The organism is Halobacterium noricense (assembly GCF_021233435.1).
GTDB lineage: Archaea > Halobacteriota > Halobacteria > Halobacteriales > Halobacteriaceae > Halobacterium > Halobacterium noricense.
Window position 1 is genome coordinate 2,049,676 of the sequence record NZ_CP089468.1, and the last position, 54,175, is coordinate 2,103,850.

Here is a 54,175-nt window from a genome sequence, read left to right on the forward strand (position 1 = left end):
GGGGTCAGACGAGGTCGTGAACCGGTCGCGGAAGGGCCGGCTGCGCATCCACGTGGAAGTCGGCATCGACTACACCGCGGACGTCGACGAGGCGATGGACCTCGCGAAGGAGGCGATGAACGACGTCGACGACATCCTCACGGTGCCGCGGCCACAGGTCGTGTTGAAGGAGTTCGGGGATTCGGCAGTCGTCCTCGACCTCCGATTTTGGATAGACAAGCCGAGCGCGCGGCGGATGTGGCGCGCGCAGACCGCGGTCATCTCCGCGGTGAAGTCGGCGTTCGACGAGGCGGGCGTGAAGATTCCGTTCCCGCAGCGGGAGGTCTCCGGGCGCGCCGAGACCGGCGGGTTCCGGGTGCGCGAGCAGCCGACCGTGGAGACGACCGAGCCCGAGGAAGCCGACCAGCACGGGTCGGCAGTTCGGAAGGACACCGCGGACGGCGACGCCGAAGACGCAGATAAAGATGCCGACGACGCGGACGACGCCGAGGAGGGTGACGAGACGGATGAGTGACGACCTCGCTAGCCGTCGCGGCACGGAGACGACAGTCTACCAGCCCGCGGAGGACTCGCTGCTGCTCGCGGAGGCCGCGGTGGCGGAGGTCGACTCGCGGGCGCGCGTTCTCGAAGTCGGTACTGGGTCTGGGTACGTGGCAGCAACGGTCGCCGACGAGGTCGGCGCGAGCGTGGTCGGATCGGACCTGAACCCGTACGCGTGCGCGCAGGCCCACGACCGCGGCGTGCCGGTGGTTCGAGCGGACCTCGTCTCGCCGTTCCGCGACGACGTCTTCGACGTGGTGTTGTTCAACCCGCCGTACCTGCCGCGGGACGAGGACGCCGCGCGAGACGACTGGATGGAGGTCGCGCTCTCGGGTGGAGAGACGGGCCGCGAGGTCGTGGAGCCGTTCCTCGACGACGTGGGCCGCGTGCTCGCTCCGGACGGCTTCGTTCTGTTGCTCGTGAGCACGCTGACGGGCGTCGAGGAAGTCGTGGAGTACGCCGGCGACCGCGGGTTCTCGGCGGCGGCGGTCCGCGAGGAGTCGCACTCCTTCGAGACGCTGACCGTCCTCAAGCTCTGGAATAACTGAAGGGCATATCTCTCGACAGCAAATATTAAACAGGGGCATTCCGTAGCGTCGGGCATGAATCGAATCGCGACGACACCCGGCCTGTTTCCCCTCCCCGACGACGCCAAAGAGACGTTGTCGGACCTGAAGGGGCACCAGAAGCACGACCTCGTCAGTGGCGACGAGGGCCCCGAAATCGAAGCCGCCTACGACGAGGTCCGCGAGGAACTCGTCGACCTCCAGCGCGACGCCGGCCTCGACCGCGTGGTCGAAGGCCAGGCCCGTTGGGACGACATGTTGGCCCACCCCTTGACTGTCCACGAGAACGTCGAGACGGGCGGCATCGTCCGCTACTACGACAACAACAACTTCTACCGCGACCCCATCGTGGCGGGCGAACTCACGTTCTCCGGCGACCTCGCCGCAGACCTCGAAACCGCGAGTGAACTCACCGACGACCTGCAGGCCGTCGTCCCCGGCCCGTACTCGCTGTCGGAGCTCGCGACCGACGAGTACTACGGCGACGACGAGCAGTTCCTCGCTGCCGTCGCGGACTTCCTCGCGGGCGAAGTCGAAGCGTTCCCGGAGGTCGAGACCGTCTTCGTCCTCGAACCGTCGCTGGTGACGAACCCGCCCGAGGAGGGCGAGGACGAGCGCGCCAGCGAGGCCATCGACACCGTCGCCGACGCCGCGGACGCCGACGTCGTCGCACACACCTACTGGGGAGCCCTCGAAGAGAAAGTCCACGCCCACCTCCTCGACGCCGGCGTCGACGCCATCGGCTACGACTTCGTCACGAACCACGAGGACAACCTCTACAACGTCACCGAGTACGGCACCAAGGACTCGGTCGCGCTAGGTGTCGTCGACGGCCAGAACACGCTGGTGGAGTCCCCGGAGACGATTCGGGACCGTGTGGACTGGTTCCGCGACTCCGTGCCGGACGCCATCGAGTTCGACGACGCGTACGTCACCGCGAACACGGGGCTGTTCTACCTGCCCGTGAACCGCTTCGAGCAGAAACTGCAGGCGCTCGCCGACGCCACCCGCGAGGTGACAGCATGAGCTCGAACCGCGAGCAGTTCCGCCCCGACGGTCACGACAACGACCACTTCCTGCTGACGACCGTCGTCGGCTCGTACCCGAAGCCGAAGTGGCTCGACCGTGCGAACGACCTCTACGAGGAAAGCGTTGCGACGGAGTCGCAACGAGACGAAGGCGGTGAAACCGCCGGAGTAGCCGACTTCGGCGACGAGGAACTCGCCGAAGCCGAGGACGACGCCGCCCGGCTCATCACCGAAGAACACGAGCGCGCCGGCCTCGACGTGGTCGTGGACGGCGAGATGCGGCGCAACGAGATGGTGGAGTTCTTCGCCGACCGCATCGAGGGCTACGAGTTCAACGGCCCGGTCAAAGTCTGGGGGCACAACTACTTCGACAAGCCCAGCGTCGTCAGCGACGTCGCCTACGACGAGACGTGGCTCGTCGACGAGTACGAGTTCACCGCCAGCGTCGCCGACAGCCCGGTGAAGGTTCCGATTACGGGGCCGTACACGCTCGCGTCCTGGAGCTTCAACGAGGCCTACGACGGCGACGACGAACTCGCCTACGACCTCGCGGACCTCGTCAACGAGGAAATCGAGAAGCTCGTCGACGCCGGCGCGCGCTACATCCAAATCGACGAGCCCGCGCTCGCGACGACCCCGGACGACCACGCCATCGTCGACGAGTGCCTCGAACGCATCGCCGCCGGCATCCCCGACGACGTCCGCATCGGGCTGCACGTCTGCTACGGCGACTACTCGCGCATCTACCCCGAGATTCTGGAGTTCCCCGTCGACGAGTTCGACCTCGAACTCGCGAACGGCGACTACGAGCAACTGGACGTGTTCATGGACCCTGACTTCTCGAAAGACCTCGCGCTCGGCGTCATCGACGCCCACGTCGCCGAGGTCGAGTCCGTCGAAGAAATCGAGGCGAACATCCGGAAGGGCCTGGAGGTCGTCCCGCCGGAGCGGCTCACTGTCAGCCCCGACTGCGGTGTGAAACTGCTCCCCCGAGAGGTCGCCTACGGGAAGATGGCGAACCTCGTGGAAGCCGCGCGCAACGTCGAAGCCGACCTCGACGACGGTAGCATCGACGTCCCGGCCGCGCCCGCCGACGACTGAGCGCTCCCACCTGTTTCTCTCCGCGTTCGGCGACAACTTTGATGGCCGCTTGCGCCGAACCCGCGAGTGAATGTCGAGTAGTCCCCGAGTTGTCGTCGCCGGTGGCGGTCGCGTCGGCGTGCAGACGGCTGCGAGCCTCCGCGAACGCGGTCATACGGTCATCCTCGTCGAAGGGGACGAAGCCCGCGCCGCAGCGGTCACCGACGAGAACGTCGCGACCGTCGTCAACGGCGACGCGACGCAGCCGTCGGTGCTCGAACAGGCTGACCTCGACGAGGCGCACGCGGTCGCCGCGGTGACCGGCGACCCCGGGACGAACCTCGCAGTCTGTCTGGTCGCCCAGCGCCTCGCCACGGACGTCTTCACCCTCGCACGCATCGACGACGAGACCCAGACGGAGTACACGGAGTACGTCGACGCCGCGGTGCTCCCCCAGCAGCCGACCGCGAACCGGGTCGTCGACCTGCTCGTCGGCGGCGGCGTGCGGACGTTCTCGGGGGCCGACGGCGGCTTCGCCCTCCTCGAACTCGGCGTCGCCGAGGACGCCACCGTCGCTGGCCACACGCTCGACGAGGTCGGGCTCCCGGAGGGCTGTCAGGTGGTCGGCTCCTCCACCCACGGCCAGCTCGCCGAGCCCGCCCTCGAATTCCAGCCCGGGGACCGCTACCTCGTCGCCGCCGACACCGGCACCGTCGACGAACTGCGCGCGCTCTTCCGGGAGTGATTCGATGACGGACGCGCTGCCCGCGTCGCCGCGTCGACCGCCACTCGTCTCGCAGAGCATCGAATGAGCGCGGACCACGCCGACCAGACCGGCGAACTCGGACTGCTCGCCGCGACCGCCATCGGCGCCGGCACGATGATCGCCGCCGGCGTGTTCGTGCTCTCCGGGCTGGCCGTCGCGAACGTCGGCGCGGTCGCGGTCGTCGCGTTCGTGCTCGCGGCGCTGGTCGGCTCCGTCACCGCGCTGGCGTACGCCGAGTTCGCCACCGTCTACCCCGAGAACGGCGGCGCGTACACGTACGTCTCCCACGCCCTCGAAGGCGAGTGGCCGTACCTCGTCGGCTGGGCGATGAGTCTCGGCTACCCCGCCAGCGCGGCGTTCTACATGGTGAGCTTCTCCCGGTGGACCGAGCGATTCCTCTACGGCATCTTCGGCGTCCCCGCGTGGCTGCCCGGCTGGACGCTCGGGCTCGCGGTGTTCGTCGGCATCGTCGCGCTGAACGTCCTCGGCACGAAGGAGACCGGCGTCTTCCAAATCGCCGTCACGGTTCTCAAGGTCGCGCTCATCGTGGTGTTCCTCTACGGCGGCCTGCGAGCGTGGCAGACCGACGTGGTCGTCGCCTCGTTCGCCGACCACGCCACCGCGTTCGGGGAGACGCTGTCGACGGCCGCGCTCGTGTTCATCACGTTCTTCGGGTTCGAGGCAATCGCCACCAACGCCGGCGAAATCCGGGACCCCGAGCGGACCGTCCCGCGCGCCATCTTCCTCAGCATCGGCATCGTCGTCACGCTGTACGTGCTCGTCGTGCTGTCGGTCGTGCTCGCCGTCAACGACGCCGCGTTCGTGGAGTTCCTCGTCGCGAACACGGACCTGGCGGCCGCCGCAAACGTGCGCGCGTTCCTCGCCGCCAACGGCGACCTCGTGATGGGACAGGCCGCGTGGTACTTCCTCGGCCGCATCGGGTTCTACGTCGTCGTCGCGGGCGCGCTGTTCTCGATGGTCTCCGCGACGAACGCCACCGTCATGGCGGGCTCGCGCGTCGAGCAAGCGATGGCGCGCCGCGACCAACTCCCCGGCGGGCTCGCAGACCGTCACCACCGCTTCGGCACGCCGTACCGCGCGGTCCTGCTCACGGGCGCGTTCGGTGCCGTGTTCTTCCTCGCGTTCGGCGTCCTGTTCGCCCAGTCGTCGCCGCTGCCCGCCGGCGCACCGCTGGTCGGTGCGCTCGGCGTCGAGGCGCTCGCGCACTTCGCGGACTTCATGCTGCTCGCCGGGCTGGTCGGTGTCAACGTCGCCCTCGTCTACTCGCGGCGCAAACGGCCGGACGTCGAGCGGCGCTTCCGCGTGCCGCTGGTGCCGTGGCTCCCGGCGATCGGCGCACTCAGTACGCTCGTGCTCCTCGTGAACGTCCGCGTCGAGAGCCTCGTGCTCGGCGTGCTCGCGGTCGCCGTCGGCGTCGTACTCCAGCAACTCGGCGTGACGAAGGGGAAACAGCGTAGCGAGCACCGCGGCTACGAGTGAGGCGTCGCGGAAAAGACGGCAGTAGAGACGGCCGGAGTTAGTGGTCGCCGGCGTCTTCGTAGACCCACGTCGCCGCGTCGAGTTCGTAGTCGACGAGTTCGTCCTCGTCGAAGAACAGCGCGATTTCGCGCTCGTTCGCGCCGGGGTCTTCGTGGTCGCTGCCGTGGATGATGTTCTGCCCGAGGTCGTTACCGTAGTCACCGCGGATGGTGCCCGGGGCCGCTTCCTGCGGGTCCGTGGCACCCATCATGCGACGGACCTGGCGGGTGGCGTCCGCGCCCTCCCAGACCATCGCGAACACGGGGCCCGAGGTGATGAACTCCACGAGACCCTCGAAGAACGGCTTCCCTTCGTGTTCGCCGTAGTGCTCGTGGGCGAGCTCCTCGCTAATCTGCATGAATTTCCCGCCAACCATCTTCAGGCCCTTGGCTTCGAGCCGCGAGACGACGTCGCCGATGAGGCTGCGCTGGACGCCGTCGGGCTTGACCATCACGAAGGTTCGCTCGTCGTGGTGGCTCATCTATTCTTCGACCTCTGCCTCTTCCTCGGTCCACTCGACGTCGCGCGGTTCGCGACCGAGGTCCGCGTTCTTCTCGCACTTCGCGGAGCAGAAGTGAGTTGTGCTGCCGTCGTTGTGGACGAACATCGTCCCCGTACCGGGTTCGATGTCGTCGCCACAGTAGTCACAGGTGCGTGTCTGGACCATTACCGACCACCGATGGAGTCCGCCTCGCGGGCCGTCTCCTTGAGCTGGAGGACGTCGCCCACGCGGACGGGACCGAGGACGTTTCGCGTGATGATGCGTCCCTGGTTGGAGCCCTCTTGAATGCGGCACTTCACCTGCATCGCCTCGCCGTGCATCCCGGTCTTCCCGACGACCTCGATGACTTCGGCGGGCGTGGAGCCCTCTTCTTCAGTTTCCTCTGCACTCATGGGTGGTTACTGGAGGTCCTCGACTTTCGTCGCGATGTCCTCGACGTCGTCTTCGGCGTCGCCGGCGTCCACGACGGCCGCGGCGGCGCTTCCGACTTCGAGCCCGGCTGCGTTGCCGAGTTCGTCCTGCGTCTCGACGAACACGACCTGAATGCCCTTCTCTTCGGCGAGCTCGGGGAGGTGCATGACGATTTCTTCGGGGGAGACGTCCTCGGCGACGAACACGAGGTCCGCGTTGCCGCGTTCGACGGCTTTGGTCGTCTCGTTGGTACCCTTCTTGACTGTACCCGTGTCACGAGCCACTTCGAGCGCTTCGAGGGCTCGTTCCTGGAGGTCTGCTGGAACGTCGTAGTCTACGTACACTGGCATGTATTGTTCACCTAGTTCCACGGACGGGCTTGCGCTCCCCTGCCGGTGCGGAATCCCTGACGGCTAGGAGCATCATCGACCCCCGTGGACTGTATCCTACATCTGGGGGCCCCTCAGTTAAAAGCGCTTTCAAAGTGTATCGCCGTGCGAAGCCGGCGCAGGGCCGTCGCCGGGTCCCGCAGGACGAAACGCCCTTCCCGCGGCTCGCCGAAACACGACCGATGGTCGTCGAGGCCGCGCGGACGCTGTACGACGAGGCCCAGTCCGTGAACGAGCGCCGCGTACTCGTCCTCACGGGCGACCGCGAGGCGTGCCTGTCGGCAGCCGACCGCGTCCTCGACGCACTCCCGATTCCGCTGACGGGGACGACGCTCGTCTCCACGCGCGACGCGCTCGCCTGCGAGCAGGTCGGCCCGCGGAACGCCGACGAACTCCTCGGCACGACCCGGGACGCCGTCGTCTTCGGCGCACACGGGGAGTGCCGGCCGAACGCGCTCGGGCGCGTCGTCGGCGCCGTCGACGGCGGCGGCCTCCTGCTCGTGCTCGCACCGCCGCTGGACGAGTGGCCGGCGCGCCGCGACGCCTTCGACGAGGGGCTGGCGGTGCCGCCGTTCGACGTCGAGGACGTCGCCGGTCGCTTCCGTCACCGGCTCGTCGAGACGCTCCGAACGCACCCCGGCATCGCTATCTACGACGTCGACGCCGACACACTCGAACGTGATGGCCTGACCAAGCCCGCACCGCGAATCGCCGACTCGAAGCCCGAGCCGCCGGCCGACCGCGCGTTCCCCCGCGAGGCGTACGAAGCGTGTCTCACGGGCGACCAGATGGACGCGCTCGCGGCGTTCGAGGAACTTCGCGACCCGCCGGCTGCCGTCGTCGCGGAAGCCGACCGCGGCCGCGGGAAGTCCAGCACGGCCGGCCTCGCCGCCGCCTGTCTCGCCCGCGACGGCCTCGACGTCCTCGTCACCGCGCCGGGCCGCCGCAGCGCCAGCGAACTGTTCGCGAGGGCGCGCGAACTGCTCCGCGACTTCGACGCGCTGGTCGCTGCCGACGAGACAATCGAGACTGATTCGGGCGGCCGTATCCGGTTCGTGAAACCGCCCGAAGCCGCTGACTTGCCTGGGGACCCGGACGCCGTCTTCGCCGACGAAGCCGCCGCGATTCCGGTGCGCCTGCTCGAATCGCTGCTGGACTGCGAGCGCCTGGCGTTCACCACGACCGTCCACGGCTACGAGGGGGCGGGCCGCGGCTTCGACGTGCGCTTCCGCGACCGGCTCGCCGACACCGACCACGAGGTCACCGACGTGACGCTCGCGGAGCCGATTCGGTACGCGGCCGGCGACCCCGTCGAAGTCTGGGCGTTCCGCGCGCTCCTCCTCGACGCCCGGCCTGCCGTCGACCCGCTCGTCGAGGACGCGACCACGGAGAGCGTCACCTACGAGGCGCTCACTCCCGACGACCGCCTCGCGGACGAGAACCTGCTCCGGGAAGTGTTCGGCCTGCTCGTGTACGCCCACTACCGCACCGAACCGAACGATCTCGCGCGCCTGCTCGACGCCCCGAACCTCGCGGTTCGCGCGCTCGTCCACGACGGCCACGTCGTATCCGTCGCGCTGCTCGCACGCGAGGGGGGCCTCGATTCGGACCTCCGCGCGGCCATGTACGAGGGCGAGCGCGTGAAGGGGAACATGATTCCGGACGTGCTCACCAGCCAGCTCCGCGACGAGGACGCCGCGATTCCCGTGGGCTACCGCGTGATGCGCATCGCCACACACCACGCCGCGCGCTCCCGCGGGCTGGGCTCGCGGCTGCTCGGCGAACTCCGCGCGGAGTCCGAGCGCGAGGCCGACTGGCTCGGGGTCGGCTACGGCGCGACGCCCGACCTGCTGTCGTTCTGGCGCGCGAACGGCTACTCGACGGTCCACCTCTCGACCACCCGCAACGACACCAGCGGCGAGTACTCCGCGGTGATGCTCGACCCGCTCTCCCAGTCCGGCGAGCGCCTCCACGACCGGCACGCCGGCTGGTTCGCGGACCGCATCCCGGACGTGCTCGCGGACTCGCTGCGCGACCTCGACCCGGACGTCGCGCGCGCCGCGCTCCGCGCCTGCGAGGCCGACCAGACGCTGGCGCTCGCGGACTCGTCGTGGCGCGTCGTCGCCGGTGCCGCCCACGGCCCCGGAATGTACAGCGTCGACCCCGCGCCGTTCCGCCGGCTCGCCCGCCACCACCTCGTCGCCGGCGACGCCGACCGCCTTGTGGCCCGCGAAGAGCGCCTGCTCGTCACGAAACTCCTGCAAGCGCGCCCGTGGGACGCCGTCGCCGACAGTCTCGACTTCCATTCCACGAGTCAGGCGATGCGCGCGCTCGGCGACGCGCTCCGCCCGCTCGTCGACGCCTACGGGACGACGGCCGCACGCGCGGAACTCGCGCGCTTCGCCGACGAAGACTAACGACCCGCCGGCGTCGTGGGGAGCGTCCTCCCGCTGCTCCCGAGTGGCCTGCTCTCGCTGGCCGGTGTGCTCGTCTACTGGTGGACGACCGGCGAGCCCGGATTTCTGTTGCTCGCCGTGCTCGCGTCCGCAGGAATACAGGTCGTGCTCACGACGACCGTGTTCGCGGTCGTCGCGTGGCTCCAGTTCGCCTAGGGGTGCGCGTAGTACGCGACCGATTCGTCGGCGTCGTGGCGGTCACAGCGCGCGAACCCGACGCGCACGAACTGCACGACGTCGTCCGGGTCGACGTCTGCGAACCCGGGTTCGGCGTAGCCCGTGACGTCGCCGTCCATCGTCCGCAGGCGGACGCGAACGTTGTCGTCGGCGGGCACCCAGTGGACGACGTCGACGTGCTCCTCGCGGACGATGTCGATGTCCGCGTCGAGGAACTCGAAGCGCTCGCCGTCGTAGCGCACGGGGCCGTACCCCTTCAGCCAGACGCGCTCGCCGACCGCCGGCAGGTCGTCCCCCTCGATTAGCACGCCGTCCGCGACGGGGATGTCGCGTTCACCGCGGTCCTCGTGCTCGGGGTGGACGGGCGGGTTCGCGCTGTCCGGGCCGCCGTCGACGGGCACCTGGATGGCGGCGTACTCCTCGTCGGCGTCCTCGGCGCGCGCCGCGAAGTCGTCGCGAACGAGGAACTGGCGGGGGGCCTCGTCGTCGACGCGGTCGCGGTTGTTCGAGTAGATGGCGGACATCGAGAGGTCGACGTTGCTCGTGGACGTCCCCAACTCGACCATCGCGTCCACGATGGCTTCCCCGCGGATGCCGCGGCGCTGGACGCTCGGGAGCGTTGGCGCGCGCGGGTCGTCCCAGCCGTCGAGTTCGCCCGCGTCGATGAGTTCGCGGATGGTCGACGTTGACATCTTCACGTCGTAGGCGTCGACCTGCACGTGGCCCCAGTGGATGACCTCGGGGTACGTCCAGTCGAAGTAGTCGTAGACGAACTGCTGGCGCTTCGCGGAGTCCTGGAGGTCGATGCCGCGGATGATGTGCGTGACCCCGGTGAGGTGGTCGTCCACGCCGGACTGGAAGTCGAGCATCGGCCAGCAGCGGTACTGTTCGGCCTCATCGCGCGGGTGTGGGGTGTCGATGATGCGGAACGCCACCCAGTCGCGGAGCGCGGGGTTCTTGTGCTCGATGTCGGTCTTCACGCGGAGCACCATCTCGCCGGAGTCGTACTCACCATCGACCATCGCCTCGAACTCCTCGTGGACGGTGTCGGCGTCCTTCTCGCGGTGCGGGCACGCCTCCCCGTTGTTCTTCAGTTCGGAGAATTCGCCGGCGGGACAGCTACACGTGTACGCGCCGCCCAAATCGATGAGGTCGCGGGCGTGCTCGTAGTACGTCTCCAGGCGGTCGCTGGCGCGGTACACTTCGGCGGGCTCGAAGCCCAGATACTCGATTTCCTCGAGAATCTCGTCGTACGCCCACAGCAGCGGGCGCTTGGTCTCGGGGTCGGTGTCGTCGAAGCGCACGATGAACTCGCCGTCGTACTCCTCGGCGTACGTCCCGATGACCGCGGGCATGCGGGCGTGGCCGATGTGCCACGGCCCGTTCGGGTTCGGCGCACACCGCATCCGAATCTCGTCGTAGTCGGCGGCGTCCTCGCGAGCCTGCGAGCGAGGGCTCGTGGAGCTCGGCTTCACGGCGTTCGGGAGGTCGGGCAGCACCTCGTCCTCGCCTTCGTCCTCTGCTTCGAGTTCCTCGACGCGCTCGGGCGCGAGCTCGGCGAGGCGCTCCCGCTTCCCGTCGCGGTCCATCGCGTTCACCTCGTCGATGACGGGCGCGATGATGCCGGGTATCTCGTCGCCGTGCTCCCGGAACTCCGGATTCTCGCCCATCAGCGGCCCCATGATAGCGCCGACCTGAGCGTCGCTGTCGTGTTTGAGCGCGTTGTACAGCGCCGCCGTCTCGGCTTCGCGGCGCACGCGCTCGGTGAGCTCGTCGTCCATTACGTGGCCGTTCGCCCGAGGCCGGCAAATCCGTTGGGATTCGCGCCGACGCGGGTCCGCCTCCGCGAGGCACGTGGGCCGTCGCGGTGACGCGCTCCCGATGTGTTTATGCGTGGTTAGGTCGGCCTAAAACACGTGCAACAGCGCGACCGAACTGGACTCCCGGCACGCGGCGCCGCCGTCGAACGACGAGCCAGCGCCAGCGGGGACGACGCATGACTTCGTCCGACACCAGCGACGCGGCCGCGGAGTGGGACGTCGCCGTCGTCGGCGGCGGGCCGGCGGGCTGCTCAGCTGGCGTCTTCGCCGCCCGCGAGGGCCTCGACACGGTCGTCTTCGACTGCGGGCGCTCGTCGCTCCAGCAGTGCGCACACTTGGAGAACTACCTCGGGTTCCCCGCGGGCATCGACGTCGAGACGTTCTACGCGCTCGCCCACGACCACGCCGAAGAAGCGGGCTGTGAACTCGTCCCCGAATTCGTCGAATCGGTCGCGCACGCCGACGACGGCGGCTTCATTCTCGAGCCGCAGTCCGGCGAACCCGTGCGAGCGACTCGCGTCGTCGCTGCCACTCGCTACGACGCCGACTATCTCCAGCCGCTGGACGCGGACGGCGAGATGTACGAAACCCACGAGCACGGCGGCGAGGAACAGGAGTACTTCGACCGAACCTACGCCGACGACGACGGCCGAACGCCGATTGACGGCCTCTACGTCGCCTCACCAGTAGAGGAGTGGTCGACGCAGGCCATCGCGGCAGCGGGCTTCGGCGCGCTCGTCGGCCGCCACGTCGTCGGAGACGCGCGCCGCGAACAGGGGTATCCCGAGGGACTGGCCGAGCGCGTCGACTGGCTCCGACAGGAGCGCGCTCGCGACGAGGAGTGGGCCGACCCCGACCGCTGGCGCGAGTACTTCGACGAACACGTCCCGGAGGACCACGACCTCGCGGACGACGAACTAATCGAACTCCGTGAGGCGGAGGTCGACGACCGCCTCGGCAGGTACGTCGACGACGAAGAAATCGACCGCCGCCGGCAGGAAGCCCACGACCGAATCCTCGAACACCTCGACGACGACCGCATCCGCGCCTACCTCGACCGGGCGGACGACGACGCTCCGTAGCGGCGGCTGTTTGAAGAGTTAGCATACGCGCGGCGAAGCCGCGCGTTTCACTGCCGGAGCGGGGCGGAGCCCCGCGGAGGCAGGCCTTTTTAGCGTAGATTTTTTGCGCGAGAGGTTCCCGCAGCGAGCGGCCGGTGGCCGCGAGCGAGGAAACCCGAGCGCAAAAAAGGTACCTTAGTAGCCCCGTTCGACGAGGTAGTCCGCGACCTGTTCGAGGCGGTGGTGTGCCTCGTTGTCGGGGAGGACGTCGAGGTGGGCTTTGGCTTCGGCGACGAGGTCGTCCGCGCACTCGCGGGCGTACTCGATGCTGCCGACCTCGCGGAGCTGTTCGACGGCGTCCTCGATGTCGGCGTCGGTGACGTTCTCGGGGTCGTCGGCGTCCAGCAGGTCGTCGACGTCGACGCCGTGCTCGCTGGCGTGCAGCGTCACGACGGTCTTCTTGCCTTCGACGAGGTCCGAGCCGCGCTGTTTGCCGAGCTGCTCGGAGGGGACCGTGAGGTCGAGGACGTCGTCGTGGATCTGGAACGCCTGCCCGGCTTTGACGCCGTAGTCGTACAGCGCTTCGACGGTGTCGTCGTCGGCGCCCAGCAGGACCGCGGGAATCGACGCCGCCGCGGCGTACAGCACCGCGGTCTTCAACTCCACCATCTCCATGTACTCGTCGGGGAGGACGTCCGTGCGCGTCTCGAAGTCGACGTCGAGGGCCTGCCCCTCACAGATGTGGGTGCAGGTCTCCGCGAGCGTCTGCATCGCGCCCATGCCGCGCTCGGGCGGCGCGTCCGTCTGCAGCATGATTTCGAACGCCTTCGAGTAGAGCGTGTCGCCCGCGAGAATCGCGGTCTCGGTGTCGTACTCGCGGTGGACCGCCGGCACGCCGCGCCGGAGGTCGTCGTCGTCCATGATGTCGTCGTGGATGAGCGTGAACGACTGGATGACCTCGATGGAGACCGCCGCCGACATCACGTCCACCTCGCTGCCCGTCAGGTCGGGGAACTCCCGGTAGTCCGTGCTCCCGGGTTCGACGTCTGCCAGCGCCTCCGCGGTCAACAGCAGGACCGCGGGGCGAAGGCGTTTGCCGCCGGCTTCCAGGAGGTAGCGCGCCGCCTCGTAGAGGCGTTCGGGGCGCTGCGCCGGGAGGTCCTCGTCGATGGCGGCGTTGACCTTCTCGCGGCGCTCGCGGACCGCGCCGAGCACCGCTTGTTCGCGGGCGTTCTTGGACATCTACTCGACGAGCTGGATGGTGTTGCCGTTCGAGGTCACGTGGAGGTCGCGACCGACCTTGTACCCCTGACTCTCCGCGAGGCTGACGTACGGTGCGAAGCCCTTCATGTTCTGGTGGGCGGGGATGATGTGCTGGGGCTGGAGCGCCTGCATCATCTCGTAGTGGCCTTCCTCGCGGAGGTGGCCGGAGACGTGGATGTCGTCGTAGATGCGTGCGCCCTGCATGCGGAGGAGCTGTTCGGACTGATAGCGCTGGCCCTCGTTGGTCGGCTCCGGGATGACGCGCGCCGAGAAGATGACCTTGTCACCGTTCTCGATGTCGTACGGCGTCTCGCCGCGGCCCATGCGGGTGAGCATCGCCCGGGGCTCGCCCTGGTGGCCCGTGACGATGGGGAGGAAGTTCTCCTTGCCCTCGTTCATCACACGCTTGAACGCGCGGTCGACGCTCTTGCGGTGGCCGAACATCCCGAGGTCGTCCGGGAAGTTCACGCGGCCCATGCGCTCGGCGGTGCCCGAGTACTGCTCCATCGAGCGGCCGAGGAGAATCGGCTCGCGGCCGATGTCCTTGGCGAACTCGACGAGCGAGGATACGCGGGAGACGTGGCTGGAGAACGTCGTGGCGACGATGCCGCCGTCGTAGTCCTCCATGCTCTGTATCGCGTCCTTGAGGTGGCGTCGCGCCACGCTCTCGGAGGGCGTGCGGCCCTTCCGGCCGGCGTTCGTACAGTCCTCGATGTAACAGAGGACGCCCTCGCCCTCGCGCCCGATCTCGCGGAAGCGGTCCATGTCGATTGGGTCTTCCAGTACCGGGTCGTGGTCGATGCGCTTGTCGAGGCCGTAGACGACCGAGCCCTCCGGCGTGTGGAGAACGGGGTTGATGGCGTCGATGATGGAGTGTGTGACGTGGACGAATTCGAGTTCGCACTCCTCGCCGATCTGCATCGTCTCGCCGGACTCCATCTCCACGAGCTCGTTGTCGACGCCGAACTTCTGTTCGCCCTCGATCTGGCCTTTCACGAGTTCGAGCGTGAACGGCGACGCGACGATGGGCGCGTCGTAGCGGTGGGCGAGCTTGCTGATTGCGCCGATGTGGTCGAGGTGGCCGTGCGTCGGCACGATTGCCTGCACGTCGCCCTCGAGGTCGGACATGACGCGGTCGTCCGGGATGGCGCCCATGTCGATGAGGTCGAGGCTGTGCATCTTCTCGGTCTCGACGTTGTCGTGAATCAGGACCTGCGAGAGGTTGAGGCCCATGTCGAAAATGACAATGTCGTCACCGGCTCGGACGGCAGTCATCTGCCGACCGACTTCTTCGTATCCGCCGATTGTTGCGATTTCGATTTCCATGGTTTTGAAGCACTGAAACCCCCGGTGAGGGGGAGTCGTGTCTGAAACAGCCGCGCGCTGGCGGCGGCGGCCGCGGCGTCTTACAGCCATCGGCCGCCGCCGCGTCAACGCACGCGACGCTGCTCTTGGCAGCCCTACGTCCCGCGGTGTTAAAAACAGCGGGGATTGCCGCGGCGTCGAGCCGTCGGCCACAATCGCCTTGGGGACGGACGACGTGCTCGGTCGTATGCCGGACGCCACCTTCGAGATTTACGAGGACGACATCGGACAGTACCGCTGGCGACTCGTCCACACCAACGGCAACATCATCGCGGACTCCGGCGAGGGGTACGCCTCGAAACAGAAGGCCCGACAGGGGCTGAACAGCGTCAAGGAGAACGCGCCCGACGCCGACATCGAGGAAGTCGACGAGTAAGCGTCAGCCCTCGATGCGCGTCCCGGCGTCCTCGCCGGCGAGGAACGCCGAGAGGGCGTCGGGGCCGAACACGAACGCGGGCGCGCCGAGCGCCAGCAGCGCGCGGACTTTCGCGGCCATTCCGCCCGTGACGTCGGTCGTGTCGCTGCCGCCCAGTGCCGCCGCGACGTCCTCGTAGTCCGTGATTTCTCGGACTACGTCCCCGGACTCGTCGAGGACGCCGGGGACCGCCGAGCAGAGGCCGACGCGGTCGGCGTCCAGTTCGCCGGCGACGTGCGTGACGAGCTCGTCGCCGCTGACGATTGTCGCACCTTCCCCAACCTGTGTGAGCACGTCGCCGTGCAGCACCGGCACGAACCCCTCGTCGAGCATCGCCGCGAGCTGCCCGGTCGGGAACTGGAGGTTGCCGTCGGCGGTCCGGTAGCCGACCGAGAACGGGTGGACGGGGACTGCGGGGACGCCCGCGTCCGCGAGCGCGCTCACGACCGCCCTGTTCAGTTCCTCCATCGCGCTCGCGACGTCGCGTGCAGCCGTTGCGTCCTTCGAGCCCTCGGTGCTGGAGATGCCGTGTTCGGCCGCGTGCGGGTGGCCGAAGCTCCCACCGCCGTGCACCACCACGAGGTCGTCCACGGCAGCGTCGCCGAGTGCGCCCGCGAGGTCCGCGAGGCGGTCGATGGCGACGGTCTCGGGCTGGTCTTTCTCGGTGACGACGCTGCCACCGAGTTTCACGACGACCGTCATTCGACGCGCACGCCCTCCGTCGCGAGGTCAGCCTGGAACGACTGCTCGCACTCTGGAGCCAGCGACAACGCGGTTTCCACGCCGTCCTCCCGGTCGAGTGCGACGATGCAGCCGCCACCGCCCGCGCCGGTGAGCTTCGCACCGAGCGCGCCACCGTCCCGGGCCGCCCACACGAGGTTGTCCAGCGAGCGCGCGGAGACGCCCAGCGCCGAGAGCAGGCCGTGGTTGAAGTCCATCAGCCGGCCGAGCGTGTCGAGGTCGCCGTCCGCGAGCGCCTGCTCGCCCTCCCGCACGAGGTCGCCGATGGCTCCGACGGTGTCGGCCGCGAAGTCGTACTCGTCGCGGAGGTCGCGCACGCCCGCCACGAGTTCGCCGGTATCGTGGCTCGCACCGTCGTAGCCGACGACGAACGGCAGGTCGGGCGCGTCGATGGCCCGGCAGTCGTCGCCCTCCACGCGGACCGCGCCGCCCATCGCCGAACAGAACGTGTCCGCGCGCGAAGCCTGCCCGTCCTGGACCTCGTGCTCGACGCGGTACGCGCGCTCGGCGACCTCCTCGGGCGCGAGTTCGACGCCGAGCTCGCGCGTCGCGGCGTCGATGCCCGCGACGACGACCGCCGCGCTCGACCCCAGTCCCGCGCCGAGCGGAATCTCGCTCTCGATTTCCACGTCGAAGCCCGCGACCGGTTGGCCGGCAGCGTCCCGCGCTTGCTCTAGCGATTCCTCGACGTATCCCATCGCCGCCTCGATGAGCGGCGTCGGCACGTCCACGTCGGGCTGTTCGTCGCTCCCGGAGCCGTACTCCACCGTGAACCCGTCCAGCGAGAGGTCGTCCGCGGACACCCGCACGCGGTCGTCGTCGCGGGCCGTCACGGTCACGCGCGCCCGTCGCTCGATAGCGCAGGGCACCGCGGGCTCGCCGTAGACGACGGCGTGCTCGCCGAAGAGGTAGACCTTCCCCGGCGCGCTCGAAGTCGTAGTCATACCTCCCAGTCGGGGCCACGCCGTTACAGAAGTTCCGGAACGCCCCGCCGCAGGCTTTTGCGTGCGGCCCCCGAACGAGCGGCTATGCGCCCCGTCATCGACCACGTGCCGTTCGCCGCCAGCGACCTCGACGCCCTCGTCGAGCGATTCGAAGCCGCCGGCTTCGACCCCACGTACGGTGGCGCGCACCCCGACGCAGGCACGGAGATGGCGGCGCTCGTGCTGCCGGACGGCTCCTACCTCGAACTCGTCGCGCCCACGCGCGACCAGCCCGACCGCTGGCCCGCGTACTTCGACGCCGCCGACCCCGTCGCCGGCCCCTGCGACTGGTGCGTGGAGACTGGCAGCGTCCACGCCGAGTGCCAGCGCGTCATCGACCACGACGTCACCGTCCGCGGCCCGATTCACGGCCGCCGCGAGCGCCCGGACGGCACGCTCGTCGAGTGGGACCAGGCGTTCCTCGGCGGCAACGACAGCCTCCTCCCGTTCGTCGTCAGCGACCGCACGCCCCGCGAGTACCGCGTCCCCGACAGCGACCTCTACGGGTCGCCGGTCTCGGGGATTTCGTGGGTCGTCCTCGCGACCGACGACATCGCCAGCGCAATCGAGCGCTTCCAGCGACTCTACCGGCTCCCCGAACCGGACCACGACTACGACGACACGTACGGCGACCTCGCGCGCTTCCCCGGACAAGATATCGTGCTCTGCGAGCCCACGAGCGGGCGGGTCCGGGAGCGACTCGACCGGCTCGGTCCCGGTCCCGTCTCCGTGCTCTTGAGCGCGGACATCGACGACGCGCGCCACCGCCACCCTCTCGACGGTGGTCGCGAGTGGTTCGGGCGGCGCGTGCGCTTCGTCGACGGGCTCGACGGCTACCTCGGCGTCGTCTCGATATAGCCGTCGCTGGCCGGTCTATTAACTGAAAAGTACGAAAGCGGAAGCCGGGTTAGAGGCCGTCCTCGAAGTCTTCGAGGGAGTACGTCGGTTCGGCACCGCGGCGGTCGAGCGTCTCGTTGGCGAGCAGCCAGTAGACGACCGACAGCGCGCGCCGCCCCTTGTTGTTCGTCGGGACGACGAGGTCGACGTTGCTCGTCTGGTTGTTGGAGTCGCACATCGCAATCACGGGGATGCCGACCGTGATGGCTTCCTTGACGGCCTGCGCGTCACCGATGGGGTCAGTGACGACGAGGACGTCCGGCTCGATGTAGCCGTCGTACTGCGGGTTCGTCAGCGTACCCGGGATGAACCGTCCCGTCCGGGCGCGTGCGCCGACCGCTTCCGCGAACTTCTCCGCGGGGAAGCGGCCGTACTGGCGCGACGACGTGACCAGAATCTGCTCCGGGTCGTAGTTCGCCAGGAAGTCGGCGGCCGTCCGGATGCGCTCGTCCGTCTTCGAGACGTCGAGCACGTAGAGGCCGTCCGTGCGGACGCGGTGGATGAACCGGTCCATGTCGTTGGTCTTCTGCTGGGTACCGATGTGGACACCAGCGCCGAGGTAGTCCTCGACGGGGATGAGCAGGTCGGCCTCCTCGTCGGACATGACGTCCTCCGTGACCGCCGCTCCCGGCTCCTCTTCGGTGGGCTGTTCGTCTGTCTGGGCGTCGCTCTCGGCGCCCTCGGCGGCAGGCTCGGCTGCCTGCTCCGCGGCGTCCTCGAGGTCGGCCTCTGTGTCGGATTCGTTCTCGCTCATGCTTCGTCCGCGATGCGGATGAGTTCGTTCAGCTTGGCAGTTCGCTCGCCGCCGACCGTCCCCGTCTTGATGAACGGGGCGTCGGTCGCCACGGCGAGGTGTGCGATGGTCGTGTCCTCGGTCTCGCCGCTGCGGTGGGAGACCACGGCCTCGTAGCCGTTCCGGGACGCCAGCTCGATGGCGTCGAACGCATCGGAGAGCGTCCCGATCTGGTTGGGCTTCACGAGGATGCTGTTGGCCGCGCCGACCTCGATGCCGTCGCGGAGTCGCTCGACGTTCGTCACGAAGAGGTCGTCCCCGCAGACGAGCGTGTCGTCGCCGACGCGCTCGGTCAGCGCCGAGAACGCCGCGAAGTCGTTCTCGTCGAGGGGGTCCTCGACGTACGCGAGGTCGTACTCCTCGACGAGGTCGACGACGTACTCGATTTGCTCCTCCGTGGAGCGAACCTCGTCGCCGTAGACGTACTCCTCGGACTCGTAGCGCTCGGCGGCCGCCATGTCGAGGCCGAACTGGACGTCGAAGCCGAACTCCTCGGCGACGTCGCTGGTGGCCTCGTCGACGATTTCGAAGGCGATGGCGTCGTCAATGGACGGTGCCCACGCACCCTCGTCGCCTTTCGCGGCGGCCTCGCCGCGCTCTTCGAGGAGTTCGCCCACGCGCTCGTGGACGGCGGCGTTCGCGAACACGGCCTGCCGGACGCTCGGCGCGCCGACGGGGGCCGCGAGGAACTCCTGAATCGCGGTCGCGTCGGCGGCGTGTTCGCCGCCGCCGACGACGTTCCCGAGCGGCACGGGGAAGTTCCGACCGCGGAAGGCGCCGCCGAGATGCTGGTACAGCTGCACACCGAGCACGTCCGCGGCGGCCTTCGCGGCCGCCATACTGACGGCGACCGCGCTGTTCGCCCCGACGTCGGAGAAGTCCTCCGTGCCGTCGGCGGCGTGCAGTGCGGCGTCGACGCCGCGCTGGTCGCCGGCGAACTCCCGTCCTTCGAGGCGCGGCGCGACGTGTTCGCGCGCTGCCGCAATCGCCTCCTCGACGGGGAGTTCGACGGCCTCGTGTTCGCCCGTGCTCGCGCCGGATGGCGCTGCCGCACGGCCGAACCCGCCGTCCGCGGTCACGACCTCGGCTTCCACGGTCTTGTTGCCGCGGGAGTCCAGAATCGGCCGGAATCGGACGGACTCGATGCGCGTCATCTCAGTTGTCCCTCCGGACAGTGAACGGGAGCGCGTCCGCGTCGTACTCCTCGGCCGCGATGAGAATGGGCTCGGTCTGGTCGGTATCGACCAGCACGGGCGCCCCGTACGACACCTGCAGCGCTCGCGCACCGATGATGCGGGCCTTCTCGTACCGATTGAAGTGTTGTGTGTCGCTCATTACTGGTAGGGCGAGACGACGTCCACGAGGTCCTGGTGGGAGACCATCATGCGTCGACAGCAGTGCCGGTCCACGCCGAGGTCGTCCAGCACGTCCGCTGGGTCCTCGTCGCCGTCGTGGGTCTCGGCGCGTGCCTTGAACTCTTCCCAGTACTCACCGACGACGTTACCGCACGTGAAACACCGGACTGGTACCATCATGATTTGGTCACCTCAGCGGTAGGACTTCTGGTAGCGGGCACGAGCGCCCGGACCGCCCCACTTCTTGGACTCGGACTGCCGGACGTCGTTGACCAGCAGACTGCGGTCGAACTCACGGTACGCGTCCCGGAGCTCCGCGTCGCTGTAATGCTCGACCAACCCGCGCGCGATGGCGGTGCGGACGGCGTCAGCCTGGCCCGCGAAGCCGCCACCCGAGACGTCGATGTCGACGTCGACGTCGTCTCGGAGGTCTTTGCCCGCGATGCGGAACGGCTCCAGCATCTTCAGGCGCGACATCTCCGGGTCGACGAGTTCGACGGGCGTGGAGTTGATTCGGACACGACCCTCGCCGTCGCTCACGGTCGCGCGAGCGACGGCCGTCTTCTTCTTACCGGACGTGTTGGTTACCATGTGACGTTAGCACCTAGTTCCTTGGAGACCTCGCCGACGGTGACGAAGCGAATCGTCGAGAGTCGGTCTAGCGACGTTCCCTCGATGACTTCGCTGTCCTCGTCGAACGGGTTACCGACGTACACGCGGACGTTCTCGAACGCCTCACGGCCGTCCTGCTGCTTGTACGGCAGCATGCCACGGATGGCGCGCTTGAAGACGCCGTCCGGGCGTTTCGGGTAGTACGGACCGCTGTCGGAGCCCAGCTCCGCGCGTTTGTTGTACGTCTCGAAGATGTCCTCCTTGGTGCCGGTGATGACTGCCTGCTCGGCGTTGACGACGGCGATCGTCTCGCCGTCGAGGGCGCGTTCGGCGACGTTGCTCGCCACGCGACCCATGATGCAGTCCCGCGCGTCGACGACCACGTCGGCGTCGAATTCTGCGAGACTCATCGAATCACCCGCACGTCGGACCCTTCGGGGTTCTGTTCGACTGCCTGTTCCAGATGGACGGCCTCGCCGTCGGCGTGCTCGATTTTCGTCTTCGCGCTGCCGGAGAAATCCACGGCAGCGACGGTGACGGACTTTCGAAGCGCGCCGGACCCCAGCACCTTGCCGGGGACGACGACGGTCTCGTCCTCGTTCGCGTAACGTTCGATACGACTCAGGTTCACCTCGGCGTGCGTGCGGCGCGGCTTCTCCAGCCGGCCAGCGACGTCGTGCCAGACGTCCGTGCCCGAATCTCGGGCGACGGACTTCAGTTCGGCGATGAGACTGCTGAGTCTCGGACTTGTCTTACTCATGCTCGTACTCCTGGAAAGTTGTGAGAAGTCGAGTGCAGGGAGCAGGATTTGAACCTGCGAACCCCTACAGGACAGCGCCCTGAACGCTGCGCCTTTGACCTAACTTGGCTATCCCTGCACGGCCGCGATGGCGCTTCGCTTCTCCGTAGCTCCCGACCCTTCTTACCGATTTCGATTGCCGGGCCCGAGGCTCCCGGGGCAGGAGTGGGCGTCGGCGCGGTAGTGTGGGTCGGAGCAATCATGTTATGTTATAGTTGGACTGCCTGTTCGAGTTCGTCCGCGCGGTCGACCAGGGAGTCGACTGCTCGGAGAACTAGCTCTGTCACGGGCATCGAGCCGTCGGATTCGACGTGGAAGACGAACGCGCCGGGGACGTCCTCGACTTCGAGCTCCTTGCCGGGATACCGGTTCGTGAGGTCGTTGTCGAAGTCGTCCGTCGGCACGAGCTCGCCGTCCTCCTCGATGACGCCCCGGAGCATCCGGGGTTCCTCCTCGGCGTACTCGTCGGCGTCGCCGACGACGTTCACGCGCTGGAGGTGTCGGTAACCGACCGCGACGCCGCCTTGGTGTTTGGCGTGGTCGCGGCCGTAGCCGAGTTCCGCGTCGGCTTCGAGTTCGAGGCGCTGGTCGTCTTTGAGCTCGATGATGGGGATGTTCTCGTCGGCGGCCGCCACTTCGGGGTCCTGACAGACCAGGTCCCCGGAGTACGCCGTCCCCGGGCCCTCGACGTCGAGCGCGAGCGTGACCGTGTCACCCTCGGCGAAGTCCTCGGGCGTCGTCAACGGGACGAGGCCGAGACGCAGCGCGAGCTGTTCGTCGAACATCACGCTGGAGTTCTCGACGAACCGGACGGTGTCGATGGACAGCGTCGGAACGTCGGCGATGATCGCTCGCCGAATGCCGTTCGCGAACGCCGGCGTGATGTTGCGAACGACGAACCGGGCTTCCCGGTCGTCGCGGTCGATGAATTCGACGTCGAAGTCCGTGCTCATGGCTTAGTACCCGCTGTTCTTCGGCGGACGCGTCCCGTCGTGGGGGACGGGCGTCACGTCCTCGATGCGGCCGATTTCGAGACCGGCGCGAGCGAGCGCTCGGATGGCAGCCTGCGCGCCCGGACCCGGGCTGCGCTGGAGGTTGCCACCGGGGCCGCGCACGCGAACGTGCACCTTGTCGATGCCCTGGTCTAAGACGTCTTCGGCGAGCTGTTCGGCCATCTGCATCGCGGCGTACGGCGACGCCTCGTCACGGTTCTGCTTCACCACGGTACCGCCACTCGACTTTGCGAGCGTCTCTGCGCCCGTCTCGTCGGTGACCGTCATGATGGTGTTGTTGAACGAGGCGTGGATGTGCGCGATGCCCCATTTGGTGTCGTCAGCCATATTGTGTTACTCCTGTGCACCGGCGCGAGCCGGGTGCAGTTCGTCTGTGAGGTCGCTTCGTTCGTCGAACGCGATGGCGTCCTCCTCGGAGACGTCGACCTTGTAGGAGGGCTCCGTGACGCGGCTCCCGTCGACCGTGATGTGGCCGTGGGAGATGAACTGTCGGGCCTGACCGACAGTGTTCGCGAGGCCCTCGCGGTAGACGACCGTCTGCAGGCGGCGTTCGAGGACGTCCGTCACGTCGAGCGACAGGACGTCGTCGAGCGCCTCCTGGTTGGAGAGCACGCCGATGCGCTGCAGGCGCGAGACGAACTCCTCGCCGCTGGTGGCCTCCGTACGGCCGAGCAGGCGGCGCGCCTCGCGGCGGAAGTTGCGCAGTTCGGACTGCGCGCGCCAGAGTTCCTCTTTGTTCTTCAGGCCGTACCGGGAGACGAGGTCGCTCTCCTCGGAGATGCGTTCGCCCTGATACGGGTGATTCGGCGTCTCGTAGAACTTGGTGTTCTCACCTGGGAGCGCCATTATTCTTCCTCACCCGCTGCTTCTTCTGCTGCCTGTTCTTCCTTGATAGCCTCGACGTTGACGCCGATGGTACCTTCCGTACGACCGGTGGACTTGGTGCGCTGACCGCGGACCTTCTGTCCGCGCTCGTGTCGGATGCCCTTGTAGGACCGAATCATCTGCATCCGATTGATGTCCTGGTCGCGCGTCAGGTTGACGTCGTTGCCGGTGACGTGCTGGGTCTCGCCGGAGTAAAAGTCGTTCCGACGGTTCGCGAGCCACTCCGGAGCGTGGTCTGCGAACTCGTTGACGGCCGCCTTGATGTCGTCGATGACATCGTCTTCGAGGCGACCAATCGTCGCGGTGCGGTCGACGTCCGCGTTCTCCGCGACGACTCGCGCGACTCGTCGGCCGACGCCGTCGAGTTCCGCGAGCGCACGCTCGACGGACTTGGTACCGTCGAGGTCTGTCTGCCCGATACGGACGAAGTACTGAATGTCCTCGTCCGCGTCTTGTTCTTCCGAACTCATGTTTTGATGTGTTGTGGAAAGGCGTCGTGGCGGGGATTTGAACCCCGGAGGCTTGCGCCACAGAGTTAGCAACCCTGCGCCTTGACCAGGCTAGGCTACCACGACACGCTTTCGGGTGTATCTTCGCCCTCTCGGACTCGGGACCCGACGCCCCTACAGTGACTGCGTTCTTGAGAAATCGCGGCCCGTACTTAAACATCACGAAAGGGCGTGGGTCGCGGACGACACGCGCTCCCATGCCGTGCGCCGAAAATCCGGTCTGCGGTCAGTTCGCCGACTCGGTCCCGCCGTCAGCGTACACCTCGACGTAGTCGTCGTTGACCTCCCAGCCGCCGTCACCGTTCTCGACCATGTACTCGCCGTAGTACGGCACCCGGTTCTCGACGGTCTCTCGGAACGCCTCCCGAATCTCGGCCTTCGACATCTCGCCCATCGACCGCAGGTCGTCGTTGCGGTTCAGGCACCCCTTCAGGTAGCCTTCGTGTGTCACGCGCACGCGGTGGCAGTTCGCGCAGAACTCCTCGTTGCCGACGGGGTCGACGATTTCGACCATTCCTCCATTCACCCAGTACCGCCGCCGGTCGTGCATTTCGCGGTGCTCGACGCGGTCCGCGCGCTCTTCGAGCCAGTTGTGGACGTCGTCGATGTCGACGGCCCACTCCGGGTGGCCCGCGATTTCGGGCATGTACTCGATGAGCTGGAGCTGGAGCGCGTCGTTCTCCGCGACGTGGTCGACCATCTCCGGCACGTAGCCCGCCGTCTTCCGGAACACGACCATGTTCAGTTTCACCGGGTCGAGGCCCGCGTCCACGGCCGCCCGCACGCCCTCCAAGACCCTCTCGTAGGCCCCGCTCTTCGTGAGCGCCTGAAAGTCCTCGGCGTCGAGGGCGTCCTGCGAGACGTTCACGCGTTCGAGGCCCGCGTCCACGAGGTCATCCGCGCGCCCGGGCAGGAACGTGCCGTTGGTCGTCATCGACACTTCCATCGACTCGGGCGTGCGCCGAATTATCTCCTCCAGGTCGTCGCGCAGCATCGGCTCACCGCCGGTGAGCTTCACCTTCTCGACGCCGAACTCCTCGACGACTTCGAGGAAGCGGACGACGTCGTCGGCGCTCATCTCGTGGTCCCGTGCGTCCATCGGGCCGCGCGTGTCCCCCAGTCCCTCGTTGTGACAGTAGACACAGTCGAAGTTACAGCGGTCCGTGAGGGAGACCCGGACGCCGGAGACCTCGCGCCCGAACGAGTCCGAGAGCATGCCAGAACGTGGCACGTACAGACGCTTAAACTCGTGGGTGCAAGCGGCGATTTCGTAACCCTGAGTGGTTACGCTCGGGGTGTGGTGTGCGGTCTCGGCCGCACGTTCGTTCGACACAACCCTTATCGGCGCACCACCTCCTACTCGCGGGCATGAACGAAGACGACGTGCTGGACCTCCTCCGCGACGTCGAGGACCCCTCCCTCGACGACGATAGCGAGGCGCAAAGCGCCTCGGACCATGCGAGCGGGCAAAGCCAGCGAGCAGACATCGTCTCCCTCGGCCTCGTCAACGACCTCGACGTCGACGGCGACAAAGTCACCCTCTCACTCGCGCTCGGTGCGCCCTACTCGCCGACAGAAACCGACATCGCCGGCCGCGTCCGCGAAGTGCTCGCCGACGCCGGCCTCGAACCCGACCTCACGGCCGCCATCCCCGACCGCAACGGCGGCGACGTGCTCCCCGGCGTCAAGAACGTCATCGCGGTCGCCTCCGGCAAGGGCGGCGTCGGCAAGTCCACGGTCGCCGTCAACCTCGCCGCCGGCCTCTCCGACCGCGGCGCCCGCGTCGGCCTCTTCGATGCCGACATCTACGGCCCCAACGTCCCCCGAATGGTCGACGCCGACGACCACCCACGCGCTACGGAGAGCGACACCATCGTCCCGCCCGAGCGCCACGGCATGAAACTCATGAGCATGGCGTTCATGGTCGGCGACGACGACCCCGTCATCTGGCGCGGTCCCATGGTCCACAAGGTCCTCACGCAGCTCGTCGAGGACGTCGAATGGGGCAACCTCGACTACCTCGTCGTCGACCTCCCGCCGGGCACCGGCGACACCCAACTCACGATGCTCCAAACGGTCCCCCTCACCGGTGCTGTCGTTGTCACCACCCCACAGGACGTCGCCGTCGACGACGCCCGTAAAGGCCTCCGCATGTTCGGCCGCCACGACACCACCGTCCTCGGCATCGCCGAGAACATGAGCGGGTTCGTCTGCCCCGACTGCGGCGGCACCCACGACATCTTCGGCAGCGGCGGCGGCCACGACTTCGCCGACGAGAACGAACTCCCGTTCCTCGGCTCCATCCCTCTCGACCCCAGCGTCCGACAGGGCGGTGACACGGGGGAGCCCGTCGTTCTCGACGACGACAACCAGACCGGCGAAGCGTTCCGCGAGTTCGTCGCCGAAACCGCCGACATGGTTGGGCTCGTCCACCGCCGCAACGCCAGCCGACCCGCCAAACACTGACAACTCAGGACGATGTCTGACTACGACGACGCCGAGAAACGTGACGTGCTTCGCGCTGTCGCGGACGACCTCCGCGAGGAAGACTCCGAGGAGGCCGAACGCATCGCCGCTATCGTCCATCGCGTCAGCGACATCTACGACGAAGACGAGGACGTCGACGCCCAACACGTCTATCTGAACATGCGGAACATCCTCCAAATTTCCGAGCAGGGCGGTATCGAGCGCTAGGCCGCCCGCCGCCAGAGGACTGCTCCAATTAGTGTTAGGACGATGAGCGCTGCGCCCGCGCGTCGTTCCAGTGGCGACAGCGCCTCGTCGTCTACGTACCCTTCACGGTACTGGCGTGCCGTCTCGTTGTTGTAGTCGCTCTCTACAGTTCCCCCAGGGACCTGCTCGAAGTGGTCGTCCCACGCGTTCGCGGTTTCGTTCGGTTTCGCGATGAACTCCTTCTGGTCGAACTTTCCTTCTGGTTGGCCGGTGTCGTTATACACCATCACCTTGCCCGCGATTACGTCATCAGGGTCTTCGTCAAGCTTGAATTTGAAATCGCTCGAATTCCCCGGTTGCGGGGCTCCGATTTCGAATTCGTTGTCGGTTTCGAAGGTCTCCGTCCGTACGTGGAGTGCGTATGCTCGCTCCCCTGGATTGTGGACAGTGGAAACGAGTTCTGTCGAATCACTGCTTCGAACGACTCGTACATCACTAACATACGGAGTGGGGATTTCAGGACTTGATGCGTTTAGGTGGTGTGTGAAATTGAATGTGAACCTCTGCCCACTCACAACTACACGTACTGAGTGATTATCTTGAGTGGTATCGAGGTACTTAGTCACATCTCTTGACACGGATTTTGATTCCCCGCTCTCCAAATCTGGCATCTCCGGACTAAACCCATCACCGTCAACCCATAAACCAAATTCGCCCGGATATTCTATCTCTCCCTTATTTTTGACCTCTACGCAGACCCGGTTATCCTCCTCCAAGAACCCCACAAGATATATTATATGTAGATTAAACCTCTCTTCTCTATCAACTACCTTGTATTCCTTTGTCCCTCCACATGGACTCTCCGATTGCTCTGTGGGGAGGGCAGTAGCAGGTGGGACGGCAGTAAGAGCGAGTACAAGTACAACAAGGAGGATCCTCTTACTATCCATACTTTTCCTCTGCATTCTTGGTTAATATATCTTCAATTTTATCTAGGTTAATAACTCCTTCTTCCGTGTATTCGACTACCCGGTAGGTCTCTCGGCTCTCCATCTCTGGCAACCGCTTCGTGTCTTCCCGTGCGAAGTACTTCGTGACGGTGACGTTTGCTTGGCCGATCGTCTTGGAAACCGAGTCGCCAGCTCTGAGACTACTGACTCTCGTCGTCTTCGTTCCGGTCTGCTTACTTAGGATCCACTGCTCGCTCGGCACAGTTCTCTTGATCCGAATATTTTTGGAACTAGCCGCGCTCTCGGCCATAAATCGGTGGTGTACGATCTTCCACGGCTGCCACTCGTACGAGGCTGGATCGACTAACGTACGGTTCTCTGCCAAGTACACGTCTCGAGTCGTGGAGCGTTCGTGTTCCACCTCGTACTCGTACTGCCGCTCGTACTCCGGATTGCGGACGGTTACTTGCCGAATGTCACCTGTGTACTCGTGGGTGTAGCTTCGGGGTCGCGTCGACCAGTACGTTTTCTGCACCGTCCGACTTCGAGTGACCTCCCTCGTTCGAGTGACAGTGTGAGTCTCTGTCGTCGACACTGTCGTTTGGTACGTCATGCAACCGAACATGCCGCACTTCTCCCTGAGTTTAATCTCCGACTCCGTCGTCGTGTACGTGTCCTCGTACGTTTCAGTCGTCTCGTACGTCTTAGTTGTCCTGTACCGGAACCGCTTTTCAGTCCGATACTCGCCGTCCCGCACGCGTTTTTGTCGGGTGTCTCCGGTAAAGGTCCCAGAACCACCCCGATTGAAGCGCCACTCGTTCTCGGTCGTTGTCCACGTCTGTTTCTCGGTAGTCGTTCCGCTCGCCGACCACTCGGGGTTAGATTCCAAGAAGAACTGTCGGCGTCCACGCTCGTAGAACCGCATCTCATCTACGTCGTACTCGACTGAATCCGTTTTCACGTACTTCTCTAACTGGAACTCACGCCCTGCTTCGTTCACCTGTTGGACTTCGTACCCAGAGTTCACGAGGTCGTCTCGAACGTCCTCGTCAACCGTTCTCCGAACGGTGTATTCGGGTCGCTCGACGAGATATGCTACAGATGTCGAGATGTCCGTTATCTCGCTGAACGTGGATGCATACACCACGGGCTGAGGCACCGTTGTGTTGTACTCCATGTGCGGATGCAGCGTGGGATGCGACGAGAGGTTGATAGCCCCGTTACGGAACGCCTTCGCTGGAATCTCGATCGTCCACCGATGCCACCGCCCCCAGCCCTCGGGGTCCCGATCGTCCACTTGGCTGAGGTCCTCTTTGATAAGCTCGTGGTCGGTTACGGACCCGTGTTCCGGACGAACTTCGAATGAGATGTCCTCTTCGTACGTACGCTTCGTTAGGTAGTAGCGCTCAGAGTCCACCGAGACAGTAACAGTCTCGTTCGGGTAGAACGGACCGTTGTTCTCGATTGTCGGGTTGTCGAGTTCTGGTGCGAACCAATCCAGAAGACCGGATGAATTCGTGCTCTGATGTTGCTTGTCGACCAGTTGTAGCCGCACAATACTCCCCGAGGAGAGCCCCACCCTAGACTGCTCTTGGTCCGCGTCGACTCCTCGCCAGTGGTACTCTACCGGAGAACCGTCCGGGTCGAAGGACTTCCGCGCATCAAAAACGATTCCTCTTAGCCGATTGTGTTCCGTTTGCGGGTCAATAGTCTCCATACGGATCTCGGGTGGAGAAAGTGTGACCGGGATCGAGTCGCTCGTTCGATTGGTGTAGTCATTTACGCGCCATCGAACCTCCGAGAATGCACTAATGTCTGCCATTCTTTTCCTGTATGATGATTTTTCAAGAACTAGAAGGCCACCCTCATCAATTGATTTATTTAATTCCGATTCCTGTTTCGCCCCAGTCATCCGCATAAGGGCGTCTATACTCTCCGGCTCCACACCGTTCAAATCAACTTTCACCCGATACGTCGCCGTATAACGTGATTCGTCGATGCGTGGGTGGTACTGGTCGAGTGGGCCGTCTTGAACGAAGCCGGCCGACACGACTTCGGGTGGCCCGGGAACCTCGACGTTTCGGATGGCAACGTCGGTTTGTCCGCGGGCGTCGCGAGCCCGGACCGTAATCGTGTGATTACCCGGTTCGAGGGATTCGAGATACGTCGTCGTAGTGAGGCTGCCTCCGCTAACGCGACCACCCAGGCTGTCCGTAGTGAGCGTTTCGACCGGCTCGCCGTCGGCGTGCACCGTGACCGTGTGGAGGTTTTCGTAGTCGTCAGTGGCGTCGATGGTGACGGGAACGACGCTGCTGTTCTCGACTTCGACGGTGGTCAGTTCGGGTGCAGGGTCAGCAACCACGGTTCGGCTGTTGTCGGAGAACGTGGCGACACCGGCGTCCGTCGCGGCGTAGAGTTCGTGGACGCCCGCGGTGAACGAACGAGTGGTGCTGGTGCCGGTCTCGACTCGCCGACCGTCTTGGAGCCACGTGCCGGAGACGCCGTTCGTGAGTTCGTAGTCGGCCGTGAGCTCGCCGTGGCCCGTCACGACCTGTGGGCCGGCGACGTCGGCGTCGTCGGAATTCTCAGTCGAGTCGCTACCCGCCGACCCGGTGGTCGAGGCTTCGACGACCGTCGTGGACGTTTCGGCGCTGTCTCGCTGTCCGTCTTCGTCGATTGCGGTGACGGACACGACGTGCGTCCCGGTGGTCGGGAAGCGAACGGTCCGGGTCGTGGTGTTCGCGTCGCCCGAGGCCGTCTCTGTCGCGACGTGTTCGCCGTCGACGCGCCAGACGAGCCGGTCGAGCGGTGCGCTGCCGGCGCTGGCGTCGGCGGTGAATCGTGCGGGGTCGCCAGTCGTGGTTTCTGCCGGCCCAGCGAGCGACGCGGTGGGCGAGTCGCCGGGTTCGACGGTGACGTACAGCGTGTCAGTCGACGTGGCTCCTTCGTCGTCGGTGACTTCGAGCGTGACGCGGTACGTACCGGTCGCTTCCGCCTGGAAGCGGGTCTGCTGACAGTCCCGACACTGCGGCGTCGTGGGGTTCGTCGCGTCACCGGATTCGGCCGCGACGGTCCAGCGGTAGCGTTCGACAGTCCCGTCGGGGTCACGGGAACCCCCGGCGTCCAGATAGACCGCCGTTCCCCGAGTGACGTTTTGGTCGAGGCCCGCGTCGGCGAGCGGGGCCTCGTTCGATGCGGCGATGCCTGGTGTCGCCACCGCGGCGAGAACGAGGCATGCAGCGAATAGGTACGCTGATTTCACACTACCTAAAATTGAACCTACTAACTACTATATAAAATTTCATAGCTAAATTTCAAGTATTATAATTACGGGTCTCGCCGACTTTCCGGCAGGTTCGCGGGGCTTCCGAGCCGTGTGCGGCATACCTTCATCATCTTTCTATGATAATGGATAGCAAACGATTTAGTGTGGGTCCGACCAACACCCTACTAACGGTCCGAGCACGGGCCAGAGGGTTACACTATGACTGATGACGAACTCATCTGGCGAGTGGCAGGGGGTTCCGGTGACGGAATCGACTCCACGAGTCAGAACTTTGCGAAGGCGTTGATGCGTTCAGGCCTCGACGTCTTCACGCACCGACACTACCCGTCCCGCATCCGCGGCGGCCACACGTACGTGGAGATTCGTGCGCGGGACGAGAACGTAACGTCACGCGGCGACGGTTACAACTTCCTGCTCGCGCTCGGGGACTCGTTCGCACGCAACCCCAGCGAGCACGCCGTCTACGGCGACGAGGAAGTGAAGCCGCTCTCCGAGAACCTCGACGACCTCCGCGAGGGCGGGGTCATCGTCTACGACGAGGGCCTCCTCGACGTAGAGGACGTCCCGAACTTCGAGGAGCGCGCCGAGGAGAACAACTGGCACGTCTATCCGCTTGACCTCCGGTCGCTCGCCAAGGAGCACGGCCGCGAGGTCATGCGCAACACCGCCGGCGTGGGTGCGACGGCCGCACTCGTCGACATGGACCTCGACCACATCGAGGACCTGATGTCGGACGCGATGGGCGGCGAGATTCTCGAACAGAATCTCGAAGTCCTCCACGACGCCTACGAGCAGGTCAACGAGATGGACCAATCCCACGACCTGACGGTGCCCACGGGCGAACACGACGAGGAGCAGGTCCTCGTCTCCGGCAGCCACGGCATCGCGTACGCGGCCATCGACGCCGGCTGTCGGTTCATCTCCGGCTACCCGATGACGCCGTGGACGGACGTGTTCACCATCATGACGAACCTCCTGCCGGACATGGGCGGCATCTCCGAGCAGGTCGAGGACGAAATCGCGGCGGCGGCGCTCGCGGTCGGCGCGAGCCACTCCGGCGTGAAGTCGATGTCCGGGTCCTCGGGCGGTGGCTTCGCGCTGATGAGCGAGCCGCTCGGTCTCGCGGAGATGACCGAGACGCCGCTGGTTCTGCTCGAAGCGATGCGCGCGGGTCCCTCCACGGGGATGCCGACGAAGCCCGAGCAGGCCGACCTCGAACACATCCTGTACACGAGTCAGGGTGACAGCCACCGCGTCGCCTTCGGGCCCAGCGACCCCAAGGAGTGCTACGAGCAGACGCGGACGGCGTTCGAGCTCGCCTACGACTATCAGATCCCGTCCATCGTGGTCTACGACCAGAAGCTCTCCGGCGAGTACCGGAACGTGGACGCGTCCTTCTTCGACCGCGACCCGAAGCCGGACCTCGGGAGTACGCTCACCGAGGAGGAGATCGCGGAGGCAGCCCACGACGAGACCGGGAAGTTCGAGCGCTACCAGCACGACGTCGAGGACGGCGTCAGTCCGCGCTCGATTCCCGGCCAGTCGGGCGGCCGCTACCTCGCGTCCGGCAACGAGCACTGGCCGACCGGCCACATCGCCGAAGACCCCGACAACCGCGTCGCGCAGGTCGAACGCCGGCTCCAGAAGCTCGACGCCATCCGCGACGACCTCGACGAGTGCGACCAGCAGGTCGTCTACGGCGACGAGGACGCGGACTTCGGGCTCATCGCCTGGGGCAGCCAGCAGGGCACCGTCGAGGAAGCCGTCGCACGCATGAACGACAACGGGAACGACGTGAAGGCGCTGGGCGTCAGCGACCTCTCCCCGTTCCCGGTCGAGGGCGTGCGGGAGTTCATCGAGAGCGTCGACGAAGCCATCGTCGTGGAGATGTCCTCGACGAAGCAGTTCCGCGGGCTCATCCAGAAGGAGCTCGGGAACGTCGACGGCAAGCTCTCCAGCCTCCTGAAGTACAACGGCAACCCGTTCGAGCCCGCCGAAATCGTCGAAGCGGTCGAGCTCGAACAGGACGGCGGCGGGGAACCGACCGCTCAGACTACCCTCGAACCTGCGGCAGGTGACTAATCCATGAGCAAAGCGTTCAGCGCAATCGAAGAGGAACGGGAGGTCGAACGGGACGAGTTCACGCCCGGCATCGAGCCGCAGCCGACGTGGTGTCCTGGCTGTGGTGACTTCGGCGTCTTGAAGGCGCTGAAGGGTGCGATGGCGGAGCTCGGCAAGGATCCCGAGGAAGTGCTTTTGTGCACCGGTATCGGCTGCTCTGGGAAGCTCAACAGCTACTTCGAGAGCTACGGCTTCCACACGATTCACGGTCGCTCCCTGCCCGTGGCCCGCGCCGCGAAGCTCGCCAACCACGACCTCGAGGTCGTGGCGGCGGGCGGCGACGGTGACGGCTACGGCATCGGCGGGAACCACTTCATGCACACCGCCCGGGAGAACCACGACATGACCTACATCGTGTTCAACAACGAGGTCTTCGGCCTCACGAAGGGCCAGACGTCGCCGACGTCGCCGAAGGGCCACAAGTCGAAGACCCAGCCTCACGGGAGCGCGAAGGACCCGATTCGACCGCTCTCGATGAGCCTGTCGGCGGGCGCGTCCTACGTCGCCCGCACGGCGGCCGTCAACCCGAACCAGGCCCAGGAAATCATCGTGGAAGCCATCGAGCACGACGGCTTCTCTCACGTCGACTTCCTGACCCAGTGCCCGACGTGGAACAAGGACGCCAAGCAGTACGTCCCCTACGTCGACGTGCAGGACAGCGACGACTACGACTTCGACATCACCGACCGCCGCGAGGCGGCCGATCTGATGCACGAGACCGAAGACGCCCTCTACGAGGGCACCGTCCTCACCGGGCGTTACTACAAGGACGAGGAGCGCAACTCCTACCAGCAGGAGAAGCAGCAGCGCGGCGACATGCCCGAGGAACCGCTCGCGGAGCGATACTTCGACGAGGACTACGACTGGGAGCGCTCGCACGACTTCATCGAGCGCCACAAGTAGCGTTCCACTCCGGCCCGACTCCGATTTCTTTCGCGACCTGTCACCGAGCAGCCGACGGCTTCGGCGCGCGACCACGACGCTTCCCGCCCACAGTGGCGCGACTTTCTCATTCGGAAGATATTTTTTCACAGGCGCCAAAACGAGGGGCGTGAGCACCGAATCGACGGAAGACCGAATCCTCGCCGCGCTCGAGGAGGACGCGCAGGCGTCGTACGCCGACATCGCCGCCCGCGCGGACGTCTCGAAGCCGACGGTCCGGAAGTACATCGACAAACTCGAAGACGAAGGCGTCATCGTCGGCTACTCCGCGGACGTCGACCCGAAGAAACTCTCCGGGCAGTCCATCGCGCTCGTGGGCATCGACGTGGCCTCCGAGCGGTACGTGGAGGCGACGCGCGACCTGAAGGACCTGGAGGCGGTCCACGCGCTGTACACGTCCAGCGGCGACCACATGCTGATGGCCGAAGTCCGGGCCGCCGACGGCGACGCGCTCGGCGAAGTCATCAGCGACGGGATTCACGGCATCGACGGCGTCACCGCCGCCCATCCCTCGTTCCTGCAGGAGCGACTCAAGTAGCCGAACGACCCCGCCGCTGGAGTTTTGCACGCGCCCCGCGAACGACGTGTATGGCGACCTTCGAGCGGGAGTTGCGGGTTCACGCGCCGCTTGCCGACGTGTGGGCGTTCCACTCCACTATCGACGGCCTGCGGTCGTTGACGCCGGACTGGCTCAACCTCCGCGTCGAGGAAATCGAGCGCCCGGACGACGAACCCGAGGCCCACGTCCTCACGGCGGGCACGCGGATTCACGCGTCCGTGCAGCCGTTCGGCGTCGGGCCGCGGCAGACGTGGGTCTCGCACATCACCGCCCGCGAGGAGGGCGAGGACACCGCGTACTTCGTGGACGTGATGGAGGAGGGACCGTTCCCCGAGTGGGAGCACACGCACCTGTTCTACGCGGACGGCGACGAGACGCTGATTCGGGACCACGTCGAGTACCGCGCGCCGGTCGGCGGTATCGGCGACGAGGCGGCGCGTCTCGGGCTCGCGCCGATGTTCTGGTACCGCCACCGCCGGACGCGCGACATCCTGGACGGGCCGTAGCTTTAACCGGCGAGCGGGAGAATACTCGACTATGACACACGTCATCGTCGTCGGCGGCGGTCCCGCCGGCCTGAGCGCGGCGCTGTTCACGGCGAAAAACGACCTCGAAACGACCGTCTTCGACACCGACGAGACGTGGATGCACAAGGCCCACCTCTTCAACTACCTCGGCATCGACTCCGAGGACGGCACGGCGTTCCTCGAGGACGCCCGCGAGCAGGTCGACGAGTTCGGCGTCGACCGCCACCAAGGCGAGGAAGTCACGAGCGTCGAGCAGTCCGGCGACGGCTTCGCGGTGACGACCACGGACGGCGAGTACGAGGCCGACTACGTTATTCTCGCGACGGGCGCGAGCCGCGACCTCGCGGAGGACCTCGGTGCCGCGTTCACCGACGACGACGTCGTCGACGTGGATGTCGACATGGAGACGTCCGTGGAGGACGCCTACGCCACGGGCGCGATGGTGCGCGTCGAGGAGTGGCAGGCCGTCATCTCCGCCGGCGACGGCGCTGCGGCCGCGCTCAACATCCTCTCGAAGGAGAAGGGCGAACACTACCACGACTTCGACACGCCCGCGGACGCCGAGTGACCTGTCGGCCACTCGTGCCCGCGCTCACTATCGTTCGCACGGACGCGGAATAACGGGGACACTTCTGTCCGCGATTGCGGCGTAACAGCGACTCCCGCGAGCGCAATTCCTTTTCCTGCGGCCGGCAACGTCCAGCCGTGAGTGCCGACGACCCCGTCGTGCCGCCGATGGCCGCGGTCGCGGTCGCCGTCGTCGCGCCGTTCGCGTTCCGCGAGCGCCACGAACTCTCCGGCGTCTCGGGTGCGGACTGGCTGGTCGGGAGCACGCTGCTCGCGCTCGCCGTCTTCGGGCAGGTACCCGGCGTGTTCACCGTCGCGGGCGGCGTCGTGGTGCTCGTCGGCATCGCGGTCACGACGACGGGCCGTGCGACGTGACCACAGCAGCCGCCCCGTTTCGGCGACCGTCGCTCAGCCACGCGGATTTATGACCCGTGCCGAACACGAATCACGTACGTAGTGATGGCTGACGAGGCTACTCCACCGCTATCTGACATCGTCGACCGCGTCGACGAGCGCGCGCTCACGCTGACGCTGTACAACGTCGACGCGCCGCGGTCCGTGCTGCAGGCCATCCAGTCGTACTTCGCGGTGCAGTCGGTGGACCTGCGGCGCGCCGCCACCGACGACGGCATCCCGCGGAACTTCGTCGTGCTCCACGACGACAGCGAGTTCGTCGCGGCGTCGTCGTTGCAGTCGCTGTACCGTGTGGTCCAGCCGGACTCCCCGCTCATCGACGTCTCCGCCCCCGAGGAAATCGAGTACCCGGAACTGTTCCGCCACATCGACCGGTCAGTATTCACCGACTACGGCCGCGACCGGATGGTCGTCGCGTCCCGCGAAATCGAGTCGAGCGCCCACCAGCTCGGTGGGACGCTGCACGCGGGCTTCCAGCGGCTGTCGAACCTGCGGCCGCAGTACCGGCTCTACGAACGGCTCGCGGCCGCAGGCGTCGACACCCACATCTACGGCCGGCCGAACTGGGACGTGCCGACCGACGCCCACACGATTCACGCCTACGAGGACGACGAAATCACGAACACGTGGTTCGTCGTGCTCGACGCCGACAGCGACGAGGACAAGCGCGCGCTGCTCGCCGAGGAGCGCGACGACGACCAGTTCTACGGCTTCTGGACGTTCGACGCGGACATCGTCGACACGATTCTCGCCCGGCTCGACGTATTCCCGGCGACCGGGCCCGTGTAGCTACTTCCCATCGAACGCCGCCCGCCACGCCTTCGGGACCGGGTGGCTCGCTCCGGTGTCCGGGTCGATTGTGACCTGCACGGACTCGGCTTCGACGGCGACGCTGTCCTCGTGGCGAATCTCGTAGGCCATCGTGAAACTCGACCCGCCGACGTCCGTGACGTCGATTGCGACCTCGACGGATTCGGCGTGCCGGACGGGCTCGACGAAGTCCACGTCGAGGTGCGCGACGACCATCGAGAGGTTCTCCATCGACAGCCCCGCGTGCTCCGCGAGGTACGCGACGCGGGCTTCCTCCAGGTAGGTGACGTAGACGGCGTTGTTCACGTGCCCGAGCGTGTCGTGGTCCTGGTAGCGCACGTCGACCGTGGTCGTGAACGGGAACTCGGTCATCGTCGGCAGTGTGCCTTCCGGCGGCTTAATGGGCGGGGTTCGGCCCCCGGGTCAGGCCTGCTCGCTGCCGGACTCCGTGACGCGGACGCCCTTCGCGGCGAGGTGACGCATCCGGCTGCGGGCGTCGTCCTCCTCCTCGGTCCCGCGCGTCGCGAGCACGAACAAAAGCGACTGGCCACCCGGACGCATCGTCCGGCCGGCGCGCTGGGCACCCTGCCGGCGGCTGCCGCCCAGCCCCGAGGCGACGATGGCGAGTTCGGCGTCCGGCAGGTCGATGCCCTCGTCGCCGATGCGGGAGACGACGAGCGTGTTCAACGCACCCGTGCGGAATCGGTCGAACAGCGCCTCCCGTTCGGCGTGGCGGGTCTCCCCGCTGACGAACGGCGCGTCGATGGCCGCCGAGAGCCGTTCGCCCTGTTCGAGGTAGTCCACAAACACGAGCGCCTGCTTGTCGCCGTGCTGGCGCAGCAGGTGTTGCACCTCCTCGTCTTTCGCGGGGTTCTCGGCGGCGAGCCGGCGGCGCGTGTGCCCGCTCTCGGCGGCGTACTCGTAGCGTGCGTCGTCGTCGCGCCACGGCACGTACCGAATCTCGACGGTGGGTTCGGCGACGTAGCCCGCGTCGAACAGCGCGTCCCAATCGGTGCCGATGGGCGGCCCGACGAGCGTGTAGATGTCCTCCTCCTTGTCGTCCTCGCGAACCGGCGTCGCGGTGAGCCCGAGGCGGTGCTTGCTCTGGAGGTCCGCCGACCGGCGCGCGACCTCCGCGGGGATGTGGTGGACTTCGTCGTAGACGACGAGCCCCCACTCCCGGTCGTCGAAGACGTGGCGGTGGCGGTCCATCCCCGCGGTCTGGTAGGTAGCGATGGTGACGGGGCGCACGTGCTTCGTGCCGCCGTGGTACTCCCCGATCTGGTCGCGTTCGAGGTTCGTGTGCGCGAGCAACTCCTCGCGCCACTGCGCCGCGAGTTCGCGACTCGGCACCAGAATCAGCGTCTCGCCGCCGACGGCTTCGAGCACGCCCATCGCGGCGACGGTCTTCCCGGAGCCCGGCGGCCCGACGAGCACGCCCGAACTCGCGTCGACGAAGCGCTCCACCCAGTCCTGCTGGTAGTCCCGGAGGCCGAGGTCGAGGTCGACATCCAGGGATTCGCCGGTCTCGAGGTCGCGCTCGTCCTGGACGGGGTAGCCGGCCTCGTAGAGCGTGCGCTTCAGTTCCGCGACCTTGTTCTCGGCGACCCACGCCTCCGTGTCCGAGATGGGCGCGCGAATCACGTCGTCGGCGAGGTGCTGGTCGGCGACGTTCCCGAGCAGGCTCTCGGTCTTCGCTTCGAGGACGACGTAGCCGTCCTCGTGCGTGACGAGCCGGAAGCGCGTCGCGCGCGTCCACTGCTCTTCGACCCAGTCCTTCAGCCCGGGGCAGTCCCGCGGGAGCACGCGGTCCATCGCCGCCAGCAAGTCGTCCAGGCTCTCGAACGGTGCCGCCCACACGTCCTCCTCGCGCACCACGTACCGGTAGCTGCCCGTGCGAGTGGTGTCCGCGAGGTGCGCGAACCTCGACAACTGGGCGCGCGTGAACTGCGCGGGCTGGTCGACGACGATTTCCCGGCGGTCCGGGAACGGCACGACCCGCTCGCGGTCCGTCAGTTCCAGCCAGTCCCGCGGATACCACACGACCGGGTCGTTCTCCACGTCCGCGCGCTCCACGTCACCCGATTCAGCGAGTTCGGCGAGGGCGTCGGCAGCCGCCGCCTGCGTGCAGTCGAGCTCCCGGGCGACCTGCGCGGCGGTCGCGACGGGCCGACCCACGGCTTCGAGGGCGTCGTGGAACGCCTCCTTGGAGATGTCAGTCACTACCCGTGGTAGGGCGCGCGCGGAAAAACGGGTTTCGGGTCTAGGTGTCGGAGTACGTCGGGCATTCGTTGTCTCCTCATACACCTGAAATCCCCCGACCGGCTACGCTCGCGCGGCTCGCTCTTTCGAGAGCGGGCGAACGCGAAGCGTTCGCAGCCCTCGCGAATTGCGACGAGAGACGCGACGCGTCTCTCGGACCACGCTCCTCGGCCTTCGGCCTGCGGTGCTTGTTCCGGGCGAGCAAGCTCGCCCGGCGTTCACGGAGCGCGTCGCGCTCCGTTCACTAGCGGGACCTCCGGTCCCGCCCAGTTCGCCTCACTGCGTTCGGCTCACCGTCGCGCGCGCCGACCGCGCCGGGGCTTTCGAGGAGAACGAATCGAAGAGATCCGTGTATGCCGAGCGACTCCGAACGTCGCGCTACTCCGAATCCCGCTCGAACGCACCGGCGACGAGCAGCGGGAAGACGAGCGTGGCTTCGGCTTCGATTTGGGTGTAGTTGGTCTCCGTTTCGTCCTTGATCTTCCCCCAGGAGACGGCTTCTTCCGGTGGTGCGCCCGACAGCGAGCCGTCGCCCTCCATGCCGGTGGAGATGTAGACGGCGTATTCGGCACCGCCGCGGAAGAGGTTCGTCATGATGGCGTGGTGTTTCGGGACGCCGTCGCCGACCGCGATGAGGCCCGTGGTGTCCGCGAGCAGGCCTTCCTCGATGAGGGAGTCGTAGTCGTCGACGATTTCGATGCCGACGTCGGAGTCGTAGCCCTGCCGGTAGTAGTAGAGGAAGTTCCCGATTTCGGCGTCGGTGAGCGCGGGGCAGAACACGGGGACGTCCTGGTCGGCGGCGTTCTTCAGCACGGAATCCTCGTCGTCGAGGGTCTCGCCGAGTTCCTTCGCGAACGCCGTGGGCGTGCGCACCTTCTCCTCGGCGAAGAAGTCCTCGAAGAAGTCGTAGAGGTACTCTTCGAGCCAGACGTAGCGGTCCGAGGGCACGAAGATGTTGCCGAGGCGGTTGATGCCCTCATCGCGGAGCGCGGCCTCGTCGGCGTCCCACTCGCCCATCTTGAACGGCTTCGCGGTCTTGATGACGTCCTCGGTCAGGGAACCCGAGGTGGTGATGATGACGTCGACGTGGCCCTCGCGGACGAGGTGTGCGACGACCTCGCGCAGCCCCGAGGAGATGATGTTCGACGTGAACGTCAGGTAGACGGTGGCGTCGTCCTCGCGCATGTCCCGAACGATATCGACGCCCTCCGCGAGGTGCGTCGCTTGGAAGCCCGTGGTCGCGTATGCGTCCAGCATCTCGAAGAAGTCGAAGTCGCCGCGGAAGTCGTACCCGCGGACGTCCTCGGTGTCCAGCTTGCCGTCCGAGCCCGGGAGGACGTTGTCGCGTGTCTCGTCGGTCATGCCACCGGATAGTGGCCGCGCGAATTTGAACGTCCCGACATGCGACGAACTCTACGGACGTGGTGGGCCTCGTAACCAAACTACGCGTTGCGGTCGACCCACTCACAGAACGCGTCGAAATCACGTGCGCCCGCGCTCTCCGCGATGCCGCGGAGCGTCCCCGTGCGGAGTTCGTCGTGCAGCGGGACGGTCACCTGTCGCTGGTCGTCGTCGTTCGTCGGATGCTCGTAGTACAGTTGCACGTGGTCGCCGGTCGTTCGACGCCATTCGAAGCCGCCGTGGTTGACGAGGACGCGCACGACCTCGCCACCGGAGAACGTTCGCCGCCCCATCTCAGTCAAGCACGTCCGGCGGTTCGTCGTTGCCGGTCTCGTTGTCAGCGGGGTCGACGCCGAGTTCTCGGAGTTCCTCGGAAGTCGGCTCCCGACCGACGTCGTCCTCGTGGAGCGAAACGGCGTCGTCGAGGTTCGCCAGCGCGTCCTCCCGAGTCTCGCCCTGCGTCGTAACGCCGGTTTCGACGTCCTCGGCGACCCACCAGCCGTCCTCACGCCAGAGGCGAATTTCGTCCTCGTGGGCCTCGCCGTTCCGCGTGGAACTCGCCATCACGACAAGGTTGGCCGACCAACCGTATAAGGATTCGGCGGGGAGACAGTGCGCTACGCAGTTCCACCGTAGCTACCACTCGCCGTCGACGTGCTCGCACACCCGCTGGATGGCCTCGCGTTCGCGCTCGCCGCCGCACTTGCGCGCGACATCCTCGAAGAACCGCAGGCGCTCACGCAGCGTCTCGGTGTCGTAGGCGGGCACGTCCAGCCGCGACGCCGCAACCGTCGCCTCCACGACTGCGTTGAACCCGCGGTTTATGGTGGGTGGCGACGCCCGGACGACTTCGCTCTCGACGGGATGGAGTTCCCAGTGCTCGCGCCGCGTGTCGTCGTCCTCGTCCGTGTCGACGTGTTCGGCTTCGACCTCGACCCACGCGTCCGCGGCGTCGAGCACAGGAGAGGGCTCTTCACGAATCGAGAGCGCGGCGTCCACGAACACGACGGGGTCGGCGACGAACTGGACGTAGCCGCCGCCCTCGCGGTGGAAGTTGCGGCGGGTGCGCGTGTTCCCCCACGTCGTCGCCGTCACCGCACCTCCGTCCTCGGGAGCTGCTCGCGGCTCGCGAGCGTCGCCGCTCGCTCGTTCGGCGCCTGCGGGCGCCTGCACCCCTAGTGCGGCGACGTTCCACAGGTCGTTGGGCCCGCGCGTCGTCACGACCGTCTCCGTCGTCCCGCGCAGCGCGACGGGCCACTCAGCCATGGACGGCCACCCCGCGTTCGAGCGCGACGAACACCGCGGCTGCGGTGAGGTCTGCGGTCGTCCCGGGGTTGATGCCGCGCTCTACGAGGTCGTCCGCGAACTCCTGGACTTCCTCGGTGTCGGCGCGCTGCAGAGAGAGCGCGCGCTCCTGGACCTGGCGGGCGACACCCTCGCCGTGCGCGGTGACGACGAGCGTGTCGAGCTCCTCGGCGAGCAGCGTGAGGAACGCCGAGGCGGCGCGGTCGGTGAGCGGCCCACGCTCCGCCTCGATGCGGGCGGCCGCGCGGAAGACGCGCGGGAAGCCCTGTAGCCACTCGCTGGCGTTGGCGTCGTGGTCGGTGCCGAGTTCCATCACGTCTTCGAGCGTGAGGTCGCGCTCGCGGAGCGCGGGAATCGCGGCCGCGCCGCGGCGCGCGTCCAGCGCGTCGATGCCCTCTGGCGGGTCCGGGACCGCGACCTCGGCGTGCTCGAACGCCCGGTAGAACGCTTCGGCGTCCGCGACGGTCGTCGCCTCGACGACCTCGGTGACGCCCGCTGGCGAGAGGTCGCCGCGGCTCGCGGCGCGCACGAGCGGCGTCAACAACAGCAGGCAGCCGAACTGCGTGTTCGTCCCGCTGCCGTCGGCCATCCCCGCGACGGCTGTCTCGAAGGCGTCGCCGACCGGGCCGTCCTTGGCGGCGTCGAGGCCGTCGCGCGCACCCACCGCGCCAGCGAGGAACTGCTCGAAGTGGAGGTCCGCGAGGTCGCGCTCGCGGTCGACGTTCCCGGGTTTCGGCGTGCCCGCGACCTCCACGAGCAGCGCGAGTTCGGCGTGCTCGGCGGGCGTCACAGGAACCACTCCTTGACCGCGGCGTACACCGATTGCACGTGCTCGGGGTCGCGGCTCGGTCGGCCGACGCTGACCGCGTCCGCACCGTACGCGAGATACTCGAAGACGTCCTCCCGATTGCGGACGCCGTTGTTCGCGACGACGAAGCAGTCCGTCGCCTCGGCGACGTCGCGGACGACGCGCCGCGAATCCATCGCGTCCACGTGGATTGCATCGGCACCGGCGCGCTCGATGGCTTTTGCGAGCGTCGGCAAGTGGACGCCCTCGACTTCCGCGCGGACTTTCACGGAGACTGCCGCGCCTACGTCGCTGGCCGTCTCGACCTGCTCGCAGAGTCGCTCGATGTCCCGCAGCAGCGCCTCGCCAGCGCCGACATCGCACATCTCGTCCTGCCGGCAGTGCGCGTTCACTTCGAGTATCGCGTCGTGGTCGGCGCAGACCGCCGCAGCCTCCCGTAGCGGGTCGAGTTCGACCGCGCGGGCGTTTACGCCCGCGCGGAGGAACGCGTCGTCGAGTTCGGCGAGCTGGTCGTCGACGAACGCGATTGGGTCCGCAGGGAGGAACTCCTCGCGGTCGCGTTCGACCATCGCACGGGCGGCCTCGCGGGTCGGTTCGTCGATGGCGATGCCGCCGAGGAAGGCTGCGCCGGCGGGGCGCGCGCAGGCTTCTGCCCACTCGGCGTCAGACTCACCGCTGAGGCTCGCGAGCGCGACGCGCGGCGCGAACATCAGGCCACCTCCCCGCTCGCGCGCTGGAGTGCCTCACGGCACGCACGAGCGACCCGTTCGGCGTCCGCGTCGTCGTTCATCTCGGTGTCCGTGTGGACGACCGGCCGGTCGAGGCTCGTGCCATCGGCGTCGTCGAGCACGAACGCGTCCGCGAACGGGTAGGCGTCCGCGACGCCCGCCGTCGACGGGTCGTAGCCGACTGCCGCCATCAGTTTCGCCGCCGGCCCGGAGAACACCTCGTCCTCGACGAATGGAGAGACGGCGACAACTGTGGACTCGCGGAGCGCCTCGCGCACGCCGTCGAGGGCGAGCATCGGGCCGATGCTCGTGACGGGGTTCGAGGGGCCGATAATCACGGGGCCGTCCCGGAGCGCGTCGAGGGCGGCGTCTGCGGGTGCGGCGTCCTCCGCGCCCCGGAACGCCACGTCCTCGACCGCGGGGTCGCCGTTCTCCGCGACCCAGAATTCCTGAAAGTGAAGTTCGCCGTCGGGCGTGTGGACGATGGTTGCGACCGGGTCGTCGCTCATCGGCACGACGTCGGCCCTGAGGTCGAAGGCGTCCGCGAGCGTCCGCGTGACCTCCGTGAGGGAGTTGCCTTCGTCGAGGAGGCTGGTGCGGAGCACGTGGACCGCGCGGTCGCGGTCGCCGATGAACATGAACTCCGAGGCCGCGGAGAACCGCCGCCAGCGCGCGAGGTCGCGGCCCGTCGTCTGTCGGTCGTCGGGGAGGTAGCGCGGGCCCGGTTCGATGCCGGCGTTCCGCGAGAGGTCGGCGAGGTAGTCGTGGGTCGTCGCGTCGTCGCCCTCGATGCCCCACCACGTCTCGCGGTCCAGTACGTCGCCGCCCTCGAAGAGCACGGTGTCGACGTCGGGACAGACGAGCACGCCGCCGAGTTCCACGTCGTCACCGGTGTTCGCGACGACCGTGAGTTCGGCGGGGTCGAAGACCTCGCGGCCGCCCGCGAGGAGTTTGGGGGTGCCCGTCCCCCCGGCGAGGAACGTCGTCATGGCTCGTCGTCGGGGCGCAGTCCGGTAAACCCTTGCGTCACCGGAGTACGAGCGCAGAAGCAGACCGGAGAGAATCAGGCGGAGGTGTTCGCGCGCGCCTCGTCGAGCCACGCGGGCTCGGAGACGGTCGTCGAGCCGACGTCGACGTACCGCTGGCCGACGGAGACGGACGCTTCGCCGCTGCCCGTGTCGACGGATATCGAGTACCCGAACCGCTTCACGAGACCGTCGTCGGTGATGTGGACGTTCGCGCTGACGTTCGTGATGTTCTCCGTGTCGAGGTTGGCGAAGCCGGGCGCGGACTCGTTGACGGCGTCGACGCCGTTGGCCTCGTAGACGTGCACAGTCGTGCCGTCGACGCTCTCAGTGCCGGTGTGGGAGAATTCGAACAGGCCGACGAACGACGCCAGCTGGCCGCTCGTGAGCCGGGACGCGTTCGGGCTCTGCTGGGGGACCGTATACTGGGTCTGGTTGCCCGCGGTGACGCGTTGGAACGCCGTGTCGTTGCCATAGCCGAACTGCTGGACGTTCTGACTGCCGACCGTCCGGTTGGAGAAGTACGCACCCGAGGCGAGGTCGAGGGCGGTCGAGCCCTCACGGGTGAGCGACTGGTCGCCCTGCGACTGGGTCGACGTGGTGGTGAGCGTGAACGACCCGGCCTCGCGAACCACGGCCTCGTGGTTCTCCGCGACAGTCGTCCCGTTCAGCGGCGACTCGTACACTGGGGCGGCTCCGTCCGCGGTTCCGGGTGCCGTCGTTCCACCGCCTCCGCCGGCGCTACAGCCGGCGAACACGAGGAGGGCTGCGACGGCGACAGCCGCAATCTGTTTTCGCATGCCACCGGATTCGGCAGGCGAGCGGAAAACCCCTCCGAACGCGGCCACAGTAGCGGACGCAACCGACAGCCCGCAGACGGCCGGGCCACGGGTTTTTAGGCGAGAACGCCGAACCACGGCCTAATGTCGACCATCAAGGACAGCGTCCACGACCACATCGACGTCGGGGGCGTCGCTGCGGACCTGCTCGACACGCCGCCCGTCCAGCGGCTCCGCCGCATCAAGCAGTTGGGCACGGTCGCGCTCGTCTACCCCTCCGCGAACCACACCCGTTTCGAGCACTCCTTGGGCGTCTTCCACCTCGCCGACCGCGCGCTCGACCACCTCGACATCGCCGGCCAGCGCGCGGACCGCGTGCGCGCCGCCGCCATCCTCCACGACGTCGGCCACAGCCCGTACAGCCACAACATCGAGGGCGTCGTCGCCCGCGGCACCGGGAAAGAACACGACGATGTCGACGAACTCGTCACCGAGGGCCGCGTCGCCGCCGTCCTCGACGACCACGACATCGACCCCGAGGAGGTCGCGGCGCTGATTCGCGGCGACGGCGAACTCGCCCAGTTGGTCGCGGGGGAGTTGGACGTGGACCGGATGGACTACCTCGTGCGCGACGCCCACCACACCGGCGTCCCCTACGGCACTATCGACCACGGCCGCCTCGTCCGCGAGTTGACGTTCATCGACGGCGACCTCGTGCTCGACGAAGGCAACGTCCAGACCGCCGAATCCCTCCTACTGGCGCGCGCGCTGATGAACCCGACCGTCTACAGCCACCACGTCGCCCGCATCAGCAAGTCGATGCTGCGCCGCGGCACCGAAGCCCTCCTCGATACCGCGGCAATCGACGCCGAGCAGCTCCGCCGCATGGACGACCACGAACTCTCCGTCGCGCTGCGCAGCCACGAGCAGAGCCAGCAGTTCGGCCGCCGGCTCGCCGAGCGAGACCTCTACAAGCGCGCCGTCTGGGCGGAGATGGGCGACGTCAGCGACGACCTGCTCGACGCCAACCACGACGAAGTCCGCGAGTTCGAGGAACAGGTCGCGGCGGACGCCAACGTCGACCCGGACGCCGTCATCCTCGACGTGCCCGGGAAGCCGTCGATGCGCGAATCCACGACCGGCGTGCTCGTCGGCGGCGAAGTCCGGCGGCTGGACGAGCAGTCCACGCTCGTGCGCGCGCTCCAGGTCGCCCAGCGCGAACAGTGGCGTCTCGGCGTCTATACGCCCGAAGCGCACGTCGAAGCCGTCGGGCAGGCCGCCGAGCGCATGCTCGGCCTCGAAACAGACGGCGCGCTCATCAGTGACGTGAACACGCCCGGGCGGTACGCGTCGTTGGCAGAGTTCGAATAGCGTGCTCGAACGCAGTGAGAGCACGTTAATGCGAGCGCGGAGCGCGTGCTCGACCAACGGGAGAGCACGGAACGACGAACGGTGAACGGAGTGAACCGTGAGCGAAGCGATGCGCGAGTAGCGTGGCCGACTGAAAAGAGGCCACGTTAGAGCGAACGGCGACCAGCGGGAGCCGTGAGAAGAGTGCCCGACCCGCCGCGTCGAGTAACCTTCACGGTACCGGAGGTGCACCTCCCGGTATGGAACTCTCCGGCACCGTCCTCTGGGGCGGGGACTACGAGCCCGTGGAGGGCACGCTCGTCGTCGAGGACGGCGAAGTCGTCCGACTGGACGAGGAGTTGACCGACTCCGAGGACATCGTGTTGCCGGCGTTCGTGAACGCCCACACGCACCTCGGGGACTCCATCGCGAAGGAGGCGGGCCGCGGACTCACGCTCGAAGAGCTCGTCGCGCCGCCGAACGGCCTGAAACACCAGTTGCTCCGCGAGGCGAGCCGCGGGGAACTCGTCGCAGGGATGCGCCGCAGCCTCCAGTTCATGCACCAGACCGGCACCACGCGCACGCTCGAATTCCGAGAGGGCGGCGTCGAGGGCGTGCACGCGCTCAGTGAAGCCGCCGAAGGGATTGGCGTCGACCCGTTCATCTTCGGGCGAGAGACACCGGACGTGCTCGACGCCGCCGACGGGTTCGGGGCGAGCGGCGCGGCGGACGGCGAGTTCGGGCGCGAGCGCAACGCCGCCCGGGACGCCGGGAAGCCGTTCGCTATCCACGCCGGCGAGGTGGACTCGCGGGACATCAACCCCGCCATCGACCTCGACCCGAACCTGCTCGTGCACATGGTCCACGCCGAACCGCTGCACCTCGACCGCGTAGAGGACAACCAGATTCCGGTCGCGGTGTGCCCGCGCTCGAACCTCGTGACGGACGTCGGGCTGCCGCCCGTCAGCGACCTGCTCGACCGCACGACGGTCGCGCTCGGCACGGACAACGTGATGACGAACAGCCCGTCGATGTTCCGCGAGATGGCGTTCGCGTCGAAGCTCTTCGACGTCTCCGCCCCCGACGTGCTGCGGATGGCGACCCGCGCGGGAGCCGAAGCAATCGGGGAGAACCACGGCGTCCTCGAAGCCGGCCGCGAAGCCCGCGTGCTCGTGCTGGACGGCGACTCGGACAACCTCACCGGCGTCCGCGACCCGGTGCGGGCGGTCGTGCGCCGCGCCGGCGCTAGCGACGTGAAGCGCGTGGTCACGCCCGAATCGCTGGCGGAGTAGCCACGGGCCGGGATTCCGCCCCGAAAGTTAAGCCACTCCCCGACAATCGCTAACACACATGGGCCGCTACGAGCGCATCCTCGTCCCGACAGACGGCAGCGAGGAGACACGGGAGGCGGTCGAACACGCCATCGACCTCGCCGCCGAACACGACGCGACCATCCACGCGTTGTACGTCGTCAACTCCGCGAGCTTCTCCGGACTCCCGATGGAGTCCTCGTGGGAGAGCGTCGCCGCGATGATGAACGAAGAGGGGCTCGCCGCGCTCGACGAAGTCGAGGGCATCGCCACCGACCGCGGCGTCCCGGTCGAGCGCGCGCTCGTCGACGGCAACCCCAGCCGGGAAATCGTCCGGTACGCCGAGGACGAGGACTGCGACCTCGTCGTGATGGGGACGCACGGCCGCGGCGGCATCGACCGGCTGCTACTCGGGAGCGTCACGGAGAAAGTCGTCCGGTCGTCGTCGGTCCCGGTGTTGACGGTGCGCGTCGACAGCGAGGACTAGCCGCCGTCCGCGGGCCGGAGGTGCTGGCAGTCCCCGGCGTGGACGACTTCTCTTCCATCCGCTGTTTGGACGACGAGCGCGCCGTGCTCGGTCACGTCCACGGCGTCGCCGACCACGTCGCCATCCACGGTTTCGACGCGCACGCGCTGTCCGAGCGTCGCGGCGCGGTCCCGCCACGCGTCGAGGACCGCGTCGGGGTCGTCGCGGAGTTCGTGGAACCGTTCGAGGACGCGCTGGACGAACGCGCGGCGCTCGACGTCACCTGCTTCGGCGCGGACGCTCGTCGCGTCCGACGCCAGCGTCTCGGGGTCGACGTTGACGTTCACGCCGACGCCGACGACCACCCACGAGACGCGGCTGGCCTCGCCCTCCATCTCCGTGAGCACGCCGGCGAGCTTGTCGCCACCCCGCTCGGCACCTTCACGAGGTACGATGCAGTCGTTGGGCCACTTGATGGCGGCGTCCGCGCCGGCTTCGCGTGTAGCGTCGGTGACGGCGACTGCGGCCGCGAGCGTCACCAGCGGGACGCGCGCGGGCGGCACGTCCGGCCGGAGCACGAGGCTCATCCAGACGCCGCCCGAGGGCGACGACCACTGGCGGCCGCGCCGACCACGCCCGCCGGTCTGTCGGTCCGCGAGCACCACGACGTCGCTGGCACCGGATGCAGCGAGTTCCCGCGCGCGGTCGTTCGTGCTCGGGAGCGCATCGTGGTACTCCACGTCGAGCGGCGCGTCCAGCCCGAATTCGACGGCTTCCGCGCCGTACTCGGGGACGTCCGCGAGCGTGTACCCCTCGGATGCGCTCTCGACCTCGAAGCCGGCGTCGCGGAGCGCTTCGACCTGCTTCCAGACCGCGGTCCGCGAGATGCCGAGGTCGTCGGCGAGCGCGGGACCCGCGATTGGACCGTCCGCGAGCGCGTCCAGGACTGCGCGGCGCGTCTCGTTCATCGCGCTGGGCTACCCGCTACGCCAGCAAAAGTCCCGCCATTCGCGGGTAAGACTGAAGAAACGGGCCGATGATGCCGAAAACGGGTGTTTCGAGGGGACTACTGTCCACGGATGGTTTTTCCGTGAGTAATTTAGGGATTTTTTATCTCTGTTATCTTCAAATAGATTGAATATATCACCGCGGAATGGTGTAGGTAGACGATGACAGACAGCAAGTTCACGCAGTTCCTCAAGGACAACCCCCGGATGATTGGCGTGCTGTTCAGCCTGATGGTGTTCCTGTCGAGCACGGGCGCCGCGGCAGCGAACTACGGCGCAATTAACTCCGGTCCTTAATCGGTACGTTCCTCGAAAAGTTCATCACTCCATATCAAGTCACCATCGAACAGAATCGGGACGACACCGTGCTCGAAGAAATCCCGTAGCTCGCTACCAGCGACTTCGAACGTATCGACGCGACCGGAGTTCAGGTAACGTGTTGTGTTTTCTCGAATATGTGGCGTAAATAACGAACCCATAGCAGACGTTGATGTCGGATAACAGCGAATACTAAGCTCGTAACTGTCGTCTAGTTCACTCAACTCCAGAGAGATCGGAATACCGCTTCGGTTCTGCACTAATTGAAGTGTCCCATCTCCGATGGTGATATACTGATTTCCGAACAGCGTCACGTTCCGCGCGACAGATAGCCCCGCCTGCAGCGAGAACCCGTTGTTCAAGAGGCGAGCGAGTGCGCGACCGATTCTAACTGCAGGGTCGTTGCTGATGTTCGCGAGCGTGACGATGCCACCGTAGCTCCCACGCTCGACGAGAACATCGCCCTGCTCGTAGGACTTACACGCGTTCAGCAGGAACGCGTCGACGTTCACTTCGTCAAGCGTCCGCGCGTCGAACATCCCATCAGCGCACTGGAATCCGCCTTTGTCGACGTGCCCGATGTAGTGCAGGAAGTCGATGTTCTTCCGGAAAATCGCCGCGAGTTCGTCGGTAGTCAGGTCGTAGTGGACAGTGATGTCGAACTCGAAGATGTCCCGCGTGCCGTAGAACTCCTCGACGATGTCCTCCTCGCTCATCTCGTCCTCGTTGCAGACGATGTCGATGCTGATGGAGTCCTGCTCGCGGGCGGGGCGGTCCAGTCGACGGAGGTACGACTCCACGCGGGTCTTGCTCGCGCCGAGCGGGAACCCCTCCGCAATCCACGCGTGTTCGATGGCATCCGTCTCGTCGGGCTTGACGACGTTCGACCAGTCGGTCACCGACTCCCCCCGGGAGGTGCTTCGGACAGCCGCGCCGTTCGCGCGGTAGAACTCCGTCAGCTCCTCGGGCTCGTCGTGGACGTTGGGCTCTTCGCCCGTGCTAGGTATCCGAACTGTCGCCAGTTCGTTCGCGACGAACGGAATCGCTTCGACGTGGTCCGGGTCGGGTTCGATGTCCACGGTGAGCTTCCACTGCGGGACGTGTGGGTTCGTGACCTCGTAGGGGACGTCGAGGTACGCGCGGAGGCGTTCCGCAGGAGATGCGTCGTAGACATCCACGGGGTCGAACGGAAGCTCGTCCTCGACCACGTTGCGCTCGTGGAGGTTCACCGGGTAGAACCCCTCGGTGCGGGTGACGCAGTCGAGGAAGAAGACGTGTTTGAGAAGTTTCGAAACCTCCGCCTCGAAGCCGCGCTCCGTGTCGAGGTCGTAGTGGTCGCCACCGACGCCAAGCACTCGTCTCTCGCCGGGGACGATGTCCGCGCCGAGGTAGTACGCCAGCGAGCTCACGCGGAAGAGGTCACCGTAGTCACGGGGAATCTCGATGGTGACGCCGGTCTCGGGCAGTTCGAATGCGTCCGGCGCGTCGAAGGCGTCGCCGCGCTCGACGAGCGGCGGGTGGCCGCGGAGCGTCGGGAACGAGCGCTCCGGGGACGTGGTCTTCAGTGCCGAGCTGCTGAGCGCAATCGCGCGCATCGCGTCCTCGACGTCGTCGCCGATGGTGATCGTGCCGGCGGGGGATTCGTGGAGCGAGCGAGCGCCGAGCGCGATCTCCTCGGCGTCTTCGAATCGAACGAATGTGGTGTTCTCGGAGCGACGTACGGTGACGGCGCTGTCGACGACGGCCTGCAGTTTCATCGGGCCGATGTCGATGTCCAGCGAGTACCAGTTCTCGTCGTAGGCCGCGACCTGTTGGTTGGCCGACTCCCCGACCATCGTCCCGGTGTCGTCCCACAGGAAGACGTTCACCAGCCGCGGAATTTCGAGTTCCCCCGCAGTGACGGTGACGGCGCTGTCGACGGGTAGGAGGAACTGCTCGGTGTCCGCCTCGACGGGGGCGACGACCCGGTCCGTGTACAGCTCGAACTGGGCGTTCTCGATGGGGTCGCGCACGAGGAGGCCGTCCGGGTCGACCAACGGCTCGAACTCCGGTCTCATCGCTGCACCCGCGCGTGTCGTAGCCGGCGACGTAGCCGTCCGGTCGCGTGCCCGTGTAGCGAGCGCTCGGTCCGGGCTGCTGGCGACGTAACTGCCCGACTGCGCCAACAATAGGCATTTGATACGTCAGCGAGATTCCGTATCTCGTCGCACGACGACGCCGCCACCCTCGGCATTATGTCACAGAGGGATAGAATAGGTAATAAAAATTCGGGCGTCGGTAGTCAGTCGATGACGACGAGCACGTCGCCCATGTCGACGCTGTCGCCCTCCTCGACGGCCACCTGCGTGACGGTGCCGCCGTGGGAGGCCACCACGTCGTTCTCCATCTTCATCGCTTCCAACACCACCAGCACGTCCCCGGGTTCGACCTCCTCGCCCTCTTCGACGTCCACCGAGAGAATCGTCCCCTGCATCTCGGACTCGACGGTCTCCCCGCCGCCCTCGACGACCGTCTCGGACTCCTCATCGCCACCGGCGGGCTCGGGTGGTCGGCCGGCACCGCTCTCGGCCTCGCCGACGGCGAGTTGGGCTGCGCCGCGCTCCTCGAGTTCGACCTCGAAGCGCTTTCCGTTGACTTCGACGGTGAAGTCCCGCTCCACGACGTCCTCCTCACCCTCGGCGCTCGCGGGCTCCGTGCCCCACTTCTCCTGGGCCTCGTCGATGCGCTCGGGGTCGAGGTGTTCGTCGAGGTACTTCGTCGTGTGCGTGCCGCCGACGAACGCGTCGTCGGTGAGCATCAGCCGGTGGAACGGCACGATCGTCGGAATGCCCTCGACGTCGTACTCGGCGAGCGCACGCTGGGAGCGCGCGATGGTCTCCTCCCGGTCGCTCCCGTGCACGATGAGTTTGGCGACCATCGAGTCGTAGTCGGTGACGAGGTCGTCGCCCTGCCGGAGCGCGTCGTCGACGCGTACGCCGATACCGCCCGGCGGGTCGTACGTCTCCAGGCTCCCGCCAGTCGCGGGCGCGAAGTCGTCGGCGGCGTTCTCGGCGTTGATGCGGTACTCGACGGCGTGCCCGTCGAGTTCGACGTCGGCCTGCGCGAAGTCCAGTTCCTCGCCGGCCGCGACCCGGAGCTGGTACTTCACGATGTCGATGCCCGTCAACGCTTCCGTGACGGTGTGTTCGACCTGAATCCTGGTGTTGACTTCGAGGAAGTAGAAGTCCGCGTCCGCGCCGAGCAGTTCGCCCGCCTCCCGTTCCGGGTCGTCCTCGACGAGAAACTCGAAGGTCCCCGCGTTCGTGTAGCCGGCGGCGTCCGCGCCGCGGCGCGCGGCCTCCCCGATTTCCTCGCGGAGGTCGTCGGTGAGCGCGGGGCTCGGCCCCTCCTCGATGACCTTCTGGTGGCGGCGCTGCAGCGAGCAATCCCGCTCCCCGAGGTGGCGGACGTTGCCCTGCTCGTCGGCGACGATTTGCACCTCGATGTGGCGCGGGTTCTGGAGGTAGCGTTCGAGGTAGACGTTGTCGTTGTCGAAGTACGCCTCACCCTCCCGCTTCGCGGACTCGAACTGCTCGTCGGCCTCGTCGGCGCTGCGGACGATTTTCATGCCGCGGCCGCCGCCGCCGCCCTCCGCCTTGATGGCGACGGGGTAGCCGTGCTCGTCGCCGAACGCCTCGACCTCTTCGGCGGACTCGGCGGGCTCGGTGGTGCCGGGAACGATGGGGACGTCGGCCGCGCGCATCGTCTGTCGGGCCTTCGTCTTCTCGCCGAGCTGCTCCATCGAGTCGGCCGACGGGCCGACCCACGTCACGCCTTCGGTGCCCTCGACCTTCCCGGCGAAGTCGGCGTTCTCGGCGAGGAAGCCGTAGCCGGGGTGAATGGCGTCGGCGTCGGCCTGCTGGGCGGCGTCGATGATGGCCTCGTGGTCGAGGTACGAGTCCGCCGCGCGGGAGGGGCCGACGTTGTAGGCTTCGTCCGCGTACCGGACGTGGCCCGAGTGCTTGTCGGCGTCGCTGTAGACGGCGACCGTCTCGATACCGAGTTCCTCGCACGCCCGCATCACGCGAACGGCGATTTCGCCGCGGTTCGCGACGAGAACCTTCTCGAACATTCTTGAGAGACCGTTCTCCGGACGCCCTACTCATACTGTCGGTTCGAATTCGCGGTGGGCCGCGAGAAGTTTTGCGGAACGGAGTGAAGCAGAAATGCCCGGCAGGCTGGATTCGAATCCCGCAAGTCGCAGCGCGCGAGCGTGGCGAGCGCGACCGTCTTGCTCTGGTTCTGAACTGCCCACTACGTGCCGCGACTCGGTTGACAAACGGTCGCACTCGGAGAACGGGAGCCGTCTCTCAGAACCGGTCGCTGCGGCCCGCTGCCGTCCACGGGTCCGTCGGTGCGCCGTCGGGCACGCGGTCGGCGCGCCCGCCGACAGCGTCGAGGCGCCCCGCGAACGTCCACTTCTCGCCGTCCCACGACGCGTCGCCGCTCTCGGCGGCCGCGGCTGCGGCTTCGAGGCGCGCGAGGTGCGCGCTCACCGCGGCCGCGATGGCGGCGGCCTCCGCCTCGGTCGCATCCTCGGAAACTGAGATGTCGCGGTCCGTC

The 54,175-nt window shown here is 66.9% G+C and carries 61 protein-coding genes, 2 tRNA genes and 1 pseudogene (2 of these 64 running past the window's edge); 24 read left to right on the forward strand and 40 right to left on the reverse strand.

What is annotated here, in order from left to right:
* The 6 genes from LT974_RS10855 to LT974_RS10880 all read left to right on the forward strand — a co-directional run.
* Positions 1-514: the 3' portion of a mechanosensitive ion channel family protein gene (locus tag LT974_RS10855; protein WP_232587683.1), read on the forward strand. Its footprint begins 704 nt before the window's first position; only the last 514 of its 1,218 coding nucleotides appear in the window; the start codon falls outside the window, past its left edge; its stop codon occupies positions 512-514.
* Positions 507-1,088 carry a HemK2/MTQ2 family protein methyltransferase gene (locus LT974_RS10860; RefSeq protein WP_232587684.1) on the forward strand — a complete coding sequence of 194 codons (582 nt, stop codon included), beginning with the start codon at positions 507-509 and terminating at the stop codon, positions 1,086-1,088. Before LT974_RS10855 ends, LT974_RS10860 begins: the two co-directional genes overlap by 8 nt.
* A 54-nt stretch (positions 1,089-1,142) precedes the next feature.
* Complete coding sequence (locus LT974_RS10865; RefSeq protein WP_232587685.1) at positions 1,143-2,132, forward strand: 5-methyltetrahydropteroyltriglutamate--homocysteine methyltransferase; 990 nt, start codon at positions 1,143-1,145, stop codon at positions 2,130-2,132.
* A complete protein-coding gene (locus LT974_RS10870; RefSeq protein ID WP_232587686.1) occupies positions 2,129-3,235 on the forward strand; it encodes a methionine synthase in 1,107 nt (368 codons plus the stop codon). Before LT974_RS10865 ends, LT974_RS10870 begins: the two co-directional genes overlap by 4 nt.
* A 70-nt stretch (positions 3,236-3,305) precedes the next feature.
* Positions 3,306-3,959, forward strand: coding sequence for a potassium channel family protein (locus LT974_RS10875; protein ID WP_232587687.1), 654 nt, complete (start codon positions 3,306-3,308; stop codon positions 3,957-3,959).
* A 63-nt stretch (positions 3,960-4,022) separates the two neighbouring features.
* Positions 4,023-5,480, forward strand: coding sequence for an APC family permease (locus tag LT974_RS10880; RefSeq protein ID WP_232587688.1), 1,458 nt, complete (start codon positions 4,023-4,025; stop codon positions 5,478-5,480).
* A gap of 37 nt (positions 5,481-5,517) precedes the next feature.
* Here LT974_RS10880 and ndk read toward each other — a convergent pair whose 3' ends face one another.
* Genes ndk through rpl7ae form a run of 4 tightly spaced genes read right to left on the reverse strand, consistent with a single transcriptional unit; the run spans position 5,518 to position 6,782 of the window.
* The gene (gene ndk, locus LT974_RS10885; RefSeq protein ID WP_232587689.1) at positions 5,518-6,000 is read right to left on the reverse strand and encodes a nucleoside-diphosphate kinase; all 483 of its coding nucleotides are present in this window, start codon (positions 5,998-6,000) and stop codon (positions 5,518-5,520) included.
* A complete protein-coding gene (locus tag LT974_RS10890) occupies positions 6,001-6,186 on the reverse strand; it encodes a 50S ribosomal protein L24e (protein ID WP_059057195.1) in 186 nt (61 codons plus the stop codon).
* A complete protein-coding gene (locus LT974_RS10895; RefSeq protein ID WP_230889034.1) occupies positions 6,186-6,413 on the reverse strand; it encodes a 30S ribosomal protein S28e in 228 nt (75 codons plus the stop codon). The genes LT974_RS10890 and LT974_RS10895 overlap by 1 nt, the downstream gene beginning before the upstream one ends.
* A 6-nt stretch (positions 6,414-6,419) precedes the next feature.
* Positions 6,420-6,782 (reverse strand): 50S ribosomal protein L7Ae, encoded by a 363-nt coding sequence (gene rpl7ae, locus LT974_RS10900; protein WP_230889033.1) that lies wholly within the window; start codon positions 6,780-6,782, stop codon positions 6,420-6,422.
* Positions 6,783-7,003: 221 nt separating this feature from the next.
* On the opposite strand from rpl7ae, the gene tmcA reads away from it, so the two are divergent.
* Both tmcA and LT974_RS17960 read left to right on the forward strand, forming a co-directional pair.
* Positions 7,004-9,238, forward strand: coding sequence for a tRNA(Met) cytidine acetyltransferase TmcA (gene tmcA / locus LT974_RS10905; RefSeq protein ID WP_232587690.1), 2,235 nt, complete (start codon positions 7,004-7,006; stop codon positions 9,236-9,238).
* Positions 9,239-9,253: 15 nt separating this feature from the next.
* Positions 9,254-9,433, forward strand: a complete 180-nt coding sequence (locus LT974_RS17960; protein WP_408611683.1) for a hypothetical protein — start codon at positions 9,254-9,256, stop codon at positions 9,431-9,433.
* Here LT974_RS17960 and LT974_RS10915 read toward each other — a convergent pair.
* Positions 9,430-11,235 carry a glutamate--tRNA ligase gene (locus tag LT974_RS10915; protein WP_232587691.1) on the reverse strand — a complete coding sequence of 602 codons (1,806 nt, stop codon included), beginning with the start codon at positions 11,233-11,235 and terminating at the stop codon, positions 9,430-9,432. The two genes, LT974_RS17960 and LT974_RS10915, sit on opposite strands and share 4 nt — an antisense overlap.
* A gap of 215 nt (positions 11,236-11,450) precedes the next feature.
* Between LT974_RS10915 and LT974_RS10920 the strand changes: the two genes are divergently transcribed.
* On the forward strand, positions 11,451-12,356 hold the full coding sequence (locus LT974_RS10920) for an NAD(P)/FAD-dependent oxidoreductase (RefSeq protein ID WP_232587692.1): 906 nt from the start codon (positions 11,451-11,453) through the stop codon (positions 12,354-12,356).
* A 174-nt stretch (positions 12,357-12,530) separates the two neighbouring features.
* Here the strand turns inward: LT974_RS10920 and idsA3 are convergent, their stop codons facing one another.
* Together idsA3 and LT974_RS10930 are read right to left on the reverse strand one after the other, a co-directional pair.
* Positions 12,531-13,577, reverse strand: a complete 1,047-nt coding sequence (gene idsA3 / locus LT974_RS10925; RefSeq protein ID WP_232587693.1) for a geranylfarnesyl diphosphate synthase — start codon at positions 13,575-13,577, stop codon at positions 12,531-12,533.
* Complete coding sequence (locus tag LT974_RS10930; RefSeq protein WP_230889026.1) at positions 13,578-14,924, reverse strand: ribonuclease J; 1,347 nt, start codon at positions 14,922-14,924, stop codon at positions 13,578-13,580.
* A 226-nt stretch (positions 14,925-15,150) separates the two neighbouring features.
* On the opposite strand from LT974_RS10930, the gene LT974_RS10935 reads away from it, so the two are divergent.
* A complete protein-coding gene (locus tag LT974_RS10935) occupies positions 15,151-15,339 on the forward strand; it encodes an HVO_2922 family protein (protein ID WP_408611684.1) in 189 nt (62 codons plus the stop codon).
* A 3-nt stretch (positions 15,340-15,342) separates the two neighbouring features.
* Here the strand turns inward: LT974_RS10935 and LT974_RS10940 are convergent, their stop codons facing one another.
* Both LT974_RS10940 and mvk read right to left on the reverse strand, forming a co-directional pair.
* Positions 15,343-16,080 carry an isopentenyl phosphate kinase gene (locus LT974_RS10940; RefSeq protein ID WP_232587694.1) on the reverse strand — a complete coding sequence of 246 codons (738 nt, stop codon included), beginning with the start codon at positions 16,078-16,080 and terminating at the stop codon, positions 15,343-15,345.
* The gene (gene mvk, locus LT974_RS10945; RefSeq protein ID WP_232587695.1) at positions 16,077-17,063 is read right to left on the reverse strand and encodes a mevalonate kinase; all 987 of its coding nucleotides are present in this window, start codon (positions 17,061-17,063) and stop codon (positions 16,077-16,079) included. Before mvk ends, LT974_RS10940 begins: the two co-directional genes overlap by 4 nt.
* Before the next feature lie 84 nt (positions 17,064-17,147).
* Here mvk and LT974_RS10950 point away from each other — a divergent pair, with 84 nt between their 5' ends.
* A complete protein-coding gene (locus LT974_RS10950; RefSeq protein WP_232587696.1) occupies positions 17,148-17,960 on the forward strand; it encodes a VOC family protein in 813 nt (270 codons plus the stop codon).
* A gap of 49 nt (positions 17,961-18,009) precedes the next feature.
* Here LT974_RS10950 and rpsB read toward each other — a convergent pair whose 3' ends face one another.
* The 14 genes from rpsB to moaA all read right to left on the reverse strand — a co-directional run bounded on the left by rpsB (position 18,010) and on the right by moaA (position 25,181).
* Positions 18,010-18,753 carry a 30S ribosomal protein S2 gene (gene rpsB, locus LT974_RS10955; RefSeq protein WP_232587697.1) on the reverse strand — a complete coding sequence of 248 codons (744 nt, stop codon included), beginning with the start codon at positions 18,751-18,753 and terminating at the stop codon, positions 18,010-18,012.
* Positions 18,750-19,946 carry a phosphopyruvate hydratase gene (gene eno / locus LT974_RS10960; RefSeq protein ID WP_232587698.1) on the reverse strand — a complete coding sequence of 399 codons (1,197 nt, stop codon included), beginning with the start codon at positions 19,944-19,946 and terminating at the stop codon, positions 18,750-18,752. The genes rpsB and eno overlap by 4 nt, the downstream gene beginning before the upstream one ends.
* Position 19,947: 1 nt before the next feature.
* Positions 19,948-20,127: a DNA-directed RNA polymerase subunit K gene (locus LT974_RS10965; RefSeq protein WP_058983662.1), complete on the reverse strand. Its 180-nt coding sequence runs from the start codon at positions 20,125-20,127 to the stop codon at positions 19,948-19,950.
* Entirely contained in the window at positions 20,127-20,327 is a 201-nt protein-coding gene (locus LT974_RS10970; protein ID WP_058983661.1) for a DNA-directed RNA polymerase subunit N, read from the reverse strand. The genes LT974_RS10965 and LT974_RS10970 overlap by 1 nt, the downstream gene beginning before the upstream one ends.
* Positions 20,328-20,339: 12 nt before the next feature.
* A complete protein-coding gene (locus LT974_RS10975) occupies positions 20,340-20,738 on the reverse strand; it encodes a 30S ribosomal protein S9 (protein WP_230889020.1) in 399 nt (132 codons plus the stop codon).
* Positions 20,732-21,169, reverse strand: a complete 438-nt coding sequence (locus tag LT974_RS10980; RefSeq protein WP_230889019.1) for a 50S ribosomal protein L13 — start codon at positions 21,167-21,169, stop codon at positions 20,732-20,734. The genes LT974_RS10975 and LT974_RS10980 overlap by 7 nt, the downstream gene beginning before the upstream one ends.
* Entirely contained in the window at positions 21,166-21,519 is a 354-nt protein-coding gene (locus LT974_RS10985) for a 50S ribosomal protein L18e (RefSeq protein ID WP_059057180.1), read from the reverse strand. The genes LT974_RS10980 and LT974_RS10985 overlap by 4 nt, the downstream gene beginning before the upstream one ends.
* A 33-nt stretch (positions 21,520-21,552) precedes the next feature.
* Positions 21,553-21,637, reverse strand: a tRNA-Leu gene (locus tag LT974_RS10990).
* Between the two features lie 130 nt (positions 21,638-21,767).
* Positions 21,768-22,511 carry a DNA-directed RNA polymerase subunit D gene (locus LT974_RS10995; RefSeq protein ID WP_232587699.1) on the reverse strand — a complete coding sequence of 248 codons (744 nt, stop codon included), beginning with the start codon at positions 22,509-22,511 and terminating at the stop codon, positions 21,768-21,770.
* 3 nt (positions 22,512-22,514) lie between these two features.
* Positions 22,515-22,898, reverse strand: coding sequence for a 30S ribosomal protein S11 (locus tag LT974_RS11000; RefSeq protein WP_058983656.1), 384 nt, complete (start codon positions 22,896-22,898; stop codon positions 22,515-22,517).
* A gap of 6 nt (positions 22,899-22,904) precedes the next feature.
* Entirely contained in the window at positions 22,905-23,417 is a 513-nt protein-coding gene (locus LT974_RS11005; RefSeq protein WP_232587700.1) for a 30S ribosomal protein S4, read from the reverse strand.
* On the reverse strand, positions 23,417-23,926 hold the full coding sequence (locus LT974_RS11010) for a 30S ribosomal protein S13 (RefSeq protein WP_232587701.1): 510 nt from the start codon (positions 23,924-23,926) through the stop codon (positions 23,417-23,419). The genes LT974_RS11005 and LT974_RS11010 overlap by 1 nt, the downstream gene beginning before the upstream one ends.
* Before the next feature lie 22 nt (positions 23,927-23,948).
* Positions 23,949-24,031, reverse strand: a tRNA-Ser gene (locus LT974_RS11015).
* A 160-nt stretch (positions 24,032-24,191) separates the two neighbouring features.
* On the reverse strand, positions 24,192-25,181 hold the full coding sequence (moaA, locus tag LT974_RS11020) for a GTP 3',8-cyclase MoaA (protein WP_232587702.1): 990 nt from the start codon (positions 25,179-25,181) through the stop codon (positions 24,192-24,194).
* A 152-nt stretch (positions 25,182-25,333) separates the two neighbouring features.
* Here moaA and LT974_RS11025 point away from each other — a divergent pair, with 152 nt between their 5' ends.
* Together LT974_RS11025 and LT974_RS11030 are read left to right on the forward strand one after the other, a co-directional pair.
* Entirely contained in the window at positions 25,334-26,431 is a 1,098-nt protein-coding gene (locus LT974_RS11025; protein WP_232587703.1) for an Mrp/NBP35 family ATP-binding protein, read from the forward strand.
* Between the two features lie 12 nt (positions 26,432-26,443).
* Positions 26,444-26,659 (forward strand): hypothetical protein, encoded by a 216-nt coding sequence (locus tag LT974_RS11030; protein ID WP_232587704.1) that lies wholly within the window; start codon positions 26,444-26,446, stop codon positions 26,657-26,659.
* On the opposite strand, the gene LT974_RS11035 is transcribed toward LT974_RS11030, so the two are convergent.
* The 3 genes and pseudogenes from LT974_RS11035 to LT974_RS17965 all read right to left on the reverse strand — a co-directional run.
* The gene (locus LT974_RS11035; RefSeq protein ID WP_232587705.1) at positions 26,656-27,588 is read right to left on the reverse strand and encodes a hypothetical protein; all 933 of its coding nucleotides are present in this window, start codon (positions 27,586-27,588) and stop codon (positions 26,656-26,658) included. The two genes, LT974_RS11030 and LT974_RS11035, sit on opposite strands and share 4 nt — an antisense overlap.
* Positions 27,581-30,280, reverse strand: coding sequence for a hypothetical protein (locus tag LT974_RS11040; RefSeq protein ID WP_232587706.1), 2,700 nt, complete (start codon positions 30,278-30,280; stop codon positions 27,581-27,583). Before LT974_RS11040 ends, LT974_RS11035 begins: the two co-directional genes overlap by 8 nt.
* A 228-nt stretch (positions 30,281-30,508) precedes the next feature.
* A pseudogene (locus tag LT974_RS17965) lies at positions 30,509-30,850 on the reverse strand (PKD domain-containing protein); the annotation flags it as partial.
* 222 nt (positions 30,851-31,072) lie between these two features.
* Between LT974_RS17965 and LT974_RS11045 the strand changes: the two are divergent.
* The 7 genes from LT974_RS11045 to LT974_RS11075 all read left to right on the forward strand — a co-directional run bounded on the left by LT974_RS11045 (position 31,073) and on the right by LT974_RS11075 (position 36,793).
* A complete protein-coding gene (locus tag LT974_RS11045) occupies positions 31,073-32,956 on the forward strand; it encodes a 2-oxoacid:acceptor oxidoreductase subunit alpha (protein WP_232587707.1) in 1,884 nt (627 codons plus the stop codon).
* A gap of 3 nt (positions 32,957-32,959) precedes the next feature.
* Positions 32,960-33,898, forward strand: a complete 939-nt coding sequence (locus LT974_RS11050; RefSeq protein ID WP_232587708.1) for a thiamine pyrophosphate-dependent enzyme — start codon at positions 32,960-32,962, stop codon at positions 33,896-33,898.
* Between the two features lie 148 nt (positions 33,899-34,046).
* Entirely contained in the window at positions 34,047-34,475 is a 429-nt protein-coding gene (lrpA1, locus tag LT974_RS11055) for an HTH-type transcriptional regulator LrpA1 (RefSeq protein ID WP_232587709.1), read from the forward strand.
* 50 nt (positions 34,476-34,525) lie between these two features.
* Positions 34,526-35,002 carry an SRPBCC family protein gene (locus LT974_RS11060; RefSeq protein ID WP_232587710.1) on the forward strand — a complete coding sequence of 159 codons (477 nt, stop codon included), beginning with the start codon at positions 34,526-34,528 and terminating at the stop codon, positions 35,000-35,002.
* A gap of 31 nt (positions 35,003-35,033) precedes the next feature.
* The gene (locus LT974_RS11065; RefSeq protein ID WP_232587711.1) at positions 35,034-35,591 is read left to right on the forward strand and encodes an NAD(P)/FAD-dependent oxidoreductase; all 558 of its coding nucleotides are present in this window, start codon (positions 35,034-35,036) and stop codon (positions 35,589-35,591) included.
* 137 nt (positions 35,592-35,728) lie between these two features.
* Positions 35,729-35,965 (forward strand): hypothetical protein, encoded by a 237-nt coding sequence (locus LT974_RS17775; RefSeq protein WP_269785385.1) that lies wholly within the window; start codon positions 35,729-35,731, stop codon positions 35,963-35,965.
* Positions 35,966-36,049: 84 nt separating this feature from the next.
* Positions 36,050-36,793: a DICT sensory domain-containing protein gene (locus LT974_RS11075; protein WP_332840560.1), complete on the forward strand. Its 744-nt coding sequence runs from the start codon at positions 36,050-36,052 to the stop codon at positions 36,791-36,793.
* Here the strand turns inward: LT974_RS11075 and LT974_RS11080 are convergent, their stop codons facing one another.
* The 10 genes from LT974_RS11080 to LT974_RS11125 all read right to left on the reverse strand — a co-directional run bounded on the left by LT974_RS11080 (position 36,794) and on the right by LT974_RS11125 (position 45,143).
* Entirely contained in the window at positions 36,794-37,186 is a 393-nt protein-coding gene (locus tag LT974_RS11080) for an acyl-CoA thioesterase (RefSeq protein WP_232587713.1), read from the reverse strand.
* Between the two features lie 51 nt (positions 37,187-37,237).
* Positions 37,238-39,037: a DEAD/DEAH box helicase gene (locus LT974_RS11085; protein ID WP_232587714.1), complete on the reverse strand. Its 1,800-nt coding sequence runs from the start codon at positions 39,035-39,037 to the stop codon at positions 37,238-37,240.
* Between the two features lie 417 nt (positions 39,038-39,454).
* Complete coding sequence (locus tag LT974_RS11090) at positions 39,455-40,438, reverse strand: deoxyhypusine synthase (protein WP_232587715.1); 984 nt, start codon at positions 40,436-40,438, stop codon at positions 39,455-39,457.
* An 80-nt stretch (positions 40,439-40,518) separates the two neighbouring features.
* Positions 40,519-40,770, reverse strand: a complete 252-nt coding sequence (locus tag LT974_RS11095) for a type II toxin-antitoxin system HicA family toxin (RefSeq protein WP_232587716.1) — start codon at positions 40,768-40,770, stop codon at positions 40,519-40,521.
* A gap of 1 nt (position 40,771) precedes the next feature.
* On the reverse strand, positions 40,772-41,041 hold the full coding sequence (locus tag LT974_RS11100; RefSeq protein ID WP_232587717.1) for a type II toxin-antitoxin system HicB family antitoxin: 270 nt from the start codon (positions 41,039-41,041) through the stop codon (positions 40,772-40,774).
* 72 nt (positions 41,042-41,113) lie between these two features.
* Positions 41,114-41,743, reverse strand: coding sequence for a DUF447 domain-containing protein (locus LT974_RS11105; RefSeq protein WP_232587718.1), 630 nt, complete (start codon positions 41,741-41,743; stop codon positions 41,114-41,116).
* Positions 41,736-42,572 (reverse strand): triphosphoribosyl-dephospho-CoA synthase, encoded by an 837-nt coding sequence (locus LT974_RS11110; RefSeq protein WP_232587719.1) that lies wholly within the window; start codon positions 42,570-42,572, stop codon positions 41,736-41,738. The genes LT974_RS11105 and LT974_RS11110 overlap by 8 nt, the downstream gene beginning before the upstream one ends.
* Positions 42,569-43,300: a tRNA-dihydrouridine synthase gene (locus LT974_RS11115; protein WP_232587720.1), complete on the reverse strand. Its 732-nt coding sequence runs from the start codon at positions 43,298-43,300 to the stop codon at positions 42,569-42,571. The genes LT974_RS11110 and LT974_RS11115 overlap by 4 nt, the downstream gene beginning before the upstream one ends.
* Complete coding sequence (cofD, locus tag LT974_RS11120) at positions 43,300-44,307, reverse strand: 2-phospho-L-lactate transferase (protein ID WP_232587721.1); 1,008 nt, start codon at positions 44,305-44,307, stop codon at positions 43,300-43,302. Before cofD ends, LT974_RS11115 begins: the two co-directional genes overlap by 1 nt.
* A 74-nt stretch (positions 44,308-44,381) precedes the next feature.
* On the reverse strand, positions 44,382-45,143 hold the full coding sequence (locus LT974_RS11125; RefSeq protein ID WP_232587722.1) for a DUF7537 family lipoprotein: 762 nt from the start codon (positions 45,141-45,143) through the stop codon (positions 44,382-44,384).
* 123 nt (positions 45,144-45,266) lie between these two features.
* Here LT974_RS11125 and LT974_RS11130 point away from each other — a divergent pair, with 123 nt between their 5' ends.
* The 3 genes from LT974_RS11130 to LT974_RS11140 all read left to right on the forward strand — a co-directional run bounded on the left by LT974_RS11130 (position 45,267) and on the right by LT974_RS11140 (position 48,269).
* The gene (locus LT974_RS11130) at positions 45,267-46,493 is read left to right on the forward strand and encodes an HD domain-containing protein (RefSeq protein ID WP_232587723.1); all 1,227 of its coding nucleotides are present in this window, start codon (positions 45,267-45,269) and stop codon (positions 46,491-46,493) included.
* 239 nt (positions 46,494-46,732) lie between these two features.
* Entirely contained in the window at positions 46,733-47,764 is a 1,032-nt protein-coding gene (locus LT974_RS11135) for an amidohydrolase family protein (RefSeq protein ID WP_232587724.1), read from the forward strand.
* 58 nt (positions 47,765-47,822) lie between these two features.
* Positions 47,823-48,269: a universal stress protein gene (locus LT974_RS11140; RefSeq protein WP_230892838.1), complete on the forward strand. Its 447-nt coding sequence runs from the start codon at positions 47,823-47,825 to the stop codon at positions 48,267-48,269.
* Here LT974_RS11140 and LT974_RS11145 read toward each other — a convergent pair.
* On the reverse strand, positions 48,266-49,216 hold the full coding sequence (locus LT974_RS11145) for a biotin--[acetyl-CoA-carboxylase] ligase (RefSeq protein ID WP_232587725.1): 951 nt from the start codon (positions 49,214-49,216) through the stop codon (positions 48,266-48,268). The genes LT974_RS11140 and LT974_RS11145 overlap by 4 nt on opposite strands.
* A gap of 201 nt (positions 49,217-49,417) precedes the next feature.
* On the opposite strand from LT974_RS11145, the gene LT974_RS17780 reads away from it, so the two are divergent.
* Entirely contained in the window at positions 49,418-49,552 is a 135-nt protein-coding gene (locus LT974_RS17780; protein ID WP_269785387.1) for a DUF7503 family protein, read from the forward strand.
* On the opposite strand, the gene LT974_RS11150 is transcribed toward LT974_RS17780, so the two are convergent.
* The 3 genes from LT974_RS11150 to LT974_RS11160 form a co-directional block, all read right to left on the reverse strand.
* Positions 49,549-51,630: a hypothetical protein gene (locus LT974_RS11150; protein ID WP_232587726.1), complete on the reverse strand. Its 2,082-nt coding sequence runs from the start codon at positions 51,628-51,630 to the stop codon at positions 49,549-49,551. The genes LT974_RS17780 and LT974_RS11150 overlap by 4 nt on opposite strands.
* Positions 51,631-51,854: 224 nt before the next feature.
* On the reverse strand, positions 51,855-53,684 hold the full coding sequence (locus LT974_RS11155) for an acetyl-CoA carboxylase biotin carboxylase subunit (protein WP_232587727.1): 1,830 nt from the start codon (positions 53,682-53,684) through the stop codon (positions 51,855-51,857).
* Positions 53,685-53,922: 238 nt separating this feature from the next.
* Positions 53,923-54,175: the 3' portion of an acc operon protein gene (locus tag LT974_RS11160; RefSeq protein WP_232587728.1), read on the reverse strand. 8 nt of this gene lie beyond the right edge of the window; 253 of the gene's 261 nt are visible here — the last part of the coding sequence; the start codon falls outside the window, past its right edge — the gene reads right to left on this strand; its stop codon occupies positions 53,923-53,925.

Bases quoted from the DNA above. Each gene is read 5' to 3' on its own strand.
- LT974_RS10860 (WP_232587684.1), top strand. From the start codon at position 507: ATGAGTGACGACCTCGCTAGCCGTCGCGGCACGGAGACGACAGTCTAC.
- LT974_RS10865 (WP_232587685.1), top strand. From the start codon at position 1,143: ATGAATCGAATCGCGACGACACCCGGCCTGTTTCCCCTCCCCGACGAC.
- LT974_RS10870 (WP_232587686.1), top strand. From the start codon at position 2,129: ATGAGCTCGAACCGCGAGCAGTTCCGCCCCGACGGTCACGACAACGAC.
- LT974_RS10875 (WP_232587687.1), top strand. From the start codon at position 3,306: ATGTCGAGTAGTCCCCGAGTTGTCGTCGCCGGTGGCGGTCGCGTCGGC.
- LT974_RS10880 (WP_232587688.1), top strand. From the start codon at position 4,023: ATGAGCGCGGACCACGCCGACCAGACCGGCGAACTCGGACTGCTCGCC.
- ndk (WP_232587689.1), bottom strand. From the start codon at position 6,000: ATGAGCCACCACGACGAGCGAACCTTCGTGATGGTCAAGCCCGACGGC.
- LT974_RS10890 (WP_059057195.1), bottom strand. From the start codon at position 6,186: ATGGTCCAGACACGCACCTGTGACTACTGTGGCGACGACATCGAACCC.
- LT974_RS10895 (WP_230889034.1), bottom strand. From the start codon at position 6,413: ATGAGTGCAGAGGAAACTGAAGAAGAGGGCTCCACGCCCGCCGAAGTC.
- rpl7ae (WP_230889033.1), bottom strand. From the start codon at position 6,782: ATGCCAGTGTACGTAGACTACGACGTTCCAGCAGACCTCCAGGAACGA.
- tmcA (WP_232587690.1), top strand. From the start codon at position 7,004: ATGGTCGTCGAGGCCGCGCGGACGCTGTACGACGAGGCCCAGTCCGTG.
- LT974_RS10915 (WP_232587691.1), bottom strand. From the start codon at position 11,235: ATGGACGACGAGCTCACCGAGCGCGTGCGCCGCGAAGCCGAGACGGCG.
- LT974_RS10920 (WP_232587692.1), top strand. From the start codon at position 11,451: ATGACTTCGTCCGACACCAGCGACGCGGCCGCGGAGTGGGACGTCGCC.
- idsA3 (WP_232587693.1), bottom strand. From the start codon at position 13,577: ATGTCCAAGAACGCCCGCGAACAAGCGGTGCTCGGCGCGGTCCGCGAG.
- LT974_RS10930 (WP_230889026.1), bottom strand. From the start codon at position 14,924: ATGGAAATCGAAATCGCAACAATCGGCGGATACGAAGAAGTCGGTCGG.
- LT974_RS10935 (WP_408611684.1), top strand. From the start codon at position 15,151: ATGCCGGACGCCACCTTCGAGATTTACGAGGACGACATCGGACAGTAC.
- LT974_RS10940 (WP_232587694.1), bottom strand. From the start codon at position 16,080: ATGACGGTCGTCGTGAAACTCGGTGGCAGCGTCGTCACCGAGAAAGAC.
- mvk (WP_232587695.1), bottom strand. From the start codon at position 17,063: ATGACTACGACTTCGAGCGCGCCGGGGAAGGTCTACCTCTTCGGCGAG.
- LT974_RS10950 (WP_232587696.1), top strand. From the start codon at position 17,148: ATGCGCCCCGTCATCGACCACGTGCCGTTCGCCGCCAGCGACCTCGAC.
- rpsB (WP_232587697.1), bottom strand. From the start codon at position 18,753: ATGAGCGAGAACGAATCCGACACAGAGGCCGACCTCGAGGACGCCGCG.
- eno (WP_232587698.1), bottom strand. From the start codon at position 19,946: ATGACGCGCATCGAGTCCGTCCGATTCCGGCCGATTCTGGACTCCCGC.
- LT974_RS10965 (WP_058983662.1), bottom strand. From the start codon at position 20,127: ATGAGCGACACACAACACTTCAATCGGTACGAGAAGGCCCGCATCATC.
- LT974_RS10970 (WP_058983661.1), bottom strand. From the start codon at position 20,327: ATGATGGTACCAGTCCGGTGTTTCACGTGCGGTAACGTCGTCGGTGAG.
- LT974_RS10975 (WP_230889020.1), bottom strand. From the start codon at position 20,738: ATGGTAACCAACACGTCCGGTAAGAAGAAGACGGCCGTCGCTCGCGCG.
- LT974_RS10980 (WP_230889019.1), bottom strand. From the start codon at position 21,169: ATGAGTCTCGCAGAATTCGACGCCGACGTGGTCGTCGACGCGCGGGAC.
- LT974_RS10985 (WP_059057180.1), bottom strand. From the start codon at position 21,519: ATGAGTAAGACAAGTCCGAGACTCAGCAGTCTCATCGCCGAACTGAAG.
- LT974_RS10995 (WP_232587699.1), bottom strand. From the start codon at position 22,511: ATGAGCACGGACTTCGACGTCGAATTCATCGACCGCGACGACCGGGAA.
- LT974_RS11000 (WP_058983656.1), bottom strand. From the start codon at position 22,898: ATGGCTGACGACACCAAATGGGGCATCGCGCACATCCACGCCTCGTTC.
- LT974_RS11005 (WP_232587700.1), bottom strand. From the start codon at position 23,417: ATGGCGCTCCCAGGTGAGAACACCAAGTTCTACGAGACGCCGAATCAC.
- LT974_RS11010 (WP_232587701.1), bottom strand. From the start codon at position 23,926: ATGAGTTCGGAAGAACAAGACGCGGACGAGGACATTCAGTACTTCGTC.
- moaA (WP_232587702.1), bottom strand. From the start codon at position 25,181: ATGCTCTCGGACTCGTTCGGGCGCGAGGTCTCCGGCGTCCGGGTCTCC.
- LT974_RS11025 (WP_232587703.1), top strand. From the start codon at position 25,334: ATGAACGAAGACGACGTGCTGGACCTCCTCCGCGACGTCGAGGACCCC.
- LT974_RS11030 (WP_232587704.1), top strand. From the start codon at position 26,444: ATGTCTGACTACGACGACGCCGAGAAACGTGACGTGCTTCGCGCTGTC.
- LT974_RS11035 (WP_232587705.1), bottom strand. From the start codon at position 27,588: ATGGATAGTAAGAGGATCCTCCTTGTTGTACTTGTACTCGCTCTTACT.
- LT974_RS11045 (WP_232587707.1), top strand. From the start codon at position 31,073: ATGACTGATGACGAACTCATCTGGCGAGTGGCAGGGGGTTCCGGTGAC.
- LT974_RS11050 (WP_232587708.1), top strand. From the start codon at position 32,960: ATGAGCAAAGCGTTCAGCGCAATCGAAGAGGAACGGGAGGTCGAACGG.
- LT974_RS11060 (WP_232587710.1), top strand. From the start codon at position 34,526: ATGGCGACCTTCGAGCGGGAGTTGCGGGTTCACGCGCCGCTTGCCGAC.
- LT974_RS11065 (WP_232587711.1), top strand. From the start codon at position 35,034: ATGACACACGTCATCGTCGTCGGCGGCGGTCCCGCCGGCCTGAGCGCG.
- LT974_RS11075 (WP_332840560.1), top strand. From the start codon at position 36,050: ATGGCTGACGAGGCTACTCCACCGCTATCTGACATCGTCGACCGCGTC.
- LT974_RS11080 (WP_232587713.1), bottom strand. From the start codon at position 37,186: ATGACCGAGTTCCCGTTCACGACCACGGTCGACGTGCGCTACCAGGAC.
- LT974_RS11090 (WP_232587715.1), bottom strand. From the start codon at position 40,438: ATGACCGACGAGACACGCGACAACGTCCTCCCGGGCTCGGACGGCAAG.
- LT974_RS11095 (WP_232587716.1), bottom strand. From the start codon at position 40,770: ATGGGGCGGCGAACGTTCTCCGGTGGCGAGGTCGTGCGCGTCCTCGTC.
- LT974_RS11100 (WP_232587717.1), bottom strand. From the start codon at position 41,041: ATGGCGAGTTCCACGCGGAACGGCGAGGCCCACGAGGACGAAATTCGC.
- LT974_RS11105 (WP_232587718.1), bottom strand. From the start codon at position 41,743: ATGGCTGAGTGGCCCGTCGCGCTGCGCGGGACGACGGAGACGGTCGTG.
- LT974_RS11115 (WP_232587720.1), bottom strand. From the start codon at position 43,300: ATGTTCGCGCCGCGCGTCGCGCTCGCGAGCCTCAGCGGTGAGTCTGAC.
- cofD (WP_232587721.1), bottom strand. From the start codon at position 44,307: ATGACGACGTTCCTCGCCGGGGGGACGGGCACCCCCAAACTCCTCGCG.
- LT974_RS11125 (WP_232587722.1), bottom strand. From the start codon at position 45,143: ATGCGAAAACAGATTGCGGCTGTCGCCGTCGCAGCCCTCCTCGTGTTC.
- LT974_RS11130 (WP_232587723.1), top strand. From the start codon at position 45,267: ATGTCGACCATCAAGGACAGCGTCCACGACCACATCGACGTCGGGGGC.
- LT974_RS11135 (WP_232587724.1), top strand. From the start codon at position 46,733: ATGGAACTCTCCGGCACCGTCCTCTGGGGCGGGGACTACGAGCCCGTG.
- LT974_RS11140 (WP_230892838.1), top strand. From the start codon at position 47,823: ATGGGCCGCTACGAGCGCATCCTCGTCCCGACAGACGGCAGCGAGGAG.
- LT974_RS11145 (WP_232587725.1), bottom strand. From the start codon at position 49,216: ATGAACGAGACGCGCCGCGCAGTCCTGGACGCGCTCGCGGACGGTCCA.
- LT974_RS17780 (WP_269785387.1), top strand. From the start codon at position 49,418: ATGACAGACAGCAAGTTCACGCAGTTCCTCAAGGACAACCCCCGGATG.
- LT974_RS11150 (WP_232587726.1), bottom strand. From the start codon at position 51,630: ATGAGACCGGAGTTCGAGCCGTTGGTCGACCCGGACGGCCTCCTCGTG.
- LT974_RS11155 (WP_232587727.1), bottom strand. From the start codon at position 53,684: ATGTTCGAGAAGGTTCTCGTCGCGAACCGCGGCGAAATCGCCGTTCGC.